General features: G+C 67.9%; 52 protein-coding genes (2 of these 52 cut by a window edge). 27 read left to right on the forward strand and 25 right to left on the reverse strand.

Translation table 11 applies throughout. From position 1 onward, the window contains the following. The 3 genes from AC1DGD_RS03930 to AC1DGD_RS03940 all read right to left on the reverse strand — a co-directional run. Positions 1 to 4483, reverse strand: partial view of a peroxidase family protein gene (locus AC1DGD_RS03930; protein WP_476855953.1) — the 5' portion only. It extends 896 nt beyond the left edge of the window; the window shows 4483 of its 5379 coding nt (coding positions 1-4483); its start codon is at positions 4481 to 4483; the stop codon falls past the left edge of the window. 614 nt (positions 4484 to 5097) lie between these two features. Then, complete coding sequence (locus AC1DGD_RS03935; protein WP_476855954.1) at positions 5098 to 6294, reverse strand: glycosyltransferase family 2 protein; 1197 nt, start codon at positions 6292 to 6294, stop codon at positions 5098 to 5100. After that, positions 6233 to 7345, reverse strand: coding sequence for an SDR family NAD(P)-dependent oxidoreductase (locus AC1DGD_RS03940; protein ID WP_476855955.1), 1113 nt, complete (start codon positions 7343 to 7345; stop codon positions 6233 to 6235). Before AC1DGD_RS03940 ends, AC1DGD_RS03935 begins: the two co-directional genes overlap by 62 nt. 382 nt (positions 7346 to 7727) lie before the next feature. Here AC1DGD_RS03940 and AC1DGD_RS03945 point away from each other — a divergent pair, with 382 nt between their 5' ends. Next, positions 7728 to 10076, forward strand: coding sequence for an FdhF/YdeP family oxidoreductase (locus AC1DGD_RS03945; protein ID WP_476855956.1), 2349 nt, complete (start codon positions 7728 to 7730; stop codon positions 10074 to 10076). Between the two features lie 298 nt (positions 10077 to 10374). On the opposite strand, the gene AC1DGD_RS03950 is transcribed toward AC1DGD_RS03945, so the two are convergent. Next, entirely contained in the window at positions 10375 to 10692 is a 318-nt protein-coding gene (locus tag AC1DGD_RS03950) for a DUF6457 domain-containing protein (RefSeq protein ID WP_090577613.1), read from the reverse strand. 105 nt (positions 10693 to 10797) lie between these two features. After that, positions 10798 to 11802 (reverse strand): LysR family transcriptional regulator, encoded by a 1005-nt coding sequence (locus tag AC1DGD_RS03955; RefSeq protein ID WP_476856044.1) that lies wholly within the window; start codon positions 11800 to 11802, stop codon positions 10798 to 10800. A 131-nt stretch (positions 11803 to 11933) separates the two neighbouring features. Between AC1DGD_RS03955 and AC1DGD_RS03960 the strand changes: the two genes are divergently transcribed. The 10 genes from AC1DGD_RS03960 to AC1DGD_RS04005 are packed head-to-tail and all read left to right on the forward strand — an operon-like array spanning position 11934 to position 21659. Next, positions 11934 to 12812, forward strand: coding sequence for an FAD binding domain-containing protein (locus AC1DGD_RS03960; RefSeq protein WP_476855957.1), 879 nt, complete (start codon positions 11934 to 11936; stop codon positions 12810 to 12812). 5 nt (positions 12813 to 12817) lie between these two features. Beyond that, positions 12818 to 13369: a (2Fe-2S)-binding protein gene (locus AC1DGD_RS03965; protein ID WP_476855958.1), complete on the forward strand. Its 552-nt coding sequence runs from the start codon at positions 12818 to 12820 to the stop codon at positions 13367 to 13369. Beyond that, positions 13366 to 15759 carry an aerobic carbon-monoxide dehydrogenase large subunit gene (locus AC1DGD_RS03970; RefSeq protein ID WP_476855959.1) on the forward strand — a complete coding sequence of 798 codons (2394 nt, stop codon included), beginning with the start codon at positions 13366 to 13368 and terminating at the stop codon, positions 15757 to 15759. Before AC1DGD_RS03965 ends, AC1DGD_RS03970 begins: the two co-directional genes overlap by 4 nt. Then, positions 15759 to 16742 carry an XdhC family protein gene (locus AC1DGD_RS03975; protein ID WP_476855960.1) on the forward strand — a complete coding sequence of 328 codons (984 nt, stop codon included), beginning with the start codon at positions 15759 to 15761 and terminating at the stop codon, positions 16740 to 16742. The genes AC1DGD_RS03970 and AC1DGD_RS03975 overlap by 1 nt, the downstream gene beginning before the upstream one ends. Next, positions 16726 to 17376: a nucleotidyltransferase family protein gene (locus AC1DGD_RS03980; RefSeq protein WP_476855961.1), complete on the forward strand. Its 651-nt coding sequence runs from the start codon at positions 16726 to 16728 to the stop codon at positions 17374 to 17376. Before AC1DGD_RS03975 ends, AC1DGD_RS03980 begins: the two co-directional genes overlap by 17 nt. Beyond that, entirely contained in the window at positions 17373 to 18296 is a 924-nt protein-coding gene (locus AC1DGD_RS03985) for an AAA family ATPase (protein WP_476849588.1), read from the forward strand. The genes AC1DGD_RS03980 and AC1DGD_RS03985 overlap by 4 nt, the downstream gene beginning before the upstream one ends. Next, complete coding sequence (locus AC1DGD_RS03990; RefSeq protein WP_476855962.1) at positions 18289 to 19596, forward strand: vWA domain-containing protein; 1308 nt, start codon at positions 18289 to 18291, stop codon at positions 19594 to 19596. The genes AC1DGD_RS03985 and AC1DGD_RS03990 overlap by 8 nt, the downstream gene beginning before the upstream one ends. Next, positions 19586 to 20359, forward strand: a complete 774-nt coding sequence (locus tag AC1DGD_RS03995; RefSeq protein WP_476855963.1) for an SRPBCC family protein — start codon at positions 19586 to 19588, stop codon at positions 20357 to 20359. Before AC1DGD_RS03990 ends, AC1DGD_RS03995 begins: the two co-directional genes overlap by 11 nt. A 9-nt stretch (positions 20360 to 20368) precedes the next feature. Next, positions 20369 to 21496, forward strand: a complete 1128-nt coding sequence (locus AC1DGD_RS04000) for an XdhC family protein (RefSeq protein WP_476855964.1) — start codon at positions 20369 to 20371, stop codon at positions 21494 to 21496. Positions 21497 to 21506: 10 nt separating this feature from the next. Continuing rightward, positions 21507 to 21659 (forward strand): hypothetical protein, encoded by a 153-nt coding sequence (locus AC1DGD_RS04005; protein WP_476855965.1) that lies wholly within the window; start codon positions 21507 to 21509, stop codon positions 21657 to 21659. Between the two features lie 44 nt (positions 21660 to 21703). On the opposite strand, the gene AC1DGD_RS04010 is transcribed toward AC1DGD_RS04005, so the two are convergent. Together AC1DGD_RS04010 and AC1DGD_RS04015 are read right to left on the reverse strand one after the other, a co-directional pair. Then, positions 21704 to 22249, reverse strand: coding sequence for an NAD(P)H-dependent oxidoreductase (locus tag AC1DGD_RS04010; protein ID WP_243177783.1), 546 nt, complete (start codon positions 22247 to 22249; stop codon positions 21704 to 21706). Continuing rightward, entirely contained in the window at positions 22246 to 23115 is an 870-nt protein-coding gene (locus AC1DGD_RS04015) for an SDR family oxidoreductase (protein WP_476855966.1), read from the reverse strand. The genes AC1DGD_RS04010 and AC1DGD_RS04015 overlap by 4 nt, the downstream gene beginning before the upstream one ends. Before the next feature lie 210 nt (positions 23116 to 23325). Here AC1DGD_RS04015 and AC1DGD_RS04020 point away from each other — a divergent pair, with 210 nt between their 5' ends. After that, the gene (locus AC1DGD_RS04020) at positions 23326 to 23946 is read left to right on the forward strand and encodes an L-threonylcarbamoyladenylate synthase (protein ID WP_079549522.1); all 621 of its coding nucleotides are present in this window, start codon (positions 23326 to 23328) and stop codon (positions 23944 to 23946) included. A gap of 70 nt (positions 23947 to 24016) precedes the next feature. Here AC1DGD_RS04020 and AC1DGD_RS04025 read toward each other — a convergent pair whose 3' ends face one another. The 3 genes from AC1DGD_RS04025 to AC1DGD_RS04035 all read right to left on the reverse strand — a co-directional run bounded on the left by AC1DGD_RS04025 (position 24017) and on the right by AC1DGD_RS04035 (position 26739). Continuing rightward, positions 24017 to 24280, reverse strand: coding sequence for a hypothetical protein (locus AC1DGD_RS04025; RefSeq protein WP_476855967.1), 264 nt, complete (start codon positions 24278 to 24280; stop codon positions 24017 to 24019). Positions 24281 to 24461: 181 nt separating this feature from the next. Then, on the reverse strand, positions 24462 to 25400 hold the full coding sequence (locus AC1DGD_RS04030) for an AfsR/SARP family transcriptional regulator (protein WP_476849580.1): 939 nt from the start codon (positions 25398 to 25400) through the stop codon (positions 24462 to 24464). A 355-nt stretch (positions 25401 to 25755) separates the two neighbouring features. Then, the gene (locus tag AC1DGD_RS04035) at positions 25756 to 26739 is read right to left on the reverse strand and encodes a S1C family serine protease (protein ID WP_476855968.1); all 984 of its coding nucleotides are present in this window, start codon (positions 26737 to 26739) and stop codon (positions 25756 to 25758) included. A 184-nt stretch (positions 26740 to 26923) separates the two neighbouring features. Here AC1DGD_RS04035 and AC1DGD_RS04040 point away from each other — a divergent pair, with 184 nt between their 5' ends. Beyond that, a complete protein-coding gene (locus AC1DGD_RS04040; protein WP_476849578.1) occupies positions 26924 to 27427 on the forward strand; it encodes an HtaA domain-containing protein in 504 nt (167 codons plus the stop codon). A gap of 24 nt (positions 27428 to 27451) precedes the next feature. On the opposite strand, the gene AC1DGD_RS04045 is transcribed toward AC1DGD_RS04040, so the two are convergent. Then, positions 27452 to 28201 (reverse strand): ABC transporter permease, encoded by a 750-nt coding sequence (locus tag AC1DGD_RS04045; protein WP_476855969.1) that lies wholly within the window; start codon positions 28199 to 28201, stop codon positions 27452 to 27454. 166 nt (positions 28202 to 28367) lie between these two features. Between AC1DGD_RS04045 and AC1DGD_RS04050 the strand changes: the two genes are divergently transcribed. After that, positions 28368 to 30293, forward strand: coding sequence for an alpha-amylase family protein (locus tag AC1DGD_RS04050; RefSeq protein WP_476855970.1), 1926 nt, complete (start codon positions 28368 to 28370; stop codon positions 30291 to 30293). A gap of 344 nt (positions 30294 to 30637) precedes the next feature. Beyond that, entirely contained in the window at positions 30638 to 32110 is a 1473-nt protein-coding gene (locus tag AC1DGD_RS04055) for a sensor histidine kinase (RefSeq protein WP_476855971.1), read from the forward strand. Here the strand turns inward: AC1DGD_RS04055 and AC1DGD_RS04060 are convergent. Next, positions 32058 to 32768: a response regulator transcription factor gene (locus AC1DGD_RS04060; RefSeq protein ID WP_230008877.1), complete on the reverse strand. Its 711-nt coding sequence runs from the start codon at positions 32766 to 32768 to the stop codon at positions 32058 to 32060. The genes AC1DGD_RS04055 and AC1DGD_RS04060 overlap by 53 nt on opposite strands. A 95-nt stretch (positions 32769 to 32863) precedes the next feature. Then, a complete protein-coding gene (locus AC1DGD_RS04065; protein WP_230008878.1) occupies positions 32864 to 33109 on the reverse strand; it encodes a hypothetical protein in 246 nt (81 codons plus the stop codon). A 307-nt stretch (positions 33110 to 33416) separates the two neighbouring features. Between AC1DGD_RS04065 and AC1DGD_RS04070 the strand changes: the two genes are divergently transcribed. Together AC1DGD_RS04070 and AC1DGD_RS04075 are read left to right on the forward strand one after the other, a co-directional pair. After that, positions 33417 to 33719, forward strand: coding sequence for a DUF4193 domain-containing protein (locus AC1DGD_RS04070; RefSeq protein WP_028276793.1), 303 nt, complete (start codon positions 33417 to 33419; stop codon positions 33717 to 33719). Positions 33720 to 33938: 219 nt separating this feature from the next. Next, complete coding sequence (locus AC1DGD_RS04075) at positions 33939 to 36230, forward strand: putative bifunctional diguanylate cyclase/phosphodiesterase (protein WP_476855972.1); 2292 nt, start codon at positions 33939 to 33941, stop codon at positions 36228 to 36230. A gap of 38 nt (positions 36231 to 36268) precedes the next feature. Here AC1DGD_RS04075 and AC1DGD_RS04080 read toward each other — a convergent pair whose 3' ends face one another. Beyond that, positions 36269 to 37216, reverse strand: coding sequence for a cation diffusion facilitator family transporter (locus AC1DGD_RS04080; protein ID WP_476855973.1), 948 nt, complete (start codon positions 37214 to 37216; stop codon positions 36269 to 36271). A 202-nt stretch (positions 37217 to 37418) separates the two neighbouring features. On the opposite strand from AC1DGD_RS04080, the gene AC1DGD_RS04085 reads away from it, so the two are divergent. The 3 genes from AC1DGD_RS04085 to AC1DGD_RS04095 all read left to right on the forward strand — a co-directional run bounded on the left by AC1DGD_RS04085 (position 37419) and on the right by AC1DGD_RS04095 (position 39193). Beyond that, positions 37419 to 37787 carry a cupredoxin domain-containing protein gene (locus AC1DGD_RS04085; RefSeq protein ID WP_476855974.1) on the forward strand — a complete coding sequence of 123 codons (369 nt, stop codon included), beginning with the start codon at positions 37419 to 37421 and terminating at the stop codon, positions 37785 to 37787. Positions 37788 to 37831: 44 nt separating this feature from the next. Continuing rightward, on the forward strand, positions 37832 to 38242 hold the full coding sequence (locus AC1DGD_RS04090; RefSeq protein WP_476855975.1) for a hypothetical protein: 411 nt from the start codon (positions 37832 to 37834) through the stop codon (positions 38240 to 38242). Between the two features lie 114 nt (positions 38243 to 38356). Beyond that, on the forward strand, positions 38357 to 39193 hold the full coding sequence (locus tag AC1DGD_RS04095; RefSeq protein WP_476855976.1) for a CDP-alcohol phosphatidyltransferase family protein: 837 nt from the start codon (positions 38357 to 38359) through the stop codon (positions 39191 to 39193). Here AC1DGD_RS04095 and AC1DGD_RS04100 read toward each other — a convergent pair. Both AC1DGD_RS04100 and AC1DGD_RS04105 read right to left on the reverse strand, forming a co-directional pair. Further along, positions 39190 to 40692: an FAD-dependent oxidoreductase gene (locus tag AC1DGD_RS04100; RefSeq protein WP_476855977.1), complete on the reverse strand. Its 1503-nt coding sequence runs from the start codon at positions 40690 to 40692 to the stop codon at positions 39190 to 39192. The two genes, AC1DGD_RS04095 and AC1DGD_RS04100, sit on opposite strands and share 4 nt — an antisense overlap. A 28-nt stretch (positions 40693 to 40720) precedes the next feature. Continuing rightward, entirely contained in the window at positions 40721 to 42160 is a 1440-nt protein-coding gene (locus AC1DGD_RS04105) for a DUF2252 domain-containing protein (RefSeq protein WP_476855978.1), read from the reverse strand. A gap of 324 nt (positions 42161 to 42484) precedes the next feature. On the opposite strand from AC1DGD_RS04105, the gene AC1DGD_RS04110 reads away from it, so the two are divergent. Next, positions 42485 to 42814 (forward strand): carboxymuconolactone decarboxylase, encoded by a 330-nt coding sequence (locus AC1DGD_RS04110; RefSeq protein WP_476849568.1) that lies wholly within the window; start codon positions 42485 to 42487, stop codon positions 42812 to 42814. An 81-nt stretch (positions 42815 to 42895) separates the two neighbouring features. Beyond that, positions 42896 to 43474: a TMEM175 family protein gene (locus AC1DGD_RS04115; protein WP_028276784.1), complete on the forward strand. Its 579-nt coding sequence runs from the start codon at positions 42896 to 42898 to the stop codon at positions 43472 to 43474. 30 nt (positions 43475 to 43504) lie between these two features. Here AC1DGD_RS04115 and AC1DGD_RS04120 read toward each other — a convergent pair whose 3' ends face one another. The 3 genes from AC1DGD_RS04120 to AC1DGD_RS04130 all read right to left on the reverse strand — a co-directional run bounded on the left by AC1DGD_RS04120 (position 43505) and on the right by AC1DGD_RS04130 (position 46330). Next, positions 43505 to 43852 (reverse strand): GNAT family N-acetyltransferase, encoded by a 348-nt coding sequence (locus tag AC1DGD_RS04120; RefSeq protein ID WP_476855979.1) that lies wholly within the window; start codon positions 43850 to 43852, stop codon positions 43505 to 43507. A 97-nt stretch (positions 43853 to 43949) separates the two neighbouring features. Next, positions 43950 to 44975 (reverse strand): pirin family protein, encoded by a 1026-nt coding sequence (locus AC1DGD_RS04125; protein ID WP_476855980.1) that lies wholly within the window; start codon positions 44973 to 44975, stop codon positions 43950 to 43952. A gap of 71 nt (positions 44976 to 45046) precedes the next feature. Continuing rightward, positions 45047 to 46330, reverse strand: coding sequence for a class I SAM-dependent methyltransferase (locus AC1DGD_RS04130; protein WP_476855981.1), 1284 nt, complete (start codon positions 46328 to 46330; stop codon positions 45047 to 45049). Between the two features lie 212 nt (positions 46331 to 46542). Here AC1DGD_RS04130 and AC1DGD_RS04135 point away from each other — a divergent pair, with 212 nt between their 5' ends. Together AC1DGD_RS04135 and AC1DGD_RS04140 are read left to right on the forward strand one after the other, a co-directional pair. Next, positions 46543 to 46890 (forward strand): hypothetical protein, encoded by a 348-nt coding sequence (locus tag AC1DGD_RS04135; protein ID WP_043436051.1) that lies wholly within the window; start codon positions 46543 to 46545, stop codon positions 46888 to 46890. A gap of 210 nt (positions 46891 to 47100) precedes the next feature. Continuing rightward, positions 47101 to 47367 carry a hypothetical protein gene (locus tag AC1DGD_RS04140; protein ID WP_476849564.1) on the forward strand — a complete coding sequence of 89 codons (267 nt, stop codon included), beginning with the start codon at positions 47101 to 47103 and terminating at the stop codon, positions 47365 to 47367. Here AC1DGD_RS04140 and AC1DGD_RS04145 read toward each other — a convergent pair. Together AC1DGD_RS04145 and ligD are read right to left on the reverse strand one after the other, a co-directional pair. Further along, positions 47357 to 47494, reverse strand: coding sequence for a hypothetical protein (locus AC1DGD_RS04145; RefSeq protein WP_164468558.1), 138 nt, complete (start codon positions 47492 to 47494; stop codon positions 47357 to 47359). The genes AC1DGD_RS04140 and AC1DGD_RS04145 overlap by 11 nt on opposite strands. 67 nt (positions 47495 to 47561) lie before the next feature. Continuing rightward, the gene (ligD, locus tag AC1DGD_RS04150) at positions 47562 to 48587 is read right to left on the reverse strand and encodes a non-homologous end-joining DNA ligase (RefSeq protein WP_476855982.1); all 1026 of its coding nucleotides are present in this window, start codon (positions 48585 to 48587) and stop codon (positions 47562 to 47564) included. A gap of 70 nt (positions 48588 to 48657) precedes the next feature. Here ligD and AC1DGD_RS04155 point away from each other — a divergent pair, with 70 nt between their 5' ends. Then, positions 48658 to 49347: an alpha/beta hydrolase family protein gene (locus AC1DGD_RS04155; RefSeq protein ID WP_476855983.1), complete on the forward strand. Its 690-nt coding sequence runs from the start codon at positions 48658 to 48660 to the stop codon at positions 49345 to 49347. 23 nt (positions 49348 to 49370) lie between these two features. Here the strand turns inward: AC1DGD_RS04155 and AC1DGD_RS04160 are convergent, their stop codons facing one another. The 4 genes from AC1DGD_RS04160 to AC1DGD_RS04175 form a co-directional block, all read right to left on the reverse strand. After that, positions 49371 to 50594 (reverse strand): macrolide family glycosyltransferase, encoded by a 1224-nt coding sequence (locus AC1DGD_RS04160; protein ID WP_476855984.1) that lies wholly within the window; start codon positions 50592 to 50594, stop codon positions 49371 to 49373. A gap of 187 nt (positions 50595 to 50781) precedes the next feature. Next, a complete protein-coding gene (gene hrpB / locus AC1DGD_RS04165) occupies positions 50782 to 53475 on the reverse strand; it encodes an ATP-dependent helicase HrpB (RefSeq protein ID WP_476855985.1) in 2694 nt (897 codons plus the stop codon). A gap of 63 nt (positions 53476 to 53538) precedes the next feature. Next, the gene (locus AC1DGD_RS04170) at positions 53539 to 54255 is read right to left on the reverse strand and encodes an anti-sigma factor family protein (RefSeq protein WP_476855986.1); all 717 of its coding nucleotides are present in this window, start codon (positions 54253 to 54255) and stop codon (positions 53539 to 53541) included. Continuing rightward, positions 54252 to 54758 carry a sigma-70 family RNA polymerase sigma factor gene (locus AC1DGD_RS04175; protein ID WP_230011359.1) on the reverse strand — a complete coding sequence of 169 codons (507 nt, stop codon included), beginning with the start codon at positions 54756 to 54758 and terminating at the stop codon, positions 54252 to 54254. Before AC1DGD_RS04175 ends, AC1DGD_RS04170 begins: the two co-directional genes overlap by 4 nt. A gap of 158 nt (positions 54759 to 54916) precedes the next feature. On the opposite strand from AC1DGD_RS04175, the gene AC1DGD_RS04180 reads away from it, so the two are divergent. Both AC1DGD_RS04180 and AC1DGD_RS04185 read left to right on the forward strand, forming a co-directional pair. After that, on the forward strand, positions 54917 to 55345 hold the full coding sequence (locus tag AC1DGD_RS04180; RefSeq protein ID WP_476855987.1) for a hypothetical protein: 429 nt from the start codon (positions 54917 to 54919) through the stop codon (positions 55343 to 55345). After that, positions 55296 to 55639 carry the 5' portion of a hypothetical protein gene (locus tag AC1DGD_RS04185; protein ID WP_476849558.1) on the forward strand. The gene runs 328 nt beyond the window's last position, so only the first 344 of its 672 coding nucleotides appear in the window; the start codon lies at positions 55296 to 55298; its stop codon lies off the right edge, out of view. Before AC1DGD_RS04180 ends, AC1DGD_RS04185 begins: the two co-directional genes overlap by 50 nt.

A 55639-nucleotide genomic window follows, 5' to 3' on the forward strand; every position in this document is an offset into this window, starting at 1 on the left:
TCGTCCCGATGGTGGGCGCTCCCGGTACGGTTGCCGTCGTCGGGCTCACCGTGTTGGAGAGTGCCGAGAACGGGCTGTCACCGAGGGCGTTGCTGGCCAGCACCTGGAACCGGTACTGGGATCCGTTGGTCAGGCCGGTTACCACCAGGCTGGTGGCGCCTGCCGGAGCGGTGCGCAGGGCACCGACCTGGACGCCGGCCGGGTTAGTCGTCACGTCGAGCACCTTCACGGAAAAGGCGTCGGCAGGCCCGACCGTCGGGGCCGTCCAGCGAACCGTTGCCTGCCCGGGGCCGGCGGTTGCCGTGCCGATGACCGGAGCGCCTGGCAGTACGGTGTCGGAGAACTGCAGGAACTCGATGTTGCGGATCGTATCCGTGCCATCGACTCCAACGTTGTCCACCACCGTGGTGGTTGAGCCAGCCGAACCGATGGTGCCGGTGCCGCCTGTCGTGGTGATGGTGTAGTTGGCCCGCGGTCCGGAGAAGATCGCGACGTCCCGGTTGCCCGCGGTTTCGAGGGCGGTGGGGGTGACGAGTTCGCGGACAGCCACCAGGTTCCCCGGGTTGACGACGCCGGCCGCTACTGCGGCCGCCAGGGTCTGCGGGTTACCTGCCTGGTACGGGCGCTCCATGAGGTCGGTGGTGCCGATCTCTGCGCCCGCGTTGTCCCGCACGCTGATGCGGATCTTCAGGTACCGGTCGCCGTCGATGACGTCGTTGCCGCCCCTGCCCTCGAGCTTGTCGCTGCCGAGGCCGCCGACAAGGATGTTACCGTCGCCCCAGACCGGACCGGTCAGCGGGCAGACGCCCATCGGTGAGAGTGCCTCGACCGGCGCAAGCGGGGTGGTCGGTGCCGGCAGGATAGCCTGCAGGCCGGCGATCCGGTTGATGCCCGTCTGGTCGAGGACGTCGCAGCCACTGAAGCCTGCACCACCTACGGTGCTGGGCACTGCGTCGTCGCCACGGATGACGTCGTCGAACTTGGAACCGGAGTTGGCTTCCACTTCCTGCCACCGGTCGCGGTTGACCACGACGGGCAGCGGAACACCAACGAGGTTGTTGTTGATCTTCATGTCGTCGTCGGCTGCTACGGTGTCGTACTGGTGCGTGGCCCAGTCGAAGCCGGCAGCACCGGCGTAGCGGTCGATGGCCGCGTTGGACGTCATGATGTCGTCGCCACCCTCGGCGTCGTAGTCGTTCTCGCCAACCTGTCCAACGAAGATGTCGTTTCCGGGCTTCGTCTGGGCCGGGTCGTCGAAGAACGGAGCACCGTGATCGCCGATCAGCAGGTCCTGGCCGGAACCGCCTTGGATCCAGTCATCGCCGCCGTCACCGAACGTCGCATCGGCACCGTCACCGGACTGCACGAAGTCGTTTCCTTCGCCGGCAAACGTTTCGTTGTCGTTGGCGCCGCCGTTGGTGAAGTCCTGGCCGTCGCCGCCCATGTTGATGTCGTCTCCGATACCGGAGTTGAGGTAGTCGTTACCCGGACCGCCCTTGAGGACGTCGGCCCCGGACAGATCGGTGATCCTGTCGTTGCCGTCGCCGCCGAGTGCGATGTCGTCGCCGCCGTTGCCTTCAATGACGTCGTCGCCTTCGTTGCCGAGGAACGTGTCGTTGTCGTTGCCGCCGGTGACCCGGTCAGCGTTGGCGGTGCCGTTGTACACCGATTGGCCGTTGATGCCGCTCGGATCGACCGTGTTCTTCTCCATGTACTGGATGGTGCCGTCCGGCTTGCGCAGGAGCAGCAGGTTCTCCTTGCACTCGCTGGTCGGGTCGTCGGCGACCGTGGCCCCCGAGGCCGTGTAGCCGGCCGGTGTACCGGCCAGGTTGCCCAGCTGGAACTTGCAGTCGGCGGTTCCGAAAGCATCCGCCTTGAGCGAGTGCGCATTGGTGTTGCGCATGATCATCTCCGCGAAGGAGTTGCTCTCCAGCTGCGACCGCAGGTTCATGCCCGGCGTGCGCGCCAGGTAGTACAGGCGGTCACCGTTCTGCAGGTCGGTCATCTGGTTCTCGAACACGTAGTTGAACGTGCTGCCCAAGAGTCCGCCGAAGAGGTTGGTCTTCTCCGCCAGGCCGCCAACCCAGAGGTCGACCCGGTTCAGGCCGGTCTCCTGAGTGGCCCACGGTCCGGCACTGTTCATGAAGTCGCTCATGTCAGCCGTGGGAGGAGTCGCCAGGGTGCCCGGATCGACGATTGCCTTGGCCGCTGCCCGCTTGCCCGCCAGCGTGGTTTCGCTGGTGATGGTCGGGTAGGTGCCGTAGGCGGCAACAAAGTTGACCAGCGATTCCGGGTGCTTGAGGTTCTGCCCGAAGTCGGCCCAGCTCGTATACGGAGCCAATTGAGCGTCGCCCGTGGCGTCGTTGATCTGGCGCCGCAGCTCATTGAGCGGCGGGACGCCTTCGGAACGTGCACGGGTCATGTTGATCGTCGCCAGGTCCAGGGGAAGACCCAGCAGGTTGTTGCGCAGCGTGCCCGTCACGAACTCGTCGAGTTCGTTGCCGACCTGGTCGCTCATGCCCATGACGATGCTGCCTGCGGCCTCTTCCGAGGTCAGGGACCCCGCCGATCCGCCGTTGGTGTACTCGGGCGGGTTCAGGAAGCCATGGAGCAGGGAAATGGAGTTGTCGGTGCCGTCCGCGTTGGTGCGCGAGATCGTCTCCGTCAGCATAGAGTGGCCGAAGCGGTAGACCGCGTGGGCGAACTCCGCCCTCACGGCCGCGTTGAGGTCCGTGTGGTAGACGTGGAAGGGCTGGATCGCGGGTTGGACCTTGCGGCCGAACTCCTCGAACACCAGGTGCTGGTATTCCATTTCCGTGACGAACCGTGCCGCCTGGAACAGGCGTTCGCCGTTCCAGCCGTTGGCACCGGCAGCCAGCTTCCACTCCGCCAGTGCGGCGACGCCCTTGGCCGAAGTGTCGTTGGTCAGGGTGTTCTCGATGTCCGCGACGAGCCGGTCATGCTCGGAGTGGAACACCTGGTGGATGGTGGTCAGTCCGATGTTTTCGTTGACGCGGCCGTCACCGGCACAGAAGTGCGCGTTGAGCATTTCGTCGTCGTAAGTCCCGGCGGGCTGGTTCGCAAAATCTGCCGAGGCCGTGTTGTCGCTGTCCGGGGTGGGCGCGACGGGCGGCGTGGCAGGGTTGTGGTCCGCGTCCTGCGGCGACGGGTCGGCGTTGTGCGCGATGTCGGTCAGGAACGGGGTGTCGAAGTACCGCACGTTTGCCGGCACCGGGACAGGATTTGCCGTGTTGCCCTCAACGAGTCCGGTCAGCGTGACGTACTGCGGCAGGCCCCGGGCGGGGCCGGGGATGAACTTGCCGTACGGGTCAGCTGCGATCATCGGGATGTTGGTGACGTCCTTGTCCTCGAGCTTGAGGCCAAGGAAGATCGCTGCTTGCGACTTGACGTCCGCCCACGTGGCCATGCCGCCGGCGGTGGGGCCGGCAGGACCGCCCAGGAGCTTGCCGGTTGAAACCGGCCTGCCGGCGGCGTTGTTGATGTACTCCCGCAGGAACACCTGGTGCGAGGGGTGGGACGTGTAGGTCTGGGACTGGTCCACGTAGGGCGAGTCCGTGTTGGCGGCTTCCTGGACGTCATCCGCGGTGCCGAGGATGCCGTCGTTGCCGGGCTGGTTCTGGGCCCGGGTGAGGACCATGAACGCGTTCGGGCTGTTGGGGGCCACTTCGTCACCGGTACCGGCCTTGCCATCAGGGCCTACGGTAATCAGCGGGTCGTCGGCCTTGAGCGGCACGAACACCGTTCCGCCGCCCTTGACCGTCTGGTCCACGCCGTGGTCGAAGAACTGACCGAACAGGGTGAACAGGGAGTTGTACGGCGGGGAGAGGCCGACGTCGGTGGTGACGTTGGGGATGAACAGCGTGTCACCCGTGGGGACGCAGCCGGCCGGCACAGCCTCGACCGGCGGAGTCGCCAAGGGGTCAGGATCAGTGGTGCAGGGGAACAGACCGGGGTTGCCCTGGGTCCGGACCGGGAACCCGGCAGCAGCCACGGCGGCTGGATTGGTGGAGGTCTGGTCCACGATCAGATTGCTGATCTGGCGGGGCTGGGCGTCGAACACATTGCCCGACTTCTGTGCGTAGGAGGACGTGCCGGCAGGGCCGAACCCTGCGGGGACGGCGTCGGCGGTGTTAAACGACGGCGTCGCGTGACGCGGGAATAGCTGATCGGCGGCCCCATACGTTTCGCGGCCCTTGATCAGGTTGTTGCAGGAGCCGTCAACCGTACGGAGGCCGTAGGAGGTGAGGGCGTCCGGGATCTGGTTGGGGCCTGGCCCGACCAGCGCCCCGCAAGGGCCGGTCGCCGACGTCGTATTCGCGACGTGCGCCTCGGCGATCTTGATTTGCTTGAGGATATAGGCCAGGTCGGCCGCGGTGACGGTGAAGCCTGCGCCGACGGGTGCCGGCGCGGCGCTGGCGCCAAGCGCCGTTGTGGTGAGTCCAACAAAACTGAGCAAGGTCATCGCTGTCCCTGCCGCTACTGCGCGGGTCGGCCGGCTAAAGGCACGTCTTTGGCCTTCAACCTTCCTGCATGCGAACAAATTCATTGCACACCTGCCTCTTAGAGTGAGTGATGGTGCAACAGTGCTGGGTGATTCCTTGGGGAAAACTGGGACCGGTCGGTAACTTCGGATCCGGACCGCAGTCCGGTGCTTTCCGGGGCCTCTGGCCACCCGGACCATGCTCTGGGGCTACGTGCGCAGACGCTTTGGGCTACTCGCCCTGTGCTCGACGGCGCTGCCGCAGCCTACGCGGGAACGACTGCACGGGCGTACTGTCGACGAATAACGGCCGAGTAACGGATACCCCCCGAGGACCCGTTTTTTTGGCCTCCGCTACCTGAGGCCGGCGCACAGCAGATCCCCAGCTTGCGCCAAGGTGGTGCTGGTAATGGTGGCCCGCACAGGAGCTGGACGGTGCACTCGATAGTGGCGGCATAGGCCCCCGGGTTGCCTGGGCAGACCCGGGGGCTTTGCGACCGTTTGACCCTTCTGGACCAGCGGGCGACGGTGGGCGCTCGAATGCCGCTGGCTGGCCGAGCCGCGAGCAGCGAGCTTGAGGGACAAGGGCACCCTGGCTATGTGCCGGCTACACCCACTGCGTTCCTTCGCCGTGGGCTCGTCGCTCGGGAACCGCCAGAGCCGCGGCGAAACCTGATGAGTCCGAAGTTCTTCTCAGGAATTGCCATGGCAAAATACCAAACCATGCCGAGGGGCAGAATGATCAAGCTTGTGATGAGTGTGTAGAAAGGCATCAGCAAAAGCCAGCGATTCCGATTTTTCCAGTGGATGCCATAAATCATGCCGAAGTAAAGAACGGCCGCGGCCAGCAGTGACAGCCCGGGATGCACGAGCGCTTCCCACCGAAGAAGGAGAAAAGCAAACAGTACGACGCTGCCGTATGTCCAGAAGAACGGATGCCAAAAGCAGAAGCGGATATTCACAATATACAAGCGGAATTCCCCGCCCGCCCAGGCCAGGCGCTGCCGCCACCAGGCCCGCAGCGTCGCTGGTACCTCCGTGTTCACGGCGAACGGAATGTGTGTCATACGGTATCCAAGGCGCTCACCGAGCAGTCCTGTCTCAACATCATTCCCCTGGAAGAAGAGTGAATGCTGCGCCATGATGGCACGCATTGCGGATGTTGTTCCTGCGTGGCATGCCCCGCTCAGAAGCCACGGCATGACGAACCTGAGGCGCATGGCCAGGCGGTACTCATGCCGCTGCAACTGGACCAAGGCGGGACCCTCCGCCTGCGGCACCAGTTCAATGGAGGCGACATCGTCACCCCGCCTCCGAAGCTCTCCCACCAGCTCTGACAGCGGGCGGACCGACGTCGTGTCCGCATCCAGACATACGACGAATTCAGCGTCAACGGCAGATTCCAGTGCGTCCCGAATGACTCGGTCACGGACTGTACCGCCAGTTCGGCGACCAGTTCCGGCAGAAGGCGCAACGTAATCGCTGAGGAATACCCGGAAACCATGAGTCGTCGCAATTTGGTCGAGCGACTGCCTGAAGCCGTCGGACTCACCGGAGGTCGTACAGAGGATGACCTGGGAGCCGTAGCTGTGGAGAAAGTCGACGTTTGTCAAATAGCGGATATCGCCATAGATGGGAACCAGCACGTCGAATGACAAACCCTGAAGCGACTCACTGCCGGCTTCCCGGACCGCCGTTCCGAAGCGGCTGCTGCGGGCCGCCCCGACAGCGTCAACTAAGACTGCGAGAAGTGGCAGTGCCAAGAGCGCCAGAAGAGAGGCTGTCCAGTCCATCGTTTACCTTTCCGGCCGTATTGAATTCGAGGGCCTCGCGAACGAGTGCAGGATGCGCGCCGTGATCGACGAGCTCGCGAAGAAGTTCCAGTGCAGGGTCAATCGGATAGGTTCCAACATCGACCTTCAGGATGCGCGGATGAGGCGTGGCGTAGTGGGTTTCGCGCATGTCGAAAAGTTCCTCGGACATCTTTTCGCCGGGACGCAGGCCGGTGTACTCAACTGCAGGCATCGGGCAGTCAACCATTTCGACGTACCGGCGCAGCAGCGACTCGATCCGCACAGGGGCGCCCATGTCCAGCACGTACGTTTCCCCGCCGGAACCGAGGCAAGCGGCTTCGATCACCAGGCCGGCTGCTTCGGGGATGGTCATGAAGTAGCGTGCGACACCGGGATCGGTGATCCGGATCGGCTGTCCCCTCTCAATCTGAGTCATCAGCGTGGGCAGGAAGGAGCCTCGGCTGCCAAGAACATTTCCAAACCGGACACTTGCCAGTTTGGTCTCTGAGGTGCCGGCATACTTGCCGGCCACGTGCTCGGCGAGCCTCTTGGACCATCCCAATGCCGATGTCGGATTGGCCGCCTTGTCTGTGCTGATGTTGACAACCCTGCTGACACCTGCAGCAATTGCTGCTCGGACTACGGACTGGGTTCCAAAGACGTTGGTCTTGACTGCTGCCTCAGGTGCCCGCTCGAGAAGCGGCAGGTGCTTGTGGGCTGCGGCATGAAAGACGACATCCGGGTGGACCTCCTGCATGATGCGCCGCATGAGCTGTTCGTCCCGGATGTCGGCCAGCCGGTACACGTCGTCGTCCAGCAGCGCCAGGCCTTCCAGATCCATTTGCAGGTTATAAAGGGCGAACTCGTCGTCGTCGATGCAGAAGACCTTGCCAGCTTCCAGCGTATGCATCTGGCGCACGATCTCTGAGCCGATGGAACCCCCGGCGCCCGTCACGAGGATGGTTCTGCCTTGGATCAAAGCTTTCGCAGCAGACCCGTAAACGTGCATCGACTCTCTGCCAAGTAGTCGGTCGGCCCAAATCTTTTCCATCGCACTGCCCCCATGTTCACAAAATTGTTCGGCTTCTTATTGAGCAAATTCATCGCAGGACAGATCTCTTCGGCTCCGCCAGGAGGCGGCCGAACGCAAATGAATAACCCGCATGCCGCAGGGCCGTGACCCTGGAATCCGTTGGTTTTCCCCCACTGAGACCTTCCACCCCAACAACACACGGCTTCTTTCTCGGCAACACGAGTAGCTGGTACCTGTAAATGAGCGTGAGCGCTACTTGGTAAGGAGGACTTGCCTACGGGCACCGGCCGGTCAATTGCTTGCGGCGCTCCGATCAAGCTGATAGGCCTGACGGTAAGGTGCAGAGTGGCAGATCAGCACGCCGCCCCATCCGGGTGGTGGTTGCAGAAGGGAAGTTCACGTGACTCGCAAGACTCCTCACATCGAGGAACCGTCCGAAAAGGATCTCGTCGTCGGAGACGGGCCGAAAAGCTGGGCCGCCGGCGTCCCGGGCGTGTACCACTCCATGAAGCCAGCCATCGAACAGATGGGGCTGAACCGGACCCGCAAGACCGTCATGGCGATGAACCAGAAGGACGGCTTCGACTGTCCGAGCTGCGCGTGGCCGGATCCCCACCACCGCAAGGCATTCGAGTTCTGCGAGAACGGGGCCAAGGCGGTCACCTGGGAAGCGACCCCGGTGGTGGTTCCCGAAACTTTCTGGGCCGAGAATGCCGTCAGCGACCTGCGCAGCCAGACCGAGTACTGGCTTGGCATGCAGGGCCGCCTGACCGAACCGGTGTACAAGGCCGCCGGCGAGGACCACTACAAGGCGGTCAGCTGGGACGAGGCGCTCCGGCTCGTGGCCGACAAGCTCAAGGGTCTGGACTCCCCCGACCAGGCGGCGTTCTATACGAGCGGCCGGACCTCGAACGAGGCTGCCTTCCTCTACCAGCTCATGGTCCGCGGCTACGGCACCAACAACCTGCCGGACTGCTCCAATATGTGCCACGAATCCTCCGGCTGGGCCATGGGCCAGACCATCGGCATCGGCAAGGCGACGGTCAGCTTCGACGACTACGCCAAAGCCGACCTGATCATTATCATGGGCCAGAACCCCGGCACCAACCACCCCCGGATGATGACCGAACTCGAGGCGTGCAAGCGCAACGGCGGTGAGATCGTGGCCGTCAACCCCCTCCCCGAAGCGGGCCTGCGCCGGTACAAGAACCCGCAGCAGGTCAACGGGGTCGTCGGTCACGGCGTCCAGATCGCGGACCAGTTCCTCCAGATCCGGATCGGCGGGGACATGGCGCTGCTGCAGGCCGTGTCCAAGCGCGTGCTCGACGCCGAGGCCAAGAACCCCGGGACGGTCCTGGACCACGCCTTCCTGGCCGAACACTGCGAGGGGCTCGAGGAGCTCAAGGAACACCTCGCCGGGCTGGATGAAGGCACAGTGCTTGAGGCCACGGGCCTGCGCAGCGAGGACATCGATGAGCTGGCCGCCCGCTACCTCAAGGCCGAGAAAGTCATCATCACCTGGGCCATGGGCATCACCCAGCAGAAGAAGGGGGTTGCCACCATCAAGGAGATCATCAACCTCTTGCTGCTGCGCGGCAATATCGGCAAGCCAGGCGCCGGCGCCTCCCCCATCCGCGGGCACAGCAATGTGCAGGGCGACCGGACCATGGGCATCTGGGAGCAGATGCCGCAGTCCTTCATGGAGGCCCTCGGCGAGGAGTTCGACTTCGAGCCGCCCCGCGAACACGGCGCGGACGCCGTCGAGACCATCAACAAGATGCGCGCAGGCGAAATCAAGGTATTCGTCGCCCTGGGCGGCAACCTGGTGGGTGCCATCTCGGACACGAACGCCGCCGAGGCTGCGATGCAAAACACGGAGATGACGGTGCAGATCTCGACCAAGCTGAACCGCTCGCACACTGTGACGGGCCGCGAGGCCCTGATCCTCCCCACGATGGGCCGGACCGAGATCGATATCCAGGAATCCGGTCCCCAGTTCGTGTCGGTGGAGGACACCGTCTGCGCCGTGCACCCGTCCTGGGGCAGCGTCGAGCCGGTGTCCCACCATCTGCTCTCGGAGCCGGCCATCGTGAGCCGGCTGGGCAAACTCCTGGTGGGCGACAAGATCAGGGCCGACTGGGACGGCTATGAGAAGAACTACGACCTCATCCGGGACCATATTTCGCGGGTGGTGGGCGGCTGCGAGGACTACAACCAGCGGATCCGGCAGGAAGGCGGGTTTGTCCTCGCCCACGGTCCCCGCGACTCCCGCACTTTCCCCACGCCCACCGGCAAGGCCGTGCTGACAGCCAATGATCTTGAACTTGTCGAACGGCCGGAGGGAACCCTGATCCTGCAGAGCATGCGCTCCCACGACCAGTTCAACACCACCATCTACTCGCACAACGACCGCTACCGTGGCATCAAGAAGGGCCGCCATGTGGTGTTCGTGAACCCTGACGACATCGCCGAACTCGGCCTTGCGGACGGGCAATATGTGGACGTCCGCGGCGTATACGACGACGGTGAGGAACGCGTGGTGCGCAAGTTCCGTGTGGTGTCGTACCCCACGGCACGCGGTTGCGCTGCTGCCTATTACCCCGAAGCCAACGTGCTGGTGCCGCTGAACCACACGGCCGAAGGCAGCAACACGCCAGTCTCGAAGGCAGTCATCGTCCGGCTCGAGCCGAGCCTGGGCCAGACACCCGACGGCGCGGCAACAGCCCCTGCCCGGGTGGCGTCGCCCTAGTAGGCACCCGGTTCCACTGGCCGGGGCCGCGGGACATGCCCAGCCCCCGCCCCGGCCACTGGACTTAAGACCACCATGCCCACCCCTGCGCCCGAGCAATGAGCATGTCCACGGGGCGCCCCACGGCCACCCCACCGCCCCCGCGGGACATGCCCAGCCCCCGCCCCGGCCACTGGACATAACACCACCATGCCCACCCCTGCGCCCAAGCAATGAGCATGTCCCACGGAACGGATCTGAAAAATGCGGAAAGGCCGCGCCCCATGGGGGACGCGGCATTTCCCGAGAAGTCTTGGCGCTACTGGGCCCTCTTGGTCCAGCCTTCTTCGTCCGGGCCGCCGGACTCGCCGTGCTCACAGAGCTCAATGACTTTGTTCGACGCGGCGTGCACCGCCTCCTGGGTGCCCTTGCGGCCGTTGGTGGATGCAGTGCCCGCCGCGTAGCCCACGATGAACGCGCTGATGGCATCCGCGTGCGGCCCGACGGCTTTAACGGATTCGTCGGCGACCTGGACGATCTTTTCGTGGTCGACTTCCAGGTCAAGAATCTGCAGGGCCTGGATGAGCCGACTGCTCCAATGCCGCAGCGAGCTGTCTTCGTCTCGGGACAACGTCATTGCTACTCCTTCTCGCGGGGTGAATGGATCGTCTAACCCTCAAGGGTTAGCACCCGGCCCGGCGTTGCGCAACGCGACACAGCGTCCGGCGCCCCGGCCGGCCCCTCAGCTCCAGAGCGCCACATGGAACTTGGACCCCCGCCGTTCGAGCCCTCGCGAACCGCCGGGAGCCACCATGGCCGCGGTGGCGTCGGCGGTGCCGGCAAACCGTTGCAAAGTCCGTGCCATGGAGGTGGCCCGGTGGCGGTCAAGGATGCTGGCCCACCAGAGCCCGGCGACCGGCGTCCCGGCCACCGGAACGCGGACCAGGGCACCGCTTCGGATTTCAGCCCGGACGATGTGGCCGAGCGCCATCATGGTTCCCTCACCGGCCCTGACGGCAGCGAGGGCCTCCGTTTCGCTGCTGAGCCGGACAATCTCCGGCGCCACGCCCTGGGACGCCAGCCAGCGTCCTTCTTCACTGGCGGCCTGGATGCCGGCGGGTCCGGCAAACCACGGCCGGGCCAGCAGTTCGGACAGCGCCACTGGCCCGTGGTACGAGGCAAGGGGATGCCCGGCGGCCGCCACGACGACCCGCTGGTACCGCAGGAACGGGACGGAGTCGATGCCGACGTCGCCCGTCCCGTTGACAGCCAGTCCGTTGGCGACGGCGCCGTTGGGAGCGGCTGGCCGGGCGCCCAGGGCGATGTCATAGACGCGTTCCAGCATCAGCGACACAATGTCCTCCGCTTGCTCAACGACCACATCGACAGAGGCGCCGGGAACGCGGCGGGTGAACAGATCCAGGAGGCGACCGGCAGCGTGCTCCGCAAAAGGCGCCGTCGCCACGATTTTCAGGCGCCCGGTCTCGGTCTGGGCATGCGCCACCTCCCACCGGGCCTTGTCCGCCAGCCCCACGATGTCCTGGGCGTATTCGGCGAGCGCCCTGCCCCCCGGGGTCAACGAAATTCCGCCGTGGGCGCGCACAAAGAGCGGGTCACCCAGGTCCTGCCTGAGGGCGGCAAGCGCCGTCGACACTGCCGGTTCGCTGACTCCGAGGTGGGCAGCGGCTGCGTGGAGTGAGCCCAGTTTGGCAACCAGGGCGAACGTGCGCAACTGTGCCAATGTCATCGCCACGGCTTCATAACCTTTCGCTTATGACGATATTGACATCCCGGTTAGGCCGGGGCAAGACTGACCTCAATCCGGCGCTAGACAACCGCTACGCCATGCCGCCGGCCCTTCGGAGTGAGGTAGGGATTATGCAGATTCCAGCTCCATTTGACTACGTGCGCGCCACTACCGTGGACAACGCCCTGGAACTTCTCGCCCGGTACGGCCCGGACTCGCGCGTCGTGGCCGGCGGTCACAGCCTTCTGCCGATGATGAAGCTTCGCCTGTCCCGGCCCGAATGGCTGATTGACATCAATGACCTCTACGAGCTGGACTTTGTCCTCCGTGACGGCAACAAGCTGAGGATCGGCGCCCTGACCCGCCACACCACCTTGCTGGAATCGGACGAGGTCGCAGCGCTGTTCCCCATTGTGCGGGACGCCGAATTGCGGATCGCCGACCCCGTGGTGCGCAACCGCGGCACGATTGGCGGCTCGCTGTGCCAGGCCGACCCCGCCGAGGACCTCTCCACCGTTTGTGATGTCCTGGGTGCCGAGGCCGTGATCCGCGGACCGGGCGGCGAGCGCACCCTCACCATGCCCGAGTTCCACCGCGGACCCTACCAAACCGCCGTCGGACAGGATGAGCTGCTCTGCGAACTCAGGTTCCCCATCGTCCCCCGTTCGGGCAGCGCCTACGAGAAGGTCGAACGCCGGGTGGGCGACTGGGCCGTCGGTGCCGCAGGCGCCGCCGTCTCCCTCGCTGCGGACGGAACGATTGACGACGCCGCCGTCGGCCTCACCGCGCTGGGCCTTGACCATACGGTAGCCGAGGCCGCGGGGGCGCTTCGCGGCAGGCGCCCGGACGAGGAGCTGTTTGCCGAGGCCGGCAGGCTGGCGGCCGCCGCCTGCGATCCGGTGGCTGACCAGCGCGGCCCCGTCGACTACAAGCGGCATCTCGCCGATGAGCTCACCCAACGGGTACTGCGGCGGGCCTGTGCCCGCGCCGCCCAGATGCAGGAAGGCTGAAGCCGATGCAGATCAGCATGACCGTGAACGGCACCGACGTCACGAGCGAGATTGAGCCCCGGGTGCTCCTGGTCCACTACATCCGCGAGGTCCTGGGCCTCACCGGTACGCACTGGGGATGCGACACAAGCAACTGCGGGACGTGCGTGGTCCTGATGGACGGACAGCCCGTGAAGTCCTGCACCGTCCTGGCCGCCATGGCCGCGGGGCACGACATCCGCACCGTCGAGGGGCTGGCCAGCGGCGGCACCCTCGACCCCGTCCAGCAGGGTTTCATGGAAGAGCACGGGCTGCAGTGTGGCTTTTGCACCCCGGGGATGATGCTCACGGCCCGCGCGCTGCTGGATATGAATCCCCACCCGGACGACGCCGAGATCCGGCAGGCTATTTCCGGGCAGATCTGCCGGTGCACGGGCTACGCCACGATTGTCCGCTCAGTTCAGTGGGCCGCCGCCCATCCGGCCGGCTCCGGCCTGGCCGACACGGACACCGCCGTCCCGGATGCCCGCGTCCCGGATGTCGCCACGGAGACAGAGGACTCAGAGGTGAAGGCATGACCGTCATCCATGAGCGGCCGTCCAACCCGGCCGCAGGCGACGAGGACCGTCCGATCGGCTACGGCCGCATCCAGCGGAAGGAAGACCCGCGCTTCGTACGCGGCAAGGGCCACTATGTGGATGACATCGTGCTGCCGGGGATGCTGCATGGCGCCATCCTGCGGGCGCCCGTGGCGCACGCCCGGCTCGTCTCGATCGACACCACCAACGCCCTGGCGCATCCGAAGGTGGTGGCAGTCATCACGGGCAAGGACCTCCTGGGCCTCAAACTCGCGTGGGCGCCGACGCTCTCCGCGGATGTCCAGGCCGTGCTGGTCACCGACAAAGTCCGGTTCCAGGGGCAGGAGGTCGCGTTTGTCGTGGCCGAGGACCGTTACGCCGCACGGGACGCCCTGGAGCTGATCGACGTCGAATATGAAGTCCTTCCCCCGCTGGTGGACGCCCGCAAGGCGCTGGACCCGGACGCCCCGGTGATCCGCGATGAGATCGAGGGCCGGACGGACAACCGGATCTTCGACTGGGAGATGGGCGACAAGGCCGAAACGGATGCGGTGTTCGCCTCCGCGGATGTTGTGGTCAGCCAGGAGATCGTCTACCCGCGGGTCCATCCCGCACCGATGGAGACGTGTGGCGCCGTCGCCGATTTCGACGCCGTCAACGGCAAGCTGACGCTCTACGAGACCACCCAGGCACCGCACGCGCACCGGACCCTGTTCGCGATCGTCGCCGGCATCCCCGAGCACAAGATCCGGATCGTCTCCCCCGATATCGGCGGCGGTTTCGGCAACAAGGTCGGGATCTATCCCGGCTACATCCTCGCCGTCGTCGGTTCGATCGTCTCCGGCCGCCCGGTCAAATGGGTGGAGGACCGCTCCGAAAACCTGATGTCAACCTCGTTCGCCCGGGACTACATCATGCAGGGCGAAATCGCGGCGACCAGGGACGGCAAGATCCTCGCCCTGCGCACCCACGTGCTGGCCGACCACGGCGCGTTCAACGCCACGGCCCAGCCCACCAAGAACCCGGCCGGATTCTTCTCCATCTTCACCGGCAGCTACGACCTCGCGGCCGCCCACTGCTCCGTCACCGGTGTCTACACCAACAAGGCGCCCGGCGGGGTCGCGTACGCGTGCTCGTTCCGGGTCACCGAGGCCGTCTACCTCGTGGAGCGGATGGTCGACATCCTTGCCCGCAAGCTGGACATGGACCCGGCGGAACTGCGGCTGAAGAACTTCATCAAGCCGGAGCAGTTCCCCTATGCCAACAAGACCGGCTGGGTCTACGACTCGGGCAACTACGAGGCCGCCATGCGCCTCTCGATGCAGCTCGCCGGATACGAGGACCTCCGCCGCGAGCAGGCCGAGAAACGCGAACGCGGGGAACTCATGGGCATCGGGGTTTCCTTCTTCACGGAAGTCGTCGGAGCCGGGCCAAGGAAGCACTTCGACATTGTGGGCCTCGGCATGGCCGACGGCGCTGAACTGCGCGTCCACCCCACTGGCAAGGCCGTGGTGCGCATCTCGGTGCAGAGCCAGGGCCAGGGCCACGAGACCACCTTCGCCCAGATCGTGGCGGAAGAACTCGGCATCCCGCCGGAGGACATCGAGGTGGTGCACGGGGACACCGACCAGACGCCGTTCGGCTTGGGCACGTACGGCAGCCGTTCGACGCCGGTCAGCGGCGGCGCCGTGGCCCTTGTAGCCCGGAAGGTGCGCGAGAAGGCGAAACTGATCGCCGGGGCGATGCTGGAGACCCGCCCCGAGGACCTCGAATGGGAAAAGGGCCGCTGGTTCGTCAAAGGCGATCCGAGCGTCGGCAAGACCATGGCCGAGATCGCCATGGGCGCCCACGGCACCGTTGCCTTGCCTGAGGGCGTGGACGGAAACCTCGACGCCGAGGTCACCTACGACCCGCCGAACCTGACCTTCCCGTTCGGCGCTTACATCTGCGTCGTCGACATCGATCCCGGCACGGGGCAGGTCAAAGTGCGGCGCTTCATCGCGGTGGATGACTGCGGCACCAGGATCAACCCGATGATCATCGAAGGCCAGGTGCATGGCGGGCTGACGGACGGTGTGGGCATGGCCCTGATGGAGATCATCGAGTTCGACGAGGACGGCAACTGCCTCGCCGGGTCCTTCATGGACTACCTGATCCCCACGGCCATGGAAGTGCCGGACTGGGAAACCGGATTCACTGTCACGCCCTCCCCGCACCACCCGATCGGGGCGAAGGGCATCGGCGAGTCCGCCACAGTCGGCTCACCGCCGGCGATCGTCAACGCTGTTGTCGATGCCCTGGCGCCGTTCGGCGTCACACATATGGACATGCCCTGCACCCCGGCCCGCGTCTGGGCTGCCATGCAGGGCCGGGCCCGGCCGCCGATCTGATGGCCTCCACCGCAGGATCCCTGGCCGCCAGGGCCGATGAACTCGCCGGCCGCCGCGAGCCGTTCGTCCATGCCACGGTGGTCCGCGCCCAGCATCCGACGAGCGCCCACGCCGGGGACACCGCCCTGGTGCTGCCCGGCGGAGAGATCCACGGCTTTGTGGGCGGAAACTGCGTGGAGGAGTCGGTGCGCGTGTACAGCCGGCAGGTCCTGGCCACCCAGGAACCCCTCCTGCTGCGGGTGCTGCCCGGAGAACCGTCCCGCACCGCGGAGGAAGGCGCCGTCGAGGTCACCAACCCGTGCCTGAGCGGCGGGGCGATCGAGATCTTCCTCCAGCCGCGGATTCCGGCGCCCCGTGTCGTGGTGGTGGGCACGACGCCGGTGGCGCAGGCCCTGGAAACGCTTGGCTCCGGCGTCGGCCTCGAAGTCGAACTGACGGACGGCGAATCCGCCGATCCCCGGGGGGACGACGCGGCATTGATTGTCGCCTCGCACGGCAAAGCGGAAGAGCGTGCCCTGGAAGCCGCCCTGCGGGCCGGTGTCCCCTACGTTGCCCTCGTGGCCAGTAGAACCCGCGGCGCCGCCGTCCTGGAATCCCTCGACGTCGACGACGCCCTGCGGCGGCGGGTTTTCACACCGGCCGGGCTGCAACTCGGCGCCCGGACCCCCGGGGAGATCGCCCTGTCCATCCTCGCCCAGCTGGTCGGTGAACGGTCCAGGGCGCGGCGCGCCGCCCCGCCCCTGGCGTCCGCTGCCGCGGCGGCCACGAGCTTCGGCACGGAGCCAGTACCATCGGAGCCAGTTCCATCCGAGCCGGCACCACCGGGGCCGGCGAGCGCGGTCGACCCGGTGTGCGGCATGTCTGTCCCGGCCCTCGAATCGTCCCTGCACCTGGTTCACGAAGGGGCCGCCGTCTACTTCTGCTCGCCCGGCTGCCGGGCCGCCTTCCGCAAAGATCCGGAACGCTATGCCGTTACGACCTGACCCGTTGCCGGCGGCAGGAAGCCCCGGGCCCCGGACCGCCGGCATCATCCTGGCCGCGGGCGGTTCCCGGCGACTGGGCCGGCCGAAGCAGCTGCTGCCCTACGGCGCCGGAGTGCTGCTCGATGCCGTCCTGGCGACTGCCCGGGACTGTGGCTTCGGCCAGACGGTGCTGGCCCTGGGCGGCGCAGCGGCCGACGTGGAGCGCACTGTGGACACCAGCGGCTGCGATGTGGTGCTCAACCCGGACTTCGGCGAAGGGTGCGCGTCCTCGATCGCCACGGCGCTCGCCGCCCTCCATCCGGGCACCAGCGCCGTCGTCCTGCTGCTCGGCGATCAGCCCGGTGTCCGGGCCGCGAGCGTCCGGGCAGTGCTTGGCGCCCTGCAGCCCACTCCTGCGCACACTGCCGGCATCGCGGTGTGCCGCTACGACGACGGCGTGGGCCACCCGATGGCGTTTGCCCGGCGCCTGCTGCCGGACCTGGCCGCCCTGCACGGGGACAAAGCCGTCTGGAAGCTCCTGGCACAGCGGGCGGACGACGTCGTCGAGGTCCGCACAGCCGGCCCCGTCCCCCCGGACGTCGACACCGAAGACGACTACCGGCGCCTCCTTGCCGGGCTGCTGGGGGCCCTATGACGGCGGCGGCGCGGGCCGGCGCGGAGGAGGACGTGCGGCGCCGGGTCCCGGATGTCGGATCGCTGATGGCCGCGCTGGACCGGGCCAACTACCTGGCCGACGTCGGACTGGCGACGGCCCTGTTCCTGGCTGTCCGCCTGCCGCAGCCCATCCTGCTCGAGGGCGAGGCGGGGGTCGGGAAGACGGAGGCCGCTAAGGCGCTGGCCGAGCTCCTCGACACCCCGCTGTACCGGCTGCAGTGCTACGAGGGAATCGACGCCGGTGAGGCCCTCTATGAGTGGAACCACCAGCGCCAGCTGCTCGGCATCCGGCTGGCCGAAGTCCGCGACACCGAGGTCACGGAAACGGACCTGTTTGCCTCCCAGTACCTGCTGCGGCGCCCGCTCCTGCAGGCGCTGGAACATCCCGGCCCGCGGCCTGCCGTGCTGCTCTTGGACGAGATCGACCGCGCCGACGCCGAATTCGAGGCCTTCACCTTTGAACTGCTGGCCGAATCCGCCGTCACCATCCCGGAGCTGGGCACAATCCGCGCCACCCATCCCCCCATCGTGATCCTGACCTCCAACCGGACCCGGGACCTTCACGACGCCCTGACCCGCCGCTGCCTGTACCACTGGATCGACTACCCGGGACCCGCCCGGATTGCCGAGATCGTGCGCCGCCGGGTTCCTGCCAGCAGCGGCCCACTGGCCCTCCAGGCCGCTGCCGTCATCACCCGGCTGCGCACCCTGGACCTCGCCAAGCCGCCCGGGATCTCCGAGGCAATCGACTGGGTCTCGGCCCTGGCCGTGCTGGGGGTGGAACGGATCGACCCCGGCACCACCGAGCAGACGTGGGGCTCCATCGTCAAGAACCGCGACGACCTCGAACTCGTCGGCTCCCGCGGCGCGGCCTGGCTCGTGGACGGCACCGATGGCTGAAGACCACGGCCCCGCCCAGAACAACAGTGCCACCGATCAGCCGCCGCAGCCGCCACTGGTCGAGGCCGCCGCCTTGTCCGCCGCGTTCGTCACGGCCATCCGGAGGGCCGGCCTGGCGACCTCGCCGGACCGGGCGGCGCGGCTCGCCGAGGCGCTCCACCTGATCCCCCCGGCCCGGCTTGAGCAGCTCTACTGGACCTGCCGCGTGGTGCTCGTGTCCGCCCGCGAAGAAGTGCCCGTGTTCGATGCCGTCTTCGCGGCCGTGTTCCCCGGGAACGCCGCCCCCGGCCAGCCGGGCAGCGTGCCCGGGGCGGCAGCGGCGCCGCCCGCGCCGGCCCTCCGGACCAGGCCCGCAGCGCCAGGGAGCCAGACGCCGGGCCCGGCCCCCGGCACGCCGCAGCGGCCGCGCCTGGCCTTCCCCGGCCGGGACGGCTCCGCGGAGGACGGCCGCACTGACCGGGAGGCCGTCCTTGCCATGGTTTCCGCAGACGAACACCTGCAGGCGACATCTTTCGCCGAGCTTTCCGCCGATGAAGTAGCGGCGGTACGGCGGCTGGCGGCGGCGCTGCAGCTCGCGACGCCGCTGCGCCTGAGCCGCCGCACGCGCACGTCGGCCCACAGCACGGCGAGCCTGGACGTCCGGGCGACAGTGCGCGCTGCCCGCCGGTCCGGGACCGACGCCCCGCTGCTGCTCTATGCCCGCCGGCGCGAGCAGCGCCGCAAACTGGTATTGCTCTGCGATGTTTCGGGATCGATGGAACCCTACTCCCGGGTCTTCGTATCCTTCCTGCAGGGCGCCGTGACCCGGGCCGGGGCGGAAGCCTTTGTCTTCTCCACCAGGCTGACCCGGCTGACACGGCAACTGGCCCTGCGTGATCCGGACCAGGCCCTGGCCCGCGCCGCTGTCTCCGCGCCGGACTGGGCCGGCGGAACCCGGATCGCCGAATGCCTCCGGCGCTTCGTCGACGACCACGGCCGCCGCGGACTGGCGCGGGGCGCTGTGGTGGTGGTGTTTTCCGACGGCTGGGCCTACGAGGATCCGGAACAGGTCGCGGCGCAGATGGCCCGCCTGCGCCGGCTCGCCCACCGGATCATCTGGGTGAATCCGCGCAAGGCAGCCCCGCAGTACCGGCCCCTCGTGGGCGGCATGGCGGCGGCCCTGCCCTACTGCGACGCCTTCGTCAGCGGCCACAGCTACCGGGCCTTGGCGCAGGTGGCTGCCGCCATTCGCGGCGAGGGGCCGCCTTCACAGGACACGCACGAACGAGCGAGAGGCAAGGAACCAGCCCATGCACATTGACAGCACGTTCTCGGTGGTCGCACCAATAAGCCAGGTGTGGGACACGCTGATGGACTTTGAACGGGTGGCCGGTTGCCTTCCGGGGGCCAGGATCCTGAACAAGCTCTCGGACGACGCCTACCAAGTGGGCATGACGGTAAAGCTCGGCCCGGTCACGATGCAATACAAGGGCCTGCTGAACGTCATTGAACGAAACGCCCCGGAACATCGTGCGGTCCTTGGCGGCAAGGCCCAGGAGACCCGCGGACAAGGCACCGCCGAGGCCACCGTCACCCTGGTGCTGGCCGAAGACGGAGCGGCCACACGGGGTTCCGTCAGCGCAGACCTGGCGCTGTCCGGCAAGGCAGCGGCCATGGGCAAGGGGGTGATCGGCAGCGTCACGGAGCAGATGATGTCGCTCTTCGCGAAAAATCTGCAGGCCATGCTCACTGAGGCAGCCCCCCCTGCGCAGGAAGCCCCTGCGGGACCGACCCCTGCGGCGGTCCCCGAACCCACCCCGGCTCCGGTCCCCGCGGCGGCCGCGGAACCGGTCCCTGTGCCTGTCTCGGCGGCGGCCGCGCCGGAACCGGCCCCTGCGCCTGTCTCGGCGGCGGCTGCGCCGGACGGCAGCCTGGATGCGCTGAGCCTCGCCAAGGGAATCGCGGCGGAGCAATTGTCCAGCCCGGTGAAGGTCCTCGGCGTTATCGCCGTCGTGGCGTGCATCGCGTACTGGGCCGGCCGGCGTTCGGCGTTCCGGCTGCTCCGGCTGTGCGGCAGGCTCTGAGGAGCGCCGATGCGTGATGTCCTCGCGGTCATGTTGCCCGACTGGCGAAGCGGTGCCACGGCAGGCCTGGCCACCGTTGTGAGCACATTCAGATCTGCGCCCCGGCTCCCCGGGGCCGCCATGCTGGTGACGGCCGGCGGCGAGGCCGTGGGCTCCGTCTCCGGCGGCTGCGTCGAGGGGGCCGTCTACGAGCTCGCCACCCAGGTCAAGGACGACGGCGAGCCGGCCCTGGTGCGCTACGGGATCAGCGACGACGACGCCTATGCCGTGGGCCTGACCTGCGGTGGAATCATCGACATCTTCGTCGAACCTGTCTCCCGGCAACACTTTGCCGAACTCGACGCCGTCGCCCAGGACATCACCGCCGGGCGCCGCGTGGGCGTCGCCACGGTCATCGAACACCCGGATGCCGGCCGTGTGGGGCGGCACCTGGTTGTCAGGCCCGACTGTTGCGAGGGTGACCTGGGCTCGGACCGGACCAACCGCGCCGTCGGCGACGACACCCAGGGTCTTCTCGCCGCCGGCCGGACGGGCATCCTGAACTACGGCGTGGACGGCGAGCGGCTGGACACCGGCATGCGCGTCTTCTTTGCCAGCTATGCACCGCCGCCGCGCATGCTCGTCTTCGGCGCCATTGACTTCGCCGCGGCGCTGGCGCGGCTGGGCGCGTTCCTGGGCTACCGGGTGACCGTCTGCGATGCGCGGTCCGTCTTCGCGACGCCCGCGCGATTCCCTGACGCCGCCGAGGTGGTCAACGCGTGGCCACACCGGTACCTAAGCGAGCAGTTTGCCCAAGGGCTGCTGGATTCCAGGGCTGTGCTCTGCGTCCTGACCCACGACCCGAAGTTCGACATCCCCGTCCTTGAGGTGGCCCTGCGCGGCAGCCCCGTGGCCTTTATCGGCGCCATGGGATCCCGGCGCACGCACGAGGACAGGATGGCACGGCTTCGGCAGACGGGACTGACTGAGGCCGAGTTGTCCAGGCTTCACAGTCCTGTCGGCCTGGACCTGGGCGCCCGCACCCCGGAGGAAACGGCGGTGTCCATCGCGGCAGAGTTCATCGCCCAGCAGTGGAACGGCAGCGGGGAGCCGTTGCGGCAGCTGGGCGAACGGATCCACCACGACGAGCAGTTGTGACTGTGTGGCCATGACGGCGGACGAGGCCCTGCGCTGGACGCTGGCGGTGCTGCTGCCGGCGGCAACGGGCTACTCGGTCGGGCAAAACTTTCGCGGAGCCGGGCCGGCGGTCCACTTTTATGTTCGCCGCCCAGGTTTCATGTTCGCCGCCCAGGCCGCCTGACCGCCGCTCCCCCTTTGCGTCTGATCCGACGCACCGGATTCCGGCTACCGCGCGGCGACCGACGCGGGAGCCAGCAGTTCGCGATACCGGGCGGCGTGCCGGCCGAGTTCGTCGGCGTCCACCCGGGGTGCCGAATGCAGGATGAGTGGCTGGGCCATCTCCAGGCCGCACAAGTGCGCGGTCGCGTCGAGGGGGCGCAGGAGCTCCTCCATCGTGAAGCGGTTGTGTCCTGCCGGCGCGTAGGACGATTCAGGGCCGCCGGTCGACAGCACCAGCTGGAGCCGCTTTCCGTGGAGGGCGTCGCCTCCGGCGCCGTACGCGAAGCCGTACGTAAGCACCTGGTCCATCCACTCCTTCAGGACCCCCGGGACGGAGTACCAGTGCCACGGGAACTGCCAGACGATGGTGTCGTGCCCGCGCAGCAACTCCTGTTCCCGGGCGGTGTCGAACCGCCGGTCCGGGTGGGCGGCGGAGAGGTCATGCACCGTCACGTGCTCCAGGTCCATGATGGCTGAGGTGAGGTGCGCGGTGATCCGCGAGCTTTCCAGGTCGGGGTGGGCAACAAGGACGAGCGTGCGCTGTGGGGTCATGGGAGGTTCGTGCTTCTTTCAGAGTCGGATTCAAGGCCGACCAGGGCCGAGCTGACCTGCCAGAGGCAGTCGATATCGGACTGGCTGTAGCTGCGTTTTGATGATTTCTTCGGAGTGCTGTTGGCAAAGTACTGGCCGGTGACGTTTTCGAGCTCCGGCGCCGAGGCAAGGTATATGGAGGTCCGGGCGCCCTGCTCCGGGGTCTTCATCCACCGCCGAACCAGCGGTGTCAGGAACTCTTGCAGCCGGCCCGGATCTTCGGCTCCGAACGCCGTCGCCACGACTCCGGGGTGGAGCACATTTGCGGTGACGCGGGTGCCGGAGAGACGTGCGGCGAGTCCGTAAGTGAACAAGACGTTGGCCAATTTCGACTGGTTGTACGCCCGCTGCCCCGAGTAGGACCGTTCGGCCAGCAGGTCCGCGAAGTCCATCCGGGCCATGGCCTGGGCGCCGGACGAGACCGTTACGATCCGCGCCGGTCCGCTCTCCTTCAACCGTTCAAGGAGCAGGTTGGTGAGCAGGAAAGGAGCAAGGTGGTTAAGGGCGAAGGTGTACTCAAGTCCATCCACGGTGACGCGGCGGGTGTTCCAGAATCCGCCCGCATTGTTGACCAGCACATCGAGGCGGTCCAAGGTATTCAGCACCTCCTCGGCCAGCCTGCGGACTTCCCGCTGGGAGGAGAGATCGGCGGTGAACACCTCGACGGGGGCCGACGCCACAGCGCGGATCTCCTCAGCTGCCCGAGATGCCCTGTCAGCATTGCGGCCGGTGATGGCAACCCGCGCACCCAGGGCGGCCAGACCCAGAGCCGTGGCCTTGCCGATCCCGCCGGTGCCTCCCGTGATCAGAACTGTCTTTCCTGCCATTGACAGCATTCGGTTCTCGCTCTCGGTGTTCGTTGCCGCAAAGCTGCACGCGTGGGGTGTAGACAGGTTTGTCTATACCGGGAACGAAGGTATCAGACAGAACTGTCTGTGCACAAGCAGCGGCCGGCCCTGCTCCGCCGCGGGGCATTCGGGTCGGCTGACGGGCTCCGCAGTGGCCGTCCGGGCGGCCGCCGGGCGTATGCTCTTGGCATGGCGAGATACTTCGATGTGCACCCCGAGAACCCCCAGCACCGTTCGATCCTCCAGGCGGTGGACATCGTGCGCTCAGGCGGCCTGATCGCTTACCCCACGGATTCCTGCTATGCGCTGGGCGCTCAGCTGGGTAACCGGGAGGCCCTGGACCGGATCCGGACCATCCGGCAGTTGGACGGCAAACATCATTTCACCCTCGTCTGCAAGGACTTCGCCCAGTTGGGCCAGTTCGTCCAGATCGACAACGATGTGTTCCGCAGCATCAAGGCCGTCACGCCGGGCAGCTATACCTTCATCCTGCCGGCGACCAGGGAGGTCCCGAAACGGCTGCTGCACCCGAAGAAAAAGACCGTTGGCGTGCGCATCCCGGACAACCACGTCGTGCAGGCGCTGCTCGCTGAGCTCGGCGAGCCGCTGCTGTCGAGCACTTTGCTGCTTCCCGATGAGGAAGAGCCACTCACTCAGGGGTGGGAGATCAAGGAACGCCTGGACCACGTGGTGGACGCCGTGATCGATTCCGGCGACTGTGGTGCCGAGCCAACCACGGTGATCGACTACTCCAGCGGCGTCGCTGAAATCGTCCGGCGCGGCATGGGTGATCCGTCGCGCTTCGAGTAACAGTCGCGCTTCGGTTAACAGACGACGCCGGCAACGGCATGGCGCCTGCCGGCTGACCAGGCGGGGCGGACTAGGCGGATTCCGCCGTGGCCGCCTGCCGGTTCCGCAGCCACCGGCGCACGAGGTCGATGGCGGCGACAAGCCCGGCCAGGGGCGAGAGCACCGCTGCGGCGTAGACGAACATCATCCACGTCAGGGTGGTCACCGGGCTTTGGCGGGTGCTCAGGAGGGACAGTCCGCCGAAGAGGCCCAGGACCCAGAACAGGATGACTCCGGACAGCACAGCGGCTGCGGGGAAGTACTCGTTCGTGACGACTTTCTTCAAGGTTTCCATGGGCCCTCCTCACACCTGGCGGTGGGACTGCCCGCCGGGGATATTCCCAGTATGGGGCCCGGCGCGGCGGAATTCCCCGAGAATCCCGGCCACGTGACGAAGCTAACGCCCGCGTCCCGGTGGCGGCCATCCCGGTCATCAATTCGGCGCCGCCGGTCCACCGGTGGCGGCCCCGCGGGGGTCAGACCGCGGCCCGGACGCGCTGGAGGAAGGAATCAAGCACCCGCCCGGCGTTCTCATGCATGCGCCGGGACTCGGCCGCCGGCAGCTGCCGGCTCTTGGGCCCGTTCAACCGCTCGCCCAGATAGAGCAGCGCCGCCAGTACCTCGGAGAGTTCGGAGTTGCTTTCCGCACGCTGCCGGAGGAGCCGCAGATGAGCTTCCTGGAGGGCCGGACCGGGGCTGCAGCCAAGGTCGCGGTCGAAGAGCCGCCGGCAGCGGTCATAGGCCGAGAGGCCCTCCGCCGGCAGGCCTGCCTGTTCATAGGCCGTCACCAGCACCGTCCAGGCCCGCTCGTTCAGGGGCTCCGCGCGAATGGCAGCCTGGACCAGGTTGACGGCATCGTCTGGTTTGTCCAGCAGAGCCGCCGTTTCTGCCGCGAGGATCTGCAGCGCCACCTTTTCGGCTGTATGACGTGCGCGCGCCTCTTCGGCCCAATCGGAGGCAAGTTCGAACCCGAGCAGCGGCTCGGCGGAAATCTCCAGGGCCTCGAGCATCAGGGGGTAGGCCTCTGCCGGAGGCAGCTCACCCGCGTCGCGGACCAGGTCACGGAACCGGAACAGATCGAGGTCCACGAGCGTAGGGTCCAGCACGTAGCCACTGTTGGCCGTGCGGAGCGGGCCGGTCTTAGTCTGCCCCGGCTGGATGGCACGGCGGATACCGCTGATATAGCTCTCGAGGGTCGCTACGGAGCCGTCACTGGCTCCTGCTCCCCAGAGAAGATCGATCAGGCGGGTCTTGGACACGGGCGTGCCAAGGTTCAGGAGAAGGATTTCCAGTATGTGCCGGGGCTTGCATCCGCCCATGTCGGCGGCGGTGAGCGCCACGCCGTCCCGGCGCACTTCGAATGATCCGAAGAGGCGGACCGAAATGGAAGGTGCTGTTTCCTTTGGGCTATCCACGATGTTCTCCGATTTCCCCAGGTAAAACGAACTCAATCGTCTATGGAGAGCCGGATCAACATTGAAACCAGGCCGTACTGAGGCTCTGTTCCCTCCGGCTTTCCAATGACACCGTGACACGCCCGGCGGGGCGCAACAAGGCATGCCGCTACCCGATCTTTCGCCCAAAGAAAGACGCGTACAGGGGTCAGTACCGCTGAGTAAGCGGGCGGAGCGGAGGGCAGGTGATTGCGGCGCCAACCAAGTAATTCCGCGGGCCGCCGCCATGCGGACCCAAGTAGTTTAGGCGGGCAAGGAATTGGCCCCCGGCGGCCAAATTCCAGCACGTTGAACCGCGGGTCCGGACCGGGTTTCCCTACTGGTTATCGGTCATCTCGGCGGGCACAGCCACCAGTCGCAGGTCCGCGCCGTCCCGGAGCACGGCAAGGTCCAGCGGCTCCCCGATCGCTTCGGCGAACAGCAGTTTCTGCAGGCTCTCGGCGTTGGACACATACATTTGTCCAACCTTCAGGAGGATGTCGCCGGCCCGTAGCCCGGCCCGCTCGGCGGGGGAATCCGGAAGGACTTCGACCACGAGCAGGCCCTCCCTGCGGCCCGTCCGGACGACGGCGCTCGGCTGCAACTGGATGGGTGTGTTGACCAGGCCCAGGTAGGCCCGGCGGACGCGGCCGTCCTTGAGCAGCGAAGCGATGATCCGCCGGGACGTCGCGTTGATGGGAACGGCCAGGCCGAGCCCAACACCGGCCACGGCCGTATTGATGCCGACGATCCGCCCGCGGGCGTCTGCCAGCGCCCCGCCGGAGCTGCCGGGGTTGAGGGCCGCGTCGGTCTGGATGACGTCCTCGATCACGCGCCGGCTCCGTCCGGACCAGACCGGGATCGAACGGCCCAGCCCGCTGACCACCCCGGCGGTGACGGAGCCGGCGAGCCCGAGCGGATTGCCCACGGCGATGACCAGCTGGCCGACCCGGAGGGACTCGGCATCGCCGAGTTCAGCCGGTGCCGCGATGGGTGCCCTGCCGTGGACCACGGCAAGATCGGAGAGCGGGTCGGCGCCCACCACGTCAACAGCCGTGCTGGTGCCGTCGGCGAAGACTGCGTGGCCGGACTGGGCGCCTCCCACCACGTGGGCGTTCGTCAGCAGATATCCGTCCGTGGTGAACAGCACGGCCGACCCCGCACCGACCCTCAACCTGCCGTTGCGCCCGTTGCCGGTCATCTCGAGCGCGGCGACGTGCTGGGTGACAGCCTCGGCCACGCGGATGACCGTTGCGGAATAGGAATCCAGCGGGTCTTCGGACACATCGGATCCGGATACCCTGCTGATGGACGCGGCCACGGTGCACCTCCTGCTAAACGGTACTCATCCAAGTCAACCACCGCCGTCCCGGGAGTAGTCCTGGCGGGCCTACGCCGTCAGAGAAATACGCAGGATGAAGCGGCGGCGGTGCAACAGTTCAGCCCGGCGCGGATCCGCGGCTAGGCTCGGACGTAGATCCGCCCGACAGCCCAGGAGAACCTACGTGACACCAACGTCCGCCTCCCCCGCCCCGCTGCCCCTGCCGGGTCTGACCTGGGGCATCAAGCGCAGCTTTATGGATTACATTTCGGGACTCCCGGACGGTGCTGTTTCCGCGGCCGACGGCGCCACGGTCACTGCGTCCGGAGAGTTCTGTTTCGCTCCCGCCGGTTCCGAGTACGATCCCGCCAGTGGCACCGGGGTGCTGCGGTTCCGCGGCGATGTCCGCGTCGCCGGGCACCACGGAATGATGTTCGTCCGGCTGCTGGATCCATGGGTCGAGTTCGCGGCCGGGCACGGGGTCCTGTCCATCAGCACGGGCGACGGCGGCGGGACCGAGCGCTCGGATGTCGGCACCCTGCGCACTGCCGCGCCCCGCAACATGGAAGGGTTTCTCGTCTGGGAGCGCGTCGAGGTCGCCATCTCCCAGGCCGGTTCGGAACTGTTCGACGGCCAGTACGCCGACGGCCAGGCGATGGACCCCCTCGTCATCCGGGTGCCGGCGTAGTCAGGACGGGCCACTGCGCGGAAGCTAGCGTGGAGGCACCGGACGCACCCTCACCGGCGCGATGATCCCGATCAGGGCCACGGCGGTCATGGAACCTGCCGCCATGATCGAGGCGAGGACGACGATCTGGAAGCGGCCCGCTTCCAACGGTGAAAGGCCGCCGAAGATCGCACCCACAAACGCCCCGGGCAGGGTGACAAGTCCCGTCGTCTTAGTCTGGTCGGTCGAAGGAATGAGGGCTGAATAGACGGCGCGCCGGGCCAGCTCCAACGTCGACTGACGCCGCGTCGCCCCCAAAGCCAGCCACGCTTCAACCTCATCCCAACGTTCATTCACCGACTCGGCAAAGTGCCGGCCGGCCAGGGTGGCGATGGTCATCGCATTGCCGATCACGATCCCCCCAATTGCCAGCGCGTAGCGGGGCGTCAGGGCTATCGCGCCCGTGCCGAAAACGATCGCCAGGGTCACCAGGATGCCGGCCGCCATCGAGCCCCCCACTACCGCCAGGCGGCCCCAACTCCACCCCAGGCGACGCGCGGCCGTCACTGCGGCCACCGAAAACATCACGAGAAGTGCGGCGCCGACCCAGACCGGACTGGTGATGACAGTGCCCAGTATGAGGCTGATGACAGCCAGTTGCACAGCCCCGCGCAGGATGGCCAGCGCCGGCGCCGTTCGGTGCGGGATCCGGAAAACCGCAAGCAACCCCACGGTGACCAGCATCAGGAGCCCGACGCCCAGCAGCGTGGGCAGGAGATCAGTCAGGGCGGTCATCACGCCAGCCTATAGACCTTCCCGGCAGCACCATGGGCGGCATCGGCTGTCGGCTGCCTTCCCCCGCCGGACACGGCTGCCGTGCTGGGCACCCGCGCGTCCGTCTGCAAGGATGTGAACGGTCGTCGCGCCGTCGGGGATTGAAACTGGTCAAAGGAGGTGCTCCATGGTTGAACCCGCCCTCTTAGCAGACGGCGTCGACAGCGAGGCCCGCCGGCATGTGCTCCGGGCCTTAGCGGCGGGCACGGGCATCGGGTGGGACGGCGCGGACCGGGCCGTCTTCGAAGAGCGCTTCGACCGTCATTTCCCGGCCTTGTTCCGGCTGTTCCACGATCTCTACGGCGCACGGCCGGATTGGCTGGATCAGCTCACCGACCTTGTGATGCAGTCTGCCCGCTCGTGGGCAGAGAGGCCTGCCGCGCTCAAGGGCCTCGACGCCGAACGGGAACACAACAGCGGCTGGTTCCAGTCCAACACCATGCTCGGCGGCGTTTGCTACGTCGACAGATACGCCAGGGACCTCGAAGGCGTCCGCGCCCGGATCCCCTATTTCAAGGAACTGGGCCTGACCTATCTGCACCTGATGCCGCTGTTCCTGGCCCCCGAACCGCACTCCGACGGCGGCTACGCCGTTTCCAGTTACCGGGACGTCAATCCCGGGCTGGGCACCATGGAGCAGCTGCGCGACCTCGCCGCCGAGCTGCGGGAGAACGGTATCAGCCTCGTGGTCGACTTCATCTTCAACCACACCTCCGACGAGCACGAATGGGCCCGGAAGGCGGCCGCGGGCGAGCCGGCCTACAGCGACTACTACTGGATCTTCCCGGACAGGTCCATGCCGGACGCGTTCGAGCAAACTGTGCGCGAAATCTTCCCGGACGACCATCCCGGCTCATTTGTGGATTTGCCGGACGGACGGTGGGTCTGGACCACGTTCCACACCTTCCAGTGGGACCTGAACTACTCCAACCCGGACGTGTTCCGGGCCATGGCGGGCGAGATGCTGTTCCTGGCCAACCAAGGCGTGGACATTCTCCGGATGGACGCCGTCGCCTTCATTTGGAAGCAGCTCGGCACACCCTGTGAGAACCTTCCCGAAGCCCACACGCTGCTGCAGGCGTTCAACGCCGTGTGCCGGCTGGCGGCGCCGGCGCTGCTGTTCAAGTCCGAGGCGATCGTCCACCCCGACGAGGTGGCCGGCTACATTGACCCCGCCGAGTGCCAGCTCTCCTACAACCCCCTGCAGATGGCGCTGACCTGGGAGGCGCTGGCCACCCGCGACGTGTCCCTGCTCACCCAGGCCCTGGAGCGGCGCCACAATATTCCGGACGGCACGGCGTGGGTGAACTATGTCCGCAGCCATGACGACATCGGCTGGACGTTTGCGGATGAGGACGCTGCCGAGCTTGGCATCAATGCCTTCGAGCACCGGCGGTTCCTCAATTCCTTCTTCGTCAACCGTTTCCCTGGCAGCTTCGCCCGCGGCGTGCCTTTTCAGGACAACCCCCGCACCGGCGACTGCCGGATTTCCGGCACAACGGCGTCGCTCTGCGGGCTCGAGGGCGGAACCGCTGCGGCGGTGGACCGGATCCTGCTGGCCCACTCGGTGGCCTTCAGCACCGGGGGCATCCCGCTGCTGTATCTCGGTGACGAGGTCGGCCAGTTCAACGACTACGGGTACGCCGCCGAGGAAGGCCACGGAACGGACAGCCGCTGGGTGCACCGGCCGCACTACCCGGCCGCAGGGTACGCGCGGCGCGCGGAGCCGGAAACCCCCGCCGGGGCGGTCTTTGCCGGGCTGCGCCGGATGGTGTCCGTACGGTCCGCGACGCCGGAACTGGCCGGGACCCGGCTGGTCGGGTTCGCCACGAACAACCCGGGAGTCCTGGGGTATCAGCGTCCCGGAAATAGAACGCTGATCCTCGCCCTGGCCAACTTCAGCGACGGCCCCGAGGAGGTAACGGCGTTGACGCTCTCCGGCTTCGCGGCCGGCGCCGTCGACATCCTGACCGGCGCCCACGTGTGCCTCGACGCGGGACTGGTCCTGGACGCCCGGCAGTTCGTCTGGCTCCGGGTGACGCCCCGGCCTTGAGGCGCTGGCCCGCGGCTTATCGGCATGAAATATCGGTAGCGGCTGTGTCGGCGTCCGCTGCGCCGCTTCGCCCGGGTGCCGTGTCCGGCCGCACACTGGTTGAGGAGAGCGTGCGGCCGGAATCTGTGGACGAACGGCCCCGTGGCGGCCGGCGGCCGGTCTTATGCGGCCTATTTCCACTCTCCCCCATCCCGCTGAGAAGAGACTGAGAGCAGCCTCTCCCTGGGGACGTGCGCCCAGGCAGGAGCGCTCCGGCCACCGCCGGGGGTGCCGGCCGGGCGGGCGGCGCCGGCAATGCGGCCGCGGTGGTTGTCCCGAACCGCGCATTGACGCATTCTTGGAGCATGGCACTGGGCAAACGGGCCCCCTCCGGCCCCGGCACGGGCGAGATTCGATGGGGCGTGCGGAAGCGCTCGACGGCGGTCGCCGTCGGCGTCGTAGCCGTGGCGCTGCTGCTCGGCGGCGTCGTCCTTCTGGTCCTGCTGCAGGCGTCCCTGGCGCGGTCGAGCGACGCCGCAGCCCAGCAGAAGGCCCTGGACGTGGTCGCCGAGATGGAGGACATGGACATCGAGGATGCCCGCGCCTACATCATTGACACCGCGCATGCGGGCCAGTTCGTCCAGGTGCTGGATGCCGAAGGGTACGTCCTGGCCAGCTCGGACCCCGAGGTCGCCAACGCCCCGCTGTCAGCCCAGCGGCCCAGCCCGGGCCAGACCATGACCCAGGACGTCTCGAGCCTTCCGAGCATCGGAGACACCGACGACTACCACATCGTCACCGTGGGAGCACGGACCGGCACGTTGAGCTATACCGTGGTGGTGGCCCAGGCCTCACAGATACAGGCGGACACCATTTCCACCGTCGCGTGGTTCATGCTGGGAGCCACGCCGCTGCTGCTCGGGACCGTGGCCGTGGCCGTATGGCTCCTGGTGGGGCGTTCCCTCCGCCAGGTTGAGCGGATCCGTGGCCAGGTGGCCCGGATCAAGGCCGAGCGGCTGGACGGGCGCGTCGACGTCCCGCCCACCAACGACGAAATCCACGCCCTGGCGCTGACCATGAACACCATGCTGGACCGGCTGCAGGCCTCGGACACCGAACAGCGCAGATTCGTCTCGGACGCCAGCCACGAGCTGCGCAGCCCGCTGGCCACGCTGAGGGCCGGGATCGAGATCGCGGCGGCGGACCCGACCGGGGCGATGTGGCTTCAGATGAAGGATGTCCTCTCCGAGGAGACGGCCCGCATGAGCTTCCTCGTGGAGGACCTGCTGACACTGGCCAAGGCCAATGACGGCGGCCTGCGCGTGGAGCAGAAGGACGTCGATCTTGACGACGTGCTGGACCAGGAGATCCGCCGGCTGCGGTCCACCAGCCGGCACCAGATCTCGGTGAAGCTCGTTCCGACCCGGATCCGCGGCGACGCCCGGCGGCTGGCGCAGGTCCTGCGGAACGTCCTGGACAACGCGGACCGTCACGCCCTGTCCCGGATCGCCGTGGACCTGCACACCGCCGCGGACCGGGTCATCCTCACTGTCGACAACGACGGCGACCCCATCCCGGAGGCGGACCGGGAACGGATCTTCGAACGGTTTGTCCGGCTCGATGGCAGCCGTTCCCGGGAAGGCGGCGGCAGCGGACTGGGCCTGGCCATCGCGGCTGGAATTGTGGCCGCCCACCATGGGAGCATCCGTCCGACGGACGGACCGGCGGGTCACTGCCGCTTTGAGATCACATTTCCCCTTCCGGAACCTGTGGAGCCGGCCGACGTCACTCCTCGGAACTCCCGGCGGCACGGGGTTCAGGGGTCGGGTCGGCGCTGAGCAGATAGCCCATGCCACGCACCGTGGTCAGGCTGTGGATCCCGAACGGGACATCAATCTTGCGCCGAAGGTAGCCGATGTACACCTCCACCACATTGTTCGCGCCCTCGAAAGCCGGATCCCAGACGTTTTGCAGGATTTCCGCCTTTGAAACGATCTGGTCATGCCGGCGCATCAGATAATGCAGGAGCCCGTACTCCCTGGCCGTGAGGCTGATGAGGGTGTCGCCGCGGCGCACACTGTGGCTGACGGGGTCCAGGGACAGCGTGCCAAGTGTCATGATGACAGGCCTGGCGGGCGCTCCGCGCCGGATCAACGCCCTGATCCGGGCCACCAGCACCAGGAAGCTGAACGGCTTGGTGAGGTAGTCATCAGCGCCCAGGTCGAAGGCATCGGTCTGGTCGTATTCGCCGTCCTTGGCCGTGAGCATCAGCACCGGAGTCCACACCTTGCGTTGCCGCAATTCCTTCAAGACGTCGTAGCCGTTCATCCGCGGCAGCATGAGGTCCAGCAGGATGGCATCGTACGCGTTCTCCAGCGCCGCCGCGAGTCCCCGCACGCCGTCGTGGGCGACGTCGACGACGAACCCCTCGTTCTTCAGCCCGCGGCGGACTGTTTCCGCCAGGGCATGCTCATCCTCCACCATCAGGATCCGCAATCCAGCCCCCTCTCTTTGGGCCAGTATGGCCCTTCCGGGGCCGTGCTGGAAGGAACCTGGCGGGTCCAGTGGGAGGGATGCCCGTCGCTGTTCGGTCAGGCCTGTTGGGGAGGACCGAACAGCCACCCCGAAACGTCGCTGCGCAGGACCACGTGCGGTCCGCCGGTGGAACTGACGCTCCCGTTGGGGACGTAGTAGCCGCGCCCGGCTCCGGGGCCGCCGGCTGCGCGGTCGATGGCGTCGGTCAGGCGCCGGGTCAGGTGCCCGCTGGGGCCCAGGGACCGCAGTTCATTGAGTTCGTCCTGCGTGAGCCGTCCCAGCACTGCAGCAATATCGGCCATGGTGAATCCTCCCGACGGATGGTGCGGATGGTGCCCAAGGTGGATGGTGCCTAAAGAATCAGGCTAGGGCACCCAAATTAACGGCGCGTGACGCCCCGGTGACCAGTGGCGAACAAAGCAGGAAGGCCGGCGTCGGGGGCGTCCGCCTCCGGGTGTCATGAGCGTCACTGCCGCGACTGCCCCGGTCCCCAGCATTTACACGGCGTCATGCTGTACGGTTCAATCCCGGAGATCCGGAGATACAGAGATAAGTAGATCCGGAGAGACTCCGAATCACACGCCCAGCAACTGAAATGAGTATCACCAGGTGGCAACCGATTATGACGAAGTACGCTCCGACGTCGCGGAATCCCGCAACGCTTCCCTGGAGGCGCTCCGTTCGGCGAATGCGCCTGACGCGCGAAGCGTTGTCCGCGAACTCGACGAGGCCGATACCTCCGAAGGCGTGGAGCTGCCGGGGGCAGACCTGTCCGGCGAGGAACTGACCGTCACGGTCATCCCGCAAAAAGAGGACGAATTCACCTGCTATTCCTGTTTCCTGGTGCGGCACCGGTCCCAGCTGGCCAAGGAGAAGGCCGGCCACGCCTACTGCGCAGACTGCCTCAGCTAGAGCCCCCGGCAGGACCGGCTCAGCCGGTCCGGGGACGTTCAGCGCTGCAGGTGTGGTTCCGGCGCCGGACGCTACCCGCCGGGCCACCCGTCGAATACACTTCTGTCACATGCTTCACAATAGTGTCGGGAGGCGGCAGGACATGACCAGCCGGGGCACGTTCGGCTACGCTCCTGTTTGACGATGCGGCGATTGCCGGCACACGGCCGGAGGCTGACCATGCGTAAATCCACCAGCAGCTTGGCTGACCCTGCTGCTGTGCCGCCGTCGGCCGCCGCCAACGACGCCAGTGGACCCGAACGATCCGACGGGCCGGCCATGCCGTTTGAAGGGCCGGCGGGCACCCGTACCCCCCGCACCGGCAAACCCGCCCGCGCAGGGAGCCTGCAGCGCGAATGGTCCAGGGCATTCATCCTGGTGATCCTTGCCCTGCTCGCCGGGGCCGCGGTGACCCTGGTCGGCGTCCGTTTTGTCACGGACCAGATCCAGCACGCCGCCGCACAGCACCGCGTCGAGTCGGAGGCCATCTCCGAGCTCCGGACCGGCATCGAGACCCACGAACAAGCCGGACTCCAGCTGTTGTCCGCAGGACCCGCAGATCCGTCCGCCTTTTTGTTGCAACAAAAGGACCTCTCCGCCCAGTTCGATGCCACCGCCCGGATCCTGCCGGAGGCGTACGGCATGCGGGCCACAGTCCGCGGGGCCCGGGCCGCCTGGCAGGAGGGACTGTCCGCGCACAATCTCTGGGGAAGCCAGGTGGCCACTCTCCACGGCAACCGAGTGGCGGAGGCGCCGGCGTTCGCCGAATCCAGCGCCAAGGCCCGCGCCCTGCTCGCCGACGTCCGTCGCGCTTCGCTCGACGCGCTTGACGACGGCGTCGCCCGTGGGGCCGGGCTTCAGCAGATGGTATCGACCGTCCGCACGGCCCTCTTTGCGCTGGCCGCGGGCGGGGTGTTCTTTTTCCGCCGGCGCATGACCAAGTACCTGATGCGCCCTGTGGAGGGTCTGTACCGCGGGGTCGTGAAGCTGCAGTCCGGTGATTACAGCCACCGGATCAGCGTTGTCCGCAATGACGAACTTGGCCAGCTGGCCGAGGCCTTCAATTCCATGGCCGCCACCGTGCACGACAACCACCTGGAACTGACCTTCCGCGCCACCCACGACCCGCTCACGGGACTGGCCAACCGGGCAGTCCTCACCGAACGCCTCACCGCCGCGTTCGACCCCGGAGCAAAGAACCCGGAAACAGCTGGCGCCGAGGTCTGCGACGGGCGTGAAGGCCTGCTCGTCATCGACGTCGACGACTTCAAAGACGTCAACGACTCGCTGGGCCATGAGGGCGGCGACGCGTTGCTCATCCAGCTGGCCCAACGGCTGCGGGGCTGCGTGCGCGGACATGACCTCGTCGCCCGGCTGGGCGGCGACGAATTCGCGATCGTCGTGACGGATGAGGGCGGCACGGCGACAGACGACGTCGCACGGCGCATCCAGGACACGCTGCGGGACCCTTTCTGCATCGATGACGTCCGGCTGAAGGTAACCGTCAGCATGGGCGCCGCCCAGCGCAACGCCGGCACTGCAGATCCGGCCGAGTTGATGCGGCAGGCGGACTTCGCCATGTACATGGCCAAGCACGGCGGCAAAGGCCGCTACCAGCTCTTCGATGCCCGGGGATATGACGAAATGACCTACCGGGCCGCTCTCCGGGCGGACCTCGCCACAGCCGTGCAGGCCGGGCAGTTGCGCCTCGATTACCAGCCCGTCGTGAGTCTCGGCACCGGCGAGATCGCCGGGGTGGAGGCCCTGGTCCGCTGGGAGCACCCGACCCTGGGCCGGCTGGGACCGGCCGACTTCATCCCCTTGGCCGAGGAAACCGGCGAGATAGGGCCCATCGGCTGCTGGGTCCTGGACACCGCAAGCCGTCACGTCGCCGGCTGGCGCCGGTCCCCCGGCACTGCCGAAGACTTCTGGGTCTCGGTCAATCTTTCCACTCTTCAGCTATCGAGTGACCGGAACCTGGCAGCCCTGGAGCGCATCCTGGCCCACCCCGCCTCGCAGGCCGACAAGGTGATCCTCGAGGTCACCGAATCGGCCCTGGCCACGAGCGCCGACGGCGGGGTCGCTGCCCTGAACCGGCTGAAGAGCTTCGGCGTCCGCATCGCAATCGACGACTTCGGGACCGGCTTCTCCTCGCTCAGCACGCTCGCTGCGCTGCCCGCGGACATTCTCAAGATCGACCGTGCCTTCCTGTCCGGGCTGCCTGGGGACGCCCCGGCCGCGGCGATGCTCGAGGGCATTCTGGAAGTGGCCCGGAAACTGGACCTGGCTGTCATCGCCGAGGGCATCGAGCACACCGGGCAGCTGGATCTCCTGCGCTCGCTCGGCTGCGACATGGGCCAGGGCTTCTTTCTGGCCAGTCCCAGCCCGTCCCCCGTTCTCGAGGCGCTGCTGGCCTCCGGGGCCCGCCTGCAGCCACCGGCCGGCATGGACGCGACGGCGGCCGGCACCTGAGCCGGCCGAAGGACCGGACCCGGCGGTCGGCGTTGTGCTCAAACGGCGGGGAAGACCAACGAGGGCTCGTCCGCGGTGGCCAGTGTCAGGACGGCCTCTTCCACCGTTTCGTGGTCCTCAAGTTCGCGTTCAACGCGGCGTAGGGCCACGGCGACGTCGTGTTCCCGGAGGTCCCCCTGTATGTCCACGGCCGCCACGACGTAAAGCTTGCGCGGGCCGACGTATTCGAGATGCAGGTACGTGATGCGTTCGATCGCTGGGTGCTCGAGGAGGCGGCGGGCCATGGTGCCCTCGATATCGCCGGTCACGGCTTGCCCCACCAGGAAGCGCCGGTTCCGGTCGATCAGCACGACGGCAACCACGGCCAGGAGGATGCCCACCAGAATGGACCCCACGGCGTCCGGCACGGAGGACCCCGTGACCTGGTGCAGGAATATCCCGGCGAAGGCGATGAGCAGGCCAACAAGCGCTGCCCCATCCTCGGCGAAGACGGCGCGCAGCGTGGGGTCGGAGCCCTTGAGCACCTGCTCCAGGGTGTTCCGGTCCAGCTCTCGCGCCGCCTTCCGGTTTTGCCGGAACGCCTGGATGAAGGACACGCCTTCAAGGACGAACGCGATGGCCAGCACCAGGTAGGCGATCCCATAGTCACCTGGCGGTTCCGGGGTGATCAGCTGCTGGATGCCGTGCATCACCGACACCACCGCGCCGGCCGTAAACAAGCCAAAGGCGGCGATCATTGACCATACGTAGGCCTCGCGCCCGTAACCCATGGGGTGGGCTTTGTCGCGTTTCCGCGCGGCTTTCCGTTCGGCGATGAGCAGGAAGACCTGGTTGCCGGTATCGGCCCAGGAGTGGGCCGCCTCGGCAGTCATGGACGCCGAGCCAGAGATAAGTGCGGCCACTGTCTTGGCTGCCGCGACAAGGACGTTCGCTGCAAAGGCAATCAGCACCGTGAGCGATGCGGACCAGGACTTCTTACGCTTCACGCCATTTTCCTCCCTCGGCTGCAGGATGCATGCCAGGGACTACGCTATCTCCCCGGGCTGTCCCGGACCGGCGTTCGACGCAGACTGGTTCCATTCGTGCCGGTCAGGCGCACAATATAGCTAGTACGTTCATCCGCTCGTTTCCTCAAGCCGCTCGGGGTGGTGCGCAATGAATGCTCGTCGGAAGCTGTCATCGCTATGGTTGCTCCTGATCTTGCTGGGCGCCGGCGGGTGCGCCGGCGGCAGCGGATCGCCGGCGTCGACGTCGGCGCCCCCACCCGGCCCCGCCTACGGGGCCGGCCCGACGGCGGGCACCGCCGCCGCCACCACCATCATCACCATCAAGGACTTCGCCTACGGCGACCCGCTCACCGTGGCCCCCGGCGCGGCGGTCACCGTAACCAACATGGATGCCGCGGCGCACACGGTCACGGCTGACGAAGGCTCAGCGTTCGATGCCCAGGTCAAGGGCGGCGGCACTGCCACCTTCACCGCGCCGACGAAGCCCGGATCCTACGCGTATCACTGCACCTACCATCCGGGCATGCACGGGACGCTGGTGGTCAAATGAGCGCCCAGAGCCCCGGACGGGCCGTGCGGGTCCATACGGCCGGCATGACACTGCGAATCCTCACGGCCGTTGCCCTGTTCATTGACGCCGCCGTCCACATCCACCTGGCCCCGGGCTACCAGGCGGGGAACTCCGCGGGAATCGGCCAAGGGAACCTGTTCCTGCTGGAATCAGCTGCCGCTGTGCTGGCCGGGTTGTACGTGCTGCTGCGCGGCAGCAGGGCGGCCTTCGCCGTCGCATTCGTCATCGCCCTGAGCGCCTTCATGGCCGTGGTGGCATACCGTTATGTGAATATTCCCGCGTTCGGGCCTTTCCCGGCCATGTACGAGCCCATCTGGTTCTTCGAGAAGTCTGTCAGCGCCGTGGCTGAAGGCGCCGGAGCCGTCCTGGCAGCCATCGGTTTCGTCCGGGCCGGACGGCGGACGAACGGGCAGGGCACCCAGTCCAAGCATTGACCAACCCCGGGCCGCGGACTTGCTAGCATGTGGGCGGGGTGGTTCAGGCTGAAGTCGTTTGCAGAAGGCACGAAACAAGAGGGCACGGCGTCTACAGGCACGGGGTCAGCAAACGTGCCTGGAATCCGGCCTGCAGATCCGACGAGGGGCACCGCTTTCCCGGCGCCAGGGCAGACCGGGCCGGGATCGGCAGCCGCCCGCCGTGCCGTGGCGGATGCCGGCACCGCCGTCGGCGCCTATCTCGTGGTGTGGGCCTGGCTCGGCGCGGCGGTCCTCACGGATCCTGTTCCCTGGCTCCTGGCCCTGGCGGCGGGGGCCGCGGTGATCACCCGGGCCGCCGGCTCCGTTCTGCGGCGGAAACCCCGTTTTTCCACCCCCGCGGACCGCGTCACCCTCGGCAGGGCCTGCATCGTCGCCTGCTGTGCCGCCGAAACGGTGGTGGGGTTGATCGCCGGAGCCGGAACCGGACCAAGCTTTCTGGTGGTTGTCCTGGGCACGGCCGCGTTCCTGCTCGATGCCGTCGACGGACGGGTGGCCCGGTTCACGGGTTGTGCCACGGCCGAGGGTTCACGCCTGGATTCGGATACGGACGCCGCGCTGGTCCTGGTGCTGTCCTGCACGGCGGCGGGAAAGTTCGGCCTGTGGCCCCTGGGCATCGGCCTGATGTACTACGCGTTCCTCGCAGCGGCCTGGTTCCGGCCGTCCCTGAAGAACCCGCTGCAGTCCAGCACGGTCCGCAGGGTCATCGGAGCCACGCAGCCAGCGGCCCTGCTGTTCGCTCTGTTGCCGGGGGTGCCTCCGCCGCTGGGAGCCATGGTGCTCGGGCCGGCGCTTGGGCTGCTGGCCTTTTCATTCGGGCGGGACGTGGTCGAGCTGGAACGGCTCCGGGCAAGCCGCGCTTCGGCCGCCGGCTCCCCCGCCATACGGGCCGGAACACCGGCAGGAACCTAACGCGGTGCGGGTCTCGGCGCCAGGTCCATCGTCGCCGGGCCCTGGATGACGGCGCCGTCGGCGGAAAACCGCGAGCCGTGGCAGGGGCAGTCCCACGTCGAATCGTCCGCGTTGAACGCGACCGTGCAACCCAGATGCGTGCAGATGGCCGAGACGGCGAGGAGGCCCCCGGCAGCGCCAGCGTAGACGGCGGTCATTTCGCCGTCGATCTCCACGACGGTGCCTTCGCCGGGTCTCAGCCCGGCGACGGCCGGTTGATTCGGCAGCCGGTGTGGGGGCGGCTGGTCCGGTTGCTGCCGCACCCCGCCGGCCTGGCGGGCGGAAGGGCGGTTGGTATCGAATACCGCGGCCCAGGGGTTGTGACGGCCCGACAGGGTGTCGGCCAGGATCAGGGCGGCCGCGGTGCCGTTGGTCAGGCCCCATTTGCGCAGGCCGGTGATCACATGAAGGTGCGCCGCCGTCGGAGTCAAAGTCCCGGCGTAGGGCAACCCGTCGACGGGCATGTTGTCCTGCGTGGACCAGCGGAAGCTGGTCTCCCCGGTGCCGAGGCGTTCCCGGGAGAAAGCCGCGAGGCGGCGGTACCGCTCGGCGGCATCGCTGGCCTCGGCGGCACGGTGCCCCTCGCCGCCGGTGAGAACGAATCGGGAACCCTCAATGTCGATCGCCAGGATGGAGCGCATCGGTTCGTCGACGCTGATGAAGGTCCCCTCCAGGGGCACGGCGGGTGCCAGGCTGGCAACGACGTAGGAACGGTGCAGGTAGCAGCGTTCGGCAAACAGGCCGGCGTCGCCAACGGGGACGTTGGTGGCAATGATCACCTCGCGCGCCCGGACGGTGCCGCTCCCGGTCCCGACGGCGGCGGGCACCCCGTCTTGGACCGAGGTGACGCGCGAGTCCTCCAGTACGTGGCTTCCGCTCCCGTCCACGGCGCGGGCGAGGCCTTGGAGGTACTTGACCGCGTGGAGTTGCGCCTGGCCGTCGAACCGGACTGCGCCCCGGGCACCGAACGGCAGCGGCACCTCGGAGGTAAAGACGGCTGGCAGGCCGAGCCGCCCGGCCAGGGCCGCCTCGCCGCGGACCCGGGCGAGGGCGTCGTCGGATTCTGCGTAGGTGTAATTGGATACCCTGCGGAAGTCGCAGTCGATGCCCTCCTCCGCGACGACACGCGCAATGTGCTCGATGGCGGCCTGGTTGGCCTGCCCGTACGTGCCCGCCACGTCCGGTCCGTGCCGGTCCGCGAGTTCGGTGTAGGCCAGCCGGTGCAGGGAGGTGACCTTGCCGGTGGTGTGCCCAGTGACGCCGGTGCCAATGCGGGCTGCCTCCAGGACCGCGACGGTGCTGCCGGCGCGCTTGAGGGCCAGCGCCGCCGTCAGGCCGGCGATCCCTCCCCCGACGACGGCGACGTCGACCTCAAGATCCGTGTCCAGGGAGGGATAGCGGGTGGTACCGGTTGTGGCGATCCAGAGCGAAACCTGCCGTCCTTCGAGCCGTTCACCCACGGCGGCGCCTTCTGCTGAACATCCGGAATCAGAGGCCCTCAGTAGCTTCCAGACGGCCGGAGCGAACCGCGTCGGCGAAGGCCTGGTAGTCCTTTTCGTTCTGGTCCGCGTACCGCTCGGAAAAATCGCTGATGGAGCGTTCGAACTTGTCGCTCTTACCGAGGTAGGACGCGATCGCGATGGGGTCGCCGGACCGGGCGTGGGCCCGCGCCAGCGTCCAGCCGCAGGCGTCGGCATAGAAGGTCATGCCGAGCGGCTTCATCCCTTCCACAACGGCTGAGCCCTTCATGTCACGCAGTTGGCGCCAATACAGGTACCGGTTGTCCTGTACCCCCTTGGTCCACCCCAGGAAGATGTCACTCGCGGCCTGCATCATCCGCTGGCCCTGCACCACGCGCTCGCCCGGCTGCTTGAACTTGCTCTTCGGCAAGTGGTCCTCGAGCACCGACCTCGTCGCCTCCTTGACCTGGAGGAACAAGGGGTCCTGTTGATCGCGTCCTTGGAGCAGGACGATGAAGGCCCGGGTGCCGACGCTGCCGACGCCCACGACCTTGCGGGCGACGTCGATGACTTCGAATTGCTCGAGAAGGTGTCGCCGGTCATCCGGCAGTGTGGCCCGGTAGGACCGGAGCTGGTCACGAACAGCCTTCTCAACCTCCTCGCCTGACATACCGTACGTATCTGCCAGTTCCCGGACGGGGATGACGATCGGCGGCTGACTGACGATCTGGTACTTACCGTCCACGCGCTCGCCGAGCTTGGACAGTGCCTGAAGGCTGTCCCGGGTGTGGGCCTTCGCGACGTTCGCCTTTGCCGCTTTTTCCATGCCCTGGGCAGTCTTCTTGAGGGCCTTGCCCTTCTGGGTTGCGACGGCCAGGTCGATGGTCTCCATCAGCTGTTCCTCGGACAGGCGGGCGTACCAGATGTCCAGGGTGCCCATCTGTGCGAACTCTGCCATCGCTTCGCGGTAAGCACGAACGGCGGTGAGTGTCGCGTCGCGCGTTTCTTCCTTGGTGAACGCGTTGTTCCGCGCCGCGATGGTGAAGCTCGCGGCCATGCGTTTGACGTCGTACTCGAATGGGCCGGGCAGAGTTTCGTCGAAATCGTTGAGATCGAACAACAGGGTCCGCTCTGGTGAGGCGAAGACGCCAAAGTTGGACAGATGGGCGTCCCCGCACAGTTGGGACACCAGGCCGGCCCGGGGAGTGTCTTTCAGATCGGTTGCCATGATCTTGGCGGCGCCCCGGTAGAACGTGAACGGTGAGACCAGCATCCGGCCGTGACGCACCGGCACGAGGTCTTGTTCGCGGGTGAGGTTCTGTTCCTCAAGCAGCGCGACCGGATCCGGGCGATCGGACGCGGGTTTCCACCCAGTGTGGGCGGAGACGGGCGTCTTTTCCCGGCGGCCCTTGCCCTTCGCAGCACGCTCCTCGACACTCGGATGCTTGACTTTTTTGGTCTCGGCCATGATCGGCGACCTCCCTGTTAGGTCCGGAACCGCCACCGGCACTGCTTGCCTGGGTCAGTCCCCGCCGAGCGCGCCACTGCGTCTCGGCTCAAGCTACTGCGATTCTGGCCCCGAACCGGCCCATCGTCAACGCATCGCTGATGGATCCCGCAGCGCAGGCTCAAAACGCCATCTGTTCCGCAGCCGGGCCACTGACCAATCGATTCATGCGGTTCGGGTGATGCCACCCCTGGTCGTGGCGGGTTACGTTCATGACGAGTCGGGCCGATCCGCTCACGTCGCGTCACTCGGCGCACAACACTGAAACCAGATGGAGACATAACCATGGCCGAAGAAGAAGCACCTGTTCTCGCCGTCCTCGCCGACATCACCGCCGTTTCGCTCGAACGCTCCACCCTTGAGCCTCGCGAACTGATGCTGGCCCGGATTGCGGCGCTCGCGGCAGTCGACGCCCCGGGCGCCTCCTACCTGTTCAACGCCGGTACCGCCGTAGACGTCGGCATCACCTTGGAGGATGTCCGGGGCATCCTGATCGCCGTTGCACCCATCGTCGGCACTCCCCGGATCGTGGCGGCGACCACCAATCTCGTCCAGGCGCTGGGCTTTGCCCTCGAAATGGCGGAGGAAGAACTCGAAGCAGGGACCCCGGACTAGTACCCTTACTTACGAACCGCACGTCACGGCGTCGGCAGTTCCTCGTTGCATCTGCCACGATGCCCTGACTAAAGGCGGCCCATGAACAAGAACCGGCTGGAGGCCTTCAGCGACGGCGTGCTGGCGATCGTCATCACCATCATGGTGCTGGAGCTTCACGTCCCCGCCGAACCGACCTGGCCGGCCCTGCTTCACGAGCTTCCAACGCTGCTCAGCTACCTGCTGAGCTTCATCTATGTCGGGATTTACTGGAACAACCACCACCACATGCTGCATCTGGCCGGGCGGATCAACGGTGGGGTGCTCTGGGCAAACCTGCATCTGCTGTTCTGGCTCTCCCTCATCCCCTTCACCACCCGGTGGATAAATGACACGGGCCTGGCGGAGGTACCCGTCCTCGTCTATGGGCTGGACCTGCTGTTCGCCGCCATTGCCTACTACATCCTGAAAACAACCCTGATCCGCCAGCAGGGACGCGGCGGCGCGCTGGACCGGGCCATGGGGCAGGACTGGAAGGGCAAGGGATCGCCGGCGCTCTACATCGCCGGGATGGGGCTCAGCCTGGTGAACCCGCTCTTGGGGATCGCCGCCTATTCGGTGGTCGCCGCGATCTGGCTCATCCCGGACCGGCGTGTGGAGCGGTTCATCGCACACACGTGAGTCCAGAGGCCCAGGTGTGTCCCGGAGCGGCTACTGCCGGACGCGTTGGGCCAGCGAGGCGCTCAGGAACCGCAGATGCGCCGGGGCCGGCGGTACCACGTGGGCCGCATAGCCCGGGTGCTTGCCCAAGTACTTCTTGATGTAGGGACACACCGGAACGATCGTGAGGCCCGCGGCGATAGTCTCATCGAGTGCCTGCTCGGCCAGCACCCCGGCCAGCCCGCGGCCGCCATATTCCTCGTTGATCTCCGTGTGGTAGAAAATCCGCTGGCCCGCCCCGACGTCGTCCACGTAAGCGGCCTGGCCGATCACGGTGCCGGCGTCGAGCACTTCGAAACGGCTGCGCTGCGGGTTGTTACTGATGGTGATCGTGGTCAATATGGTCTCCTTGAGCGGGCCGGATTGGCCAGGCAGTCGGGCTTACGGGTGCAGGGCTGGCTGGGCTTGCCAGTATGGGCCTGCCGGAATGAACAGGTCAGCCGCGGGGCCGGATGCGGGCATTCGGCAGGGCCGGGGCAGGGAGAGCGGCGGGGCCGCCGGGCGGGAACGGGCCGAACCGCAGGTCGGATGCCCGGCCGCCGGCGTCCGCGCCGGCGTCCGCAGTGCCGGAGTCCGCAGTGCCGGTGTCCGCGCCGATCTCGGACTGCCACTGGTCCCTGTACGCGACGATCTCCTCATGGCTGCGGCCGACGAAGTTCCACCACATCACGATTTTTTCGCCCAGCGGCTCTCCGCCAATGAGGAGAACGCGGGCTCCCTCGCTGCCCGCGACCAGGGTCAGGGACCCGTGGCCGACGGGCAGGTACGCGAGGTTGTCCGTCGGGACCGGCTGCCCGTCCAGGGCAAGGTTGCCCGAGTCCACGAGCAGGCCGTGTTCGAAGGACGCATCTGTTGCGAGCGTCAGCTCCGTCCCCGCTTCGAGCAGGAGCTCGGCACCGAGCAGGGGCGTGTGGGTGGTGACGGGCGAGACGGACCCGGCGAGTGCGCCCAGGAAGACGCGCATGGTCCAGCCGTTTCCGCTGACCGGCTCCGGACGGTAGTGCTCAAAGGTGGGCGCCATGTGGCGTGCCGTGTCCGGCAGCGCCACCCACAGCTGCGCGCCGTGCAGGACGGTGGTATCCGGGGTGGAAAATTCCGAATGGCTGATGCCGCGGCCGGCGGTCATAAGGTTCACTTCACCGGGCCGCACCGCTGCGTGGAAGCCGGCCGAATCCCGGTGCTCGATTTCGCCTGTGAACAGCCAGCTGACGGTTTGAAGACCGGTGTGCGGGTGGCGCGGGACTTTCATGCCGCCGGAATCGCCGACCTGGTCCGGGCCGTAGTGGTCCAGGAAGCACCACGCCCCAATGAGGCTGCGCTGGCGCTGCGGAAGGGTGCGCCGCACATCCATCGCGCGCGGGCCGCCCAGCGGGACCTGCCGCGGAACCAGGAGTTCGACGCCGGCGCAGGTCCTGTCCGTTTCGCAAAGGATTTCCTGGGGCGCGACTTCGGTATTGCTCATGATGACAGCCTAGCTTCGCGCGGTCCGCGGGTCAGCCTTCGGCACACGGCCTGGACTTCCAGGACCGGGCCTCACATCCAGGCCGAACGGCGCAATGGGGGTTCCGCGCCGCCCGGGCGCTGGACCAGGATCTGGTTCACGCCCGTGATGCCAGCCTCGAAGCCGAGTGCGCTCGCGGCCATGTAGAGCCGCCACACCCGGGCCCTTCCCAGTCCGGCCAAACGCACGGCCTCGTCCCAGTGCTCCTCCAGGTTCCGCACCCACGCCCTGAGCGTCAGGGCATAGTGGGGCCGCAACGCCTCGACGTCCATGATCTCCAGGCCCGCCGATTCGAGTGCCGCGACCATCTCCGAGAGGCTGAGCATCTCACCGTCCGGAAAGACATAACGGGGAATGAAGGAGTCAGGGTCCGGCGGGGTCGCGCCGGCGTTCCAGGAAATCGCGTGGTTGAGCAGCCGTCCTCCCGGGCGGAGCAGGCCCTGCAGGTGGGAAGAATAGTGCTGGATCTGCTCGCGCCCTACATGCTCTGACATGCCGATGGAGCTGATCGCGTCGAACGGCCCGTCGTCCACGTCGCGGTAGTCCTGCACCCGGATGTCCACCCGGTCCGTGAGTCCGGCGTCCGCCGCCCGCTTGCGGGCCAGGGCCGCCTGTTCGACCGAGAGCGTCACCCCGACGACGTCGGCCCCATAGTGTTGCGCGGCATGCAGCGCCAGGCTGCCCCAACCGCATCCCACATCCAGCACCCGCATGCCCGGCTGGAGCCCCAACTTGCGGCAGACCAGATCGAGCTTGGCGTTCTGGGCGGCGTCTAGCCCGGTCTCGTCCGACTCCCAGACCGCGCACGAGTACACCATGGAAGGGCCCAGGACGAGGGCGTAAAAGTCGTTCCCGACGTCGTAATGGTGGGAAATGGCCGCGGCATCGCGCCCCTTGGAATGCCGCCGGCCGTGCCGGCTCACGCGCGCTTCCTCCGGCGGCGGCGCCGGGTTCGTTCCGAGCGCGCCGAGCCGGACAGCTGTTTTGACCAGCGCGAACACCTCGCCGGGCGTCGGCGGCCGGAACGGTCCGGGCTCGGCGAACTTTCCCGCCGCACTGATGGCCGCGAAGGCAGCGAAGATGTCGCCGGGTGCCTCGATATCGCCGGCCACGTAGGCGCGGCTCAGTCCAAGCTGTCCCGGGGACCACAGCATCCGTCGAAGTGCCCGCCGGGACCGGAAAACGACGACTGGAGCGTCTTCCGGTCCCGCTTCCGAGCCGTCCCAGGCCTTCAGCCGCAGGGGGATGCCGTCGGTGCCAAGGATGATCGCCAGCGCGTCAGCCAGCCGTGAAGCCGCATTCGTGGATGCCGTCATGTCCAGTGCCTCAATTCCAGTGCCTCGTCTCCGGTGCTGCGGGCTGAGCCCGCCAGTTCCAAATCTAAGGGCATGACACGCCCGGCAACCAGAGCTTTGGTTCCGATTCCTTTCCCCGCCCCCTCCCGTCTTCCCTGCACACCACGCCTGCCCAAAGCATCAGCGGCGGACGCCTCTGGCGCGTGGGGGTGCTGTTGCCTATGGTGTGTCCTATGTCTGAGTCTTTCTCGTCCCTCGTGGACACGTTCAAGAATGTCGGTGTGTCCCGGGCCTACGGGCCCGCCGTGAACATCGCAGGAGAAGAGATCGTCCCGGTAGCGGTGGTGTCCTTCGGCTTCGGCGGAGGCAGCAGCCCGGAAGACGCCCAGCCCGGCAGCGGCGGAAGTGGAGGCGGGGGCGGCGGCTTCGTCTTGCCCCTGGGCGTCTACGCCAAGGGCTCCTCGGGCCGCATGACGTTCCGGCCCAACACCGTCGTCCTTCTGGTGGCGCTGGCCCCTCTGGTGTGCGCCGTTGGCGTTTCGATCCGCGGCATTCTTCGCACTGTCCGTTCCCACCGCTAGCACCGCGGCCGCAGGGCCAAGGATTCCCCAAGCCCGTCCGGGCATCGTTGGGTCTGGCAGCCTGGGTCTCGGGCAGCCCTGTGGTCGGGCGTCGGACGGACTTGATCGACGATGAACTTATTCAGAACTGCATGTGCAGCAAGCCTGGGCGCGGCGCTCCTGATGACGGGTTGCGGCGCTCCCCCGGCCATACCGGGCCCCACAACCACGGTGACGGCGACGGCCCCGCCGTCGGTGGTGGTCTTCGATCCGCAGACCAGCGGCAAGGTTCTGGCCGAGCGGATCAAGGCCCGCGCCAAACCCACGGACCCTGGTGTCACGATTTCCGAAGTGGAGTGCAAGAACTTCCCGGATATCAAGGTCAACACGCATACGGATTGCCAGATGGTGGTTAACGGGGTCAAACGCGGGTACCGGGCCACGTTCACCGAGCGGGACGGCCACTACGTAATAAAGGCCCAGGAACTTACCTGGTAGGGGTCCCGGCGTAGGACATGGCGGGTTCCCGGTCGTCGTCGGCGTCGACCCAGGCCGCGAAGTCCTTCAGCGACATGAAGCAGTAGTAGTCGCAATACCGCAGGTTCTTCTTCTCCGACTTGCTCATGCCGGTAATTCGATGCAGGAGCGGCCACGGATGGGCCGGCGGGTGTTGCCCGTCCGCGCGGGCAGCCTCAGCCGCTGTTGCGCGCCCGGCTCGGCTGCACCCGCGGCGGTTCCCCCGGCATCTTCGGGAAGTCCGGCGGGAACGGCAGCTCCCCCAGCCCGGCTTCGAGGTCCCTGTTCCACCATTCCAGCAAAAGATCGACGGAGCCGGCGCCACCTGCGTGCATGCCCTCCCACGGATCGCCGGAAACTTTGAGCCGCTCCGGAACGGTGGCGATCGTGAAATCAGCCGGGTCGACGGACCCGAGCTCTTCCCAGCGGATCGGGCACGACACCGTCGCGTTGGCGAGTGCGCGCGGGCTGTAGGCCCCCGCGATCGTGCGGTCGCGGTTCGCCTGGTTGAAGTCGACGAAGATGCGGGCGCCGCGTTCCTCTTTCCACCACGCGGTGGTGACCTGCGCGGGCATCCGACGCTCGAGTTCGCGGGCTGCCGCGATGACGGCGTGGCGCACGTCCAGGAACTCCCGGGTCGGCTCGATCGGGGCAAAGACGTGAAGCCCCCGGTTGCCCGAGGTCTTGATGAAGGCCTCCAGCCCGGCCTCCGCGAGTACGCGCCGCAACTCGCGTGCAACCGGAACGGCATCGACGAACCCGGTACCGGGCTGCGGGTCGAGGTCGATCCGCAACTCGTCCGGATAATCCGGTTTGCCGGCCCGGGAGGCCCAGGGGTGGAAGACCACCGTATTCATCTGCACCGCCCACACCGCGGCGGCGATTTCGTCAATGACCAGCTGGGGATGCGTGCGTCCGCTTGGATAGACGACGTCGACCGCGCGGATGAAGTCCGGGGCACCCTTGGGCGGGTTCTTGGAGAAGAATTGCTCGCCGTCCACCGTGTCCTTGAACCGCTGGAGCGTTACCGGCCGGTCCCCGTTCGCGGCCAGGAAGGCGTCCCCGACGTCCACCAGGTACCGGGCCAGGTCCAGCTTGGTCAGTCCCGGGCCGGGCCAGAGAACCCTCGCCGGGCTGGACACCCGCAACTCCCGGTCGCCATGCGGACCGCTGACGGTGAGGTGGACTTCTTCCTTGGCCATGGGGACAACCTACCCCGGCGGCGTGGACAGTTGAAGAGCGGAACAGCCGTCCACCCGGCATGATGGACACATGACAACGCCCGAGTTCCCGATCACCCTTGAAGTCGGCGACGCCGCAGTGTCGGGCGTCTTTGCCGGCCCCGAGGACTCCTTCGCAACCCTGGTTGTTGCCCACGGCGCCGGGGCGGGAATGGACCATCCGTTCCTTGTGGGCTTCACCCGCGCCCTGAACGAACTCGGCGTCGCCACCCTGCGCTTCAACTTCCCCTACCGCGAGGCCGGACGAAAATTCCCGGACCGGCCGCCGGCTGCCATCGCCACCTGGCGGGCGGCCATGGCCGCCGCCGCGTCCCGTTCCGCGGGCCGGCCGTTGTGGGCCGCCGGGAAATCGTTCGGCGGACGCATGGCCTCAATGGCCGTCGCGGAAGGCATGCCTGCCGCCGGGTTGGTCTATCTGGGCTACCCGCTGCACCCGCCGGGGAAACCGGAAAAGCTCCGCGACGAGCACCTCTACGGGCTGACGCTGCCGATGCTGTTCCTGCAGGGCACGCGGGACACGTTCGCCACCCCGGAACTGCTCGAGGCCGTGGCGGCCAAAATCGGGCCGTCCGCGACCGTGGAGTGGCGCGAGGGCGGGGACCACTCCTTTGCCGTTGCCGGCGCGAAGCGCAGTGCCGACGAGGCGGGGGCGTCACTGGCGGCGACGGTCGCCGACTTCCTGAAAACACACGGCGATAATCCCGCGGCCGCGCTCCCCTGACCGGTCTGGCATCACGGCCCGGCCTAGCCGACGTCGCCGAACCGGCCCGCCCCGTGCTGCACACGCGCCTCGATGGCGTCGGCGGCAGCCACGGCCCCTCCCGCGCTGCGGACAACATCGCGCATCGCGGCCAGGTTGCGCCGGACCTGCTCGTCCGAATGGACCGCGGTGACCGCGGCCCGGAGCGCGTCGGACCCGACATCCTCCGGAGCAAGGCGCCTGCCCAGACCCAGTTCTTCCAGCCGGCGGGCGGTGGCCGCCTGTTCCGGCTGCTGGGGCACGGCCACCATTGGGACGGCGTAATACAGCGCTTCCATGGTCGAATTCATGCCGGCGTGGGTGATGAAGACGGCGGTCCGGCGCAGTACCTGCAATTGCGGGAAGAACGGCCGGACCCGGACGTTCGGCGCAATCGTGCCGAGATCGGCCAGGCTGGTCTGGTCCCCAACGGCCATCGCGACGTCCCACTCGCTTCCGCCGAAGGCATCAAGGCACATCCGGAAGAAGTCCGGCCGGCGGTTCAGCGGGGTGGTGCCCAGCGAAATAAACAACAGCGGTCCCGTTCCCTCACGCTCCCATTCGCCGTCGGTATCCCGGCCGCCGACGCTGGGACCCACAAACCGGAACCGGTCATCGAAGGTCGCCCCCATGGGCTGGAATTCGCGGGGTAGGAACACGATGTTGAACGGCGCAGGCGGACCATCGAACATCCGCGGTGTCCGCACGCCCTGCCCGGCCGCGAACTCCGCCAGCAATCGGCCCATGGCCAGCGCAACCTTGGCCATCTCATCGGCGCCGTCCGGTGGCGGGGCAGGCATCAGCGATCTCAGCGAGAAGTGCTCGTTGGTGGCATAGGTGGGCATGAGGGCAATGGCCGGGGCACCGATCTTTTCCGCCGCCATGCTGCCGCTAAGCGTCATCGCGTCAAAGCAGATAGCGTCCGGCGGGTCCTGGCGGAGTTGATCGACCAACGCCGGAAAGCTGGTTCTGAGGTCCTCGAACACGCGGTGCATGATCGGCAGCATCAGGTGCGCCTGTGCCCGCTGCCCGGGCCCCAGGGCGGGCAGCGATGCCATCCAGTTCCCGCCGGACGCGTGAAAGTCCGCGCCGGCCTTGCGGATCAGCGGTCCGAAGTCGGCGGACGTGAAATATGTGACCCTGTGCCCCCGGGCCACGAGCTCCGCCACCAGCGGCAGGGTCGGGTTCACGTGTCCGTAGGCGGGAATGGAGACGAACGCAAGGTGCATGGCCATCACTCTTCATCGCGTGGCTGATTTTTGTTTGACGGGCAGGTTTGACCCGCCCGTTTGACCGGCCTGTTTGCCCGGCGTCCCGCGGGCCGGGAGGCCCGCCGGTGTCGTGCTCCTTCATCATGCCCCTGTTGCCCGGGCGGCGCGAGTGGTCAGTTGGCAGCGCCGGGCTGCTGGTCCGGCGTCAGTTCCGCGGCTTGGTCCGGGCTGTCGCGGGCGCTGTCCATGGGTCTTCAGGCCACGGATGCCGCGGATAGCGGCCGCGCATTTCGGCCCGGACCTGGGCGTAGGGCCCGGACCAGAAGGATGCGAGATCGTCTGTCACGGCCAGGGGCCGGCGGGCCGGCGAGAGCAGGTGGAACAGCACCGGCACGCGCCCGTCGGCCAGCCGCGGCGTCTCGGCCCAGCCAAAGCACTCCTGCAGCTTGACGGCCACTACGGGCCGGCCGGTGGCGTCTGCCGCGTCCGGGTAGTCGATCCGGATCCGGGATCCGCTGGGGACCGCCAGCGACTCGGGTGCCAGTTCGCCCAGCCGGGCCGCCTCGGGCCACGGCAGCAGCCGGCTCAGCGGGCCGGCGAGGTCGATCCCGCCCGTCGATGCCCCGCCGGCCAACGCCGCGAGCTCCGGGGCCAGCCAGTCCTCAAGCCGGGCCAGCAACGCCGGCTCGGAAACGTCGGGCCATGCCCCGCCCAGCTCCCGGTGCAGCAGGGCAAGACGGCGGCGCAAGCCGTCCGCCGCGTTCGACCATCCGATGGTGGCCAGCCCCTCGCTGGCCAGGGCGCGGGCCACGGCTGCGCGGCCCTCCTCCGCAGGAGGCCGCACCGGGGTGGACGAGAGCACGATCGCGCCCAGGCGGCGCTCCCGCCGGGCCGAGACCCGGCCCTGGCTAAACCGCGCCTGCAGCGTGTCGCTCAGGAGGTTGCCGGCGGCGGCCTCTGCGGTTTCCGCCGTCAGCGGCGCCGCAGAACGGATGACGGCACCGGTCCCCGCGGCGTCGCGCCCTTGTGCGCGGGACACTTCGGCCACTCCCAGCCATTCGTGCCCGGACAGGGCGCTGCCGGCCGGCAACCCGGCCCGCGTTCCGGAGGTCAGCAGGTATTGCGCCGGCCCCTGGCCCGGAACGCGGCGCGCCACCCGGTCCGGGAAAGCCAGGGCGACGACGAACCCGACCGCGTCCGCGGCACCAACGGCCCCAGCAGACGCAACCGGCGCGGCGCCGGATGGCTTCTGGTGCCCGCCACCGGTGGATTCCTGCCGGGCGATTGACTCCATCCGCCGGACGTCCTCCGACCAGCGCCGGGATCCGGGATCCCGGCCCGTCCGCAGCGCGGCAAGCAACCTGGAGAGGTCTGCGCCCGGTGCGCGCTGGTCCCCCGAGACCAGGGCAACGGCCTCGGCCGCCGTGCGGTAGCCCACCGTCGCGGCGCCGTCCAGCAGGGCGCGGGCCAGCCGGGGATCAGTCGGGACCCGGGCCAGGGTCTTGCCCACCTCGGTTGCGTGACCGTCCGCGGTGACGGCGCCGAGTTCCCGCAGCACTTCGACGGCCTCGTCCATCGCGGCCCGGGGCGGCGCGTCCGGCAGCGCCAGTCCCCGGCCGCCGGGGGCTCCCCAGCAGGCCAGGACCAGGGCGGCGCCGGTCAGGTCAGCTGCCGCGATCTCCGGCGTCGGGTGCGCCGGCGCGGCGCCAAAGGCCCGCTGGTCATAGCAGCGGATCACCGTGCCCGGGCCCTGGCGTGCGGCACGGCCGGCACGCTGGTCCGCGGACGCCCGGGAGCAGGACACCGTCACGAGTCCGGACATTCCGCGGCCGGCGTCGCGCCGCGGCTCGCGGGACAGCCCGGAATCGATAACCAGCCGGACGCCCGGAACAGTGAGGGAGGACTCGGCGAGTGCGGTGGAAACGATGATCCGGGCAGCCCCGCCGGGCTCACGCCCGGAGACGGCGCGGTCCTGCTCCGCCGGCGGGGCCTGGCCGTGGAGTTCAAGAACCTCGGCGCGGCTCCGGCCGCGGAGCCGCGCAGCCACGTAGGAAACCTCCCAGGCGCCGGGAACAAACACCAGGGCGTCCAGATCCCGTCCGCCAGCCAACGCGGCCGCGTGCCCGGCCGCTGCCGTGTCGGCCACATGGTCCAGGAAGGCCCGGGCCACGCCCCGCTCATCCAGCCGCGGCGCCGGCGCGGGGGCCCATTCCACGTCCAGCGGAAACAGCACGGACGGACAGTCGATGACCGGTGCCGGGCCGCCGCCGTCGTCAATTCCGTCCGCCGCCCCACCGATCGGTGCGTCTCCAATCAAGGCGGCGAAGCGGGGGGCATCGAGGGTGGCCGACATGGCGACGAGGGCGAGGTCGCCGCGCAACTGGCGGACTTCGGCGAGCATGCCAACGAGTAGGTCGGTCTCCAGCCCGCGTTCGTGGACCTCATCGAGGATCACGGCGTCCGTGCCCTCGAGCCCCGGGTCCGCGAGGAGGCGGCGCAACAGGATGCCGGGGGTAACGAACTCGATCACGGTACCCGGGCCGGTCTGGCGTTCCCCGCGGACCGTGTAGCCCACGCGGTCGCCGAGCCGGGTGCCGTCCAGGGCGGCCATGCGCCGGGCGGCCGCACGGGCAGCGACGCGGCGCGGCTGGGTGACCACGATCCGCGGGCGCCCGCCCCCCACGCCGGCGGCGATGTTGGCGAGCAGCGGCGGCACCAGTGTTGTCTTGCCTGTCCCAGGAGGCGCCTGCACCACCGCGGACGCCCCCGCACCGCCGGCCTGCAATGCCGCCGCGAGGGCTCCCAGCGATTCAGCAAAAGCCAGGCCCGCCCCGATGGCGCCGAGATCGAAAAGCCCCTTCGCGCAGGCTGGGTCCAGGGGTGCGGTCGCGGAAGTCACGCCTCCATTGTCCCTGCAATGGAGTCCTGGCCATCCATCCGGCGCCGCGCCGCTGATCCGGCGCTACGGGCGCGCGGCCAGCAGCGTCTTGCCGCTCGCGACGGCACGGATTTCAATGCTGCGGATATCGGCTCTCGGGACAACCGTGGTGGCCGTCGGCGTCGCCACTGTCCCCGGCGTTGCTGTCCAAGTGGCCACCTGGGTCGTGGCGCCGCGGGAGTCGACAACCACCAATCCGTACTCCTCCGGCGCGCGGAGACCGCCCGGCAAAGCGTAGTCGGCCGGGGACGGCGTGTACGTGCACTGCCAGTCGATCTGCGTTCCCCACGGCTGCGTGGTCAGGGATCCGGTGGCCACCATGGCGCTGTCGGCGACCGGCGTGAAGTTCAGGGCCGTCGCGGATGCGGCCTGGATCTGGGCAGCCGGGGGCGGGGAGGCCGTGACCTCAACGTAAACCGCGCCTGCGGCGGCAGCGGCACCCAGCATGATCCCGGCGACAGCCAGGCGGGTGCGCCGGCGGCCGCGTTGGACCTTATGCGCCAGCCCGGGCTGCAACGTCGGCGTCCGCCGTTCGCCGTCCGTCCGCCCGAGGGACTGGGCTTCCTCGGGTGAGAGTGCTGCCAGCAGCGACGGCAGTCCGGCAAGGTCGGCGACGGCGGCCCTGCAGCCCGCGCAGCCGGACAGGTGCTCCTCGAACTCGCGCCGCTCGGAGGAGATGAGGGAACCCAGCACGTACGCGGCATCCCAGCGGCGGTACTCATCGGTTCCGTTCTGGTTCATGGCGTCACGCCTCCCTCCTGCAGGGCCAGCCGCATCGCCCTCAGCGCGTAGTGCAGGCGCGACTTCACCGTTCCCTCGGCCAGTTGAAGATTTTGCGCGATCTCGGCGGTCGTCTCCCGCAAATAGTACGAATGAATGACGACGGCCCGGTGCTCGGCGGACAGCCCGGCGAGCGCATCCGAGACAAGCCACCCGTCCAGGATCCTGTCGACCCGGTCCGCCTCCGGAATCTCAGGCAGCTGATCGGTTCCCGTTTCGTGCCGGCGCCGGGCGCTGCGCCGGTCATCGATGACGAGGTTGCGGGCAACCGTGTAAAGCCAGGCCCGCACCGCCGTCTCCGGGCGCCGCAGAATCGCCGGGTGTTTCCACGCGCGGATCAGCGTCTCCTGCACGACGTCATCCGCCAGGGCACTGTCACGGGTCATCCCCATGACGAACCGCCATAGCGCCGGGCCGTAAGCCTCCTGCAGCGATCGCAGTAACTCGGCCTCCTGATCGGACATTTCCGCCTCCTTGGAGGTAGGACGACGCCGGGCGGCAAACAGTTCACTTGCGCCCGGCGCGGTTAATGGCCGCAGCCAGCGTTGAACCTGCAGGCTGCCGGAACCGTTGTAGGGACAGGTCCGGCCGCCCCTGGCCGGCCATCCCAAAGGAGAGCACAATGAAGATTCTTCGCCCGGCGACTGCCGCCGCGGCGTTGGGCGCCATCCTGCTGCTGGGGGCCTGCTTCGCCGGGCGCACAGCGATGCCGGCACCGGCCCCCTACACAGTCCCGTCAGTTCCTGTGACGGGGACCCCCACGCCGTCGCCCAAGGACCCAGCCGGTAACGCGGCTCCGCCGTCGACCGTTGCCCCGCCCGTTGTGCCGGCTCCGCCGTCGACCGTTGCCCCGCCCGTTGTGCCGGCTCCGCCGTCGACCGTTGCCCCGCCCGCCCCGGCGCCCATGATCCGGCCGCCGGCGCCCGCCCCGCGGCGCGTCGTTCCACCGGCGCCGCGGCCCATGGTTCCGCCGCCCGCCCGCGTGCCTGCCGGAAACGATCATGATGCCGACAACAACGGAGGACCGGACGACGGTGACGGCAACAGGTAGCAGCCACGGGGCGCTTGGGCCGGGCCCCGGCAGGGGGCTCCTGTTCGGGGTGCCGGCGGCGCTAGCGGCTTTGGCCCTCAGCGCGTGCGGCAGTCCGGCCGGGAACCAGCCGGCGGCGCCTGCCTCCGGCCCCACCCCGTTCGCGTGGTTCCGTGCCGGACCGGCCCCGGCAGGATGGCAGCCGCTGGAGCTTCCGGACACCACAGCCGTGCTGGCCATCCCACCTGATGCCGCTCCCGTGCCGGGCGACCCCGGCAGCGTGTCCGCGACCGTCACCGCCCCCGACGGGGACCT

It is taken from the genome of Arthrobacter sp. 05T45 (assembly GCF_056395875.1).

What these genes read in the sequence shown, in the direction of transcription:
- AC1DGD_RS03935 (WP_476855954.1), bottom strand. Translation starts at nt 6,294, where the DNA reads ATGGACTGGACAGCCTCTCTTCTGGCGCTCTTGGCACTGCCACTTCTC.
- AC1DGD_RS03940 (WP_476855955.1), bottom strand. Translation starts at nt 7,345, where the DNA reads ATGGAAAAGATTTGGGCCGACCGACTACTTGGCAGAGAGTCGATGCAC.
- AC1DGD_RS03950 (WP_090577613.1), bottom strand. Translation starts at nt 10,692, where the DNA reads ATGACGTTGTCCCGAGACGAAGACAGCTCGCTGCGGCATTGGAGCAGT.
- AC1DGD_RS03955 (WP_476856044.1), bottom strand. Translation starts at nt 11,802, where the DNA reads ATGACATTGGCACAGTTGCGCACGTTCGCCCTGGTTGCCAAACTGGGC.
- AC1DGD_RS03960 (WP_476855957.1), top strand. Translation starts at nt 11,934, where the DNA reads ATGCAGATTCCAGCTCCATTTGACTACGTGCGCGCCACTACCGTGGAC.
- AC1DGD_RS03965 (WP_476855958.1), top strand. Translation starts at nt 12,818, where the DNA reads ATGCAGATCAGCATGACCGTGAACGGCACCGACGTCACGAGCGAGATT.
- AC1DGD_RS03970 (WP_476855959.1), top strand. Translation starts at nt 13,366, where the DNA reads ATGACCGTCATCCATGAGCGGCCGTCCAACCCGGCCGCAGGCGACGAG.
- AC1DGD_RS03975 (WP_476855960.1), top strand. Translation starts at nt 15,759, where the DNA reads ATGGCCTCCACCGCAGGATCCCTGGCCGCCAGGGCCGATGAACTCGCC.
- AC1DGD_RS03980 (WP_476855961.1), top strand. Translation starts at nt 16,726, where the DNA reads ATGCCGTTACGACCTGACCCGTTGCCGGCGGCAGGAAGCCCCGGGCCC.
- AC1DGD_RS03985 (WP_476849588.1), top strand. Translation starts at nt 17,373, where the DNA reads ATGACGGCGGCGGCGCGGGCCGGCGCGGAGGAGGACGTGCGGCGCCGG.
- AC1DGD_RS03990 (WP_476855962.1), top strand. Translation starts at nt 18,289, where the DNA reads ATGGCTGAAGACCACGGCCCCGCCCAGAACAACAGTGCCACCGATCAG.
- AC1DGD_RS03995 (WP_476855963.1), top strand. Translation starts at nt 19,586, where the DNA reads ATGCACATTGACAGCACGTTCTCGGTGGTCGCACCAATAAGCCAGGTG.
- AC1DGD_RS04000 (WP_476855964.1), top strand. Translation starts at nt 20,369, where the DNA reads ATGCGTGATGTCCTCGCGGTCATGTTGCCCGACTGGCGAAGCGGTGCC.
- AC1DGD_RS04005 (WP_476855965.1), top strand. Translation starts at nt 21,507, where the DNA reads ATGACGGCGGACGAGGCCCTGCGCTGGACGCTGGCGGTGCTGCTGCCG.
- AC1DGD_RS04010 (WP_243177783.1), bottom strand. Translation starts at nt 22,249, where the DNA reads ATGACCCCACAGCGCACGCTCGTCCTTGTTGCCCACCCCGACCTGGAA.
- AC1DGD_RS04015 (WP_476855966.1), bottom strand. Translation starts at nt 23,115, where the DNA reads ATGGCAGGAAAGACAGTTCTGATCACGGGAGGCACCGGCGGGATCGGC.
- AC1DGD_RS04020 (WP_079549522.1), top strand. Translation starts at nt 23,326, where the DNA reads ATGGCGAGATACTTCGATGTGCACCCCGAGAACCCCCAGCACCGTTCG.
- AC1DGD_RS04025 (WP_476855967.1), bottom strand. Translation starts at nt 24,280, where the DNA reads ATGGAAACCTTGAAGAAAGTCGTCACGAACGAGTACTTCCCCGCAGCC.
- AC1DGD_RS04045 (WP_476855969.1), bottom strand. Translation starts at nt 28,201, where the DNA reads ATGACCGCCCTGACTGATCTCCTGCCCACGCTGCTGGGCGTCGGGCTC.
- AC1DGD_RS04050 (WP_476855970.1), top strand. Translation starts at nt 28,368, where the DNA reads ATGGTTGAACCCGCCCTCTTAGCAGACGGCGTCGACAGCGAGGCCCGC.
- AC1DGD_RS04055 (WP_476855971.1), top strand. Translation starts at nt 30,638, where the DNA reads ATGGCACTGGGCAAACGGGCCCCCTCCGGCCCCGGCACGGGCGAGATT.
- AC1DGD_RS04065 (WP_230008878.1), bottom strand. Translation starts at nt 33,109, where the DNA reads ATGGCCGATATTGCTGCAGTGCTGGGACGGCTCACGCAGGACGAACTC.
- AC1DGD_RS04075 (WP_476855972.1), top strand. Translation starts at nt 33,939, where the DNA reads ATGCGTAAATCCACCAGCAGCTTGGCTGACCCTGCTGCTGTGCCGCCG.
- AC1DGD_RS04090 (WP_476855975.1), top strand. Translation starts at nt 37,832, where the DNA reads ATGACACTGCGAATCCTCACGGCCGTTGCCCTGTTCATTGACGCCGCC.
- AC1DGD_RS04105 (WP_476855978.1), bottom strand. Translation starts at nt 42,160, where the DNA reads ATGGCCGAGACCAAAAAAGTCAAGCATCCGAGTGTCGAGGAGCGTGCT.
- AC1DGD_RS04110 (WP_476849568.1), top strand. Translation starts at nt 42,485, where the DNA reads ATGGCCGAAGAAGAAGCACCTGTTCTCGCCGTCCTCGCCGACATCACC.
- AC1DGD_RS04115 (WP_028276784.1), top strand. Translation starts at nt 42,896, where the DNA reads ATGAACAAGAACCGGCTGGAGGCCTTCAGCGACGGCGTGCTGGCGATC.
- AC1DGD_RS04125 (WP_476855980.1), bottom strand. Translation starts at nt 44,975, where the DNA reads ATGAGCAATACCGAAGTCGCGCCCCAGGAAATCCTTTGCGAAACGGAC.
- AC1DGD_RS04130 (WP_476855981.1), bottom strand. Translation starts at nt 46,330, where the DNA reads ATGACGGCATCCACGAATGCGGCTTCACGGCTGGCTGACGCGCTGGCG.
- AC1DGD_RS04135 (WP_043436051.1), top strand. Translation starts at nt 46,543, where the DNA reads ATGTCTGAGTCTTTCTCGTCCCTCGTGGACACGTTCAAGAATGTCGGT.
- AC1DGD_RS04145 (WP_164468558.1), bottom strand. Translation starts at nt 47,494, where the DNA reads ATGAGCAAGTCGGAGAAGAAGAACCTGCGGTATTGCGACTACTACTGC.
- ligD (WP_476855982.1), bottom strand. Translation starts at nt 48,587, where the DNA reads ATGGCCAAGGAAGAAGTCCACCTCACCGTCAGCGGTCCGCATGGCGAC.
- AC1DGD_RS04155 (WP_476855983.1), top strand. Translation starts at nt 48,658, where the DNA reads ATGACAACGCCCGAGTTCCCGATCACCCTTGAAGTCGGCGACGCCGCA.
- AC1DGD_RS04160 (WP_476855984.1), bottom strand. Translation starts at nt 50,594, where the DNA reads ATGCACCTTGCGTTCGTCTCCATTCCCGCCTACGGACACGTGAACCCG.
- AC1DGD_RS04170 (WP_476855986.1), bottom strand. Translation starts at nt 54,255, where the DNA reads ATGAACCAGAACGGAACCGATGAGTACCGCCGCTGGGATGCCGCGTAC.
- AC1DGD_RS04175 (WP_230011359.1), bottom strand. Translation starts at nt 54,758, where the DNA reads ATGTCCGATCAGGAGGCCGAGTTACTGCGATCGCTGCAGGAGGCTTAC.
- AC1DGD_RS04180 (WP_476855987.1), top strand. Translation starts at nt 54,917, where the DNA reads ATGAAGATTCTTCGCCCGGCGACTGCCGCCGCGGCGTTGGGCGCCATC.